The 56,181-nt window shown below is 71.2% G+C and carries 53 protein-coding genes (2 of these 53 running past the window's edge); 25 read left to right on the top strand and 28 right to left on the bottom strand.

The annotated features are described in order from the left end of the window. On the top strand, window positions 1-8 hold the 3' portion of the coding sequence (locus ACIQMX_RS03075; protein WP_363072701.1) for a helix-turn-helix transcriptional regulator. The gene continues 841 nt to the left of window position 1, outside the view; the window shows 8 of its 849 coding nt (coding positions 842-849); its start codon lies beyond the left edge, outside the window; it ends in the stop codon at window positions 6-8. Next, window positions 5-196: a DUF397 domain-containing protein gene (locus ACIQMX_RS03080; protein WP_363072703.1), complete on the top strand. Its 192-nt coding sequence runs from the start codon at window positions 5-7 to the stop codon at window positions 194-196. The genes ACIQMX_RS03075 and ACIQMX_RS03080 overlap by 4 nt, the downstream gene beginning before the upstream one ends. A 12-nt stretch (window positions 197-208) precedes the next feature. Here the strand turns inward: ACIQMX_RS03080 and ACIQMX_RS03085 are convergent, their stop codons facing one another. After that, window positions 209-1,162: a LysR family transcriptional regulator gene (locus tag ACIQMX_RS03085; RefSeq protein ID WP_402474569.1), complete on the bottom strand. Its 954-nt coding sequence runs from the start codon at window positions 1,160-1,162 to the stop codon at window positions 209-211. Between the two features lie 62 nt (window positions 1,163-1,224). Here ACIQMX_RS03085 and ACIQMX_RS03090 point away from each other — a divergent pair, with 62 nt between their 5' ends. The 4 genes from ACIQMX_RS03090 (at window position 1,225) to ACIQMX_RS03105 (ending at window position 4,743) form a co-directional block, all read left to right on the top strand. Next, entirely contained in the window at window positions 1,225-2,532 is a 1,308-nt protein-coding gene (locus tag ACIQMX_RS03090) for an MFS transporter (protein ID WP_402474571.1), read from the top strand. A gap of 94 nt (window positions 2,533-2,626) precedes the next feature. Then, the gene (locus tag ACIQMX_RS03095; protein ID WP_402474572.1) at window positions 2,627-3,343 is read left to right on the top strand and encodes a L,D-transpeptidase family protein; all 717 of its coding nucleotides are present in this window, start codon (window positions 2,627-2,629) and stop codon (window positions 3,341-3,343) included. Between the two features lie 99 nt (window positions 3,344-3,442). After that, a complete protein-coding gene (locus ACIQMX_RS03100) occupies window positions 3,443-4,441 on the top strand; it encodes a sigma-70 family RNA polymerase sigma factor (RefSeq protein WP_402474574.1) in 999 nt (332 codons plus the stop codon). Then, on the top strand, window positions 4,438-4,743 hold the full coding sequence (locus tag ACIQMX_RS03105; RefSeq protein ID WP_402474576.1) for a hypothetical protein: 306 nt from the start codon (window positions 4,438-4,440) through the stop codon (window positions 4,741-4,743). Before ACIQMX_RS03100 ends, ACIQMX_RS03105 begins: the two co-directional genes overlap by 4 nt. A 77-nt stretch (window positions 4,744-4,820) precedes the next feature. Here ACIQMX_RS03105 and ACIQMX_RS03110 read toward each other — a convergent pair whose 3' ends face one another. Beyond that, window positions 4,821-5,768, bottom strand: coding sequence for a helix-turn-helix domain-containing protein (locus ACIQMX_RS03110; RefSeq protein ID WP_402474578.1), 948 nt, complete (start codon window positions 5,766-5,768; stop codon window positions 4,821-4,823). A 117-nt stretch (window positions 5,769-5,885) separates the two neighbouring features. On the opposite strand from ACIQMX_RS03110, the gene ACIQMX_RS03115 reads away from it, so the two are divergent. Then, a complete protein-coding gene (locus ACIQMX_RS03115; protein ID WP_402474580.1) occupies window positions 5,886-10,172 on the top strand; it encodes a carboxypeptidase regulatory-like domain-containing protein in 4,287 nt (1,428 codons plus the stop codon). Between the two features lie 87 nt (window positions 10,173-10,259). Here the strand turns inward: ACIQMX_RS03115 and ACIQMX_RS03120 are convergent, their stop codons facing one another. The 9 genes from ACIQMX_RS03120 to ACIQMX_RS03160 form a co-directional block, all read right to left on the bottom strand. Next, window positions 10,260-10,559 carry an STAS domain-containing protein gene (locus ACIQMX_RS03120; RefSeq protein WP_402474582.1) on the bottom strand — a complete coding sequence of 100 codons (300 nt, stop codon included), beginning with the start codon at window positions 10,557-10,559 and terminating at the stop codon, window positions 10,260-10,262. A gap of 52 nt (window positions 10,560-10,611) precedes the next feature. Then, window positions 10,612-10,839 (bottom strand): hypothetical protein, encoded by a 228-nt coding sequence (locus tag ACIQMX_RS03125; RefSeq protein WP_402474584.1) that lies wholly within the window; start codon window positions 10,837-10,839, stop codon window positions 10,612-10,614. A gap of 177 nt (window positions 10,840-11,016) precedes the next feature. Further along, window positions 11,017-12,294, bottom strand: coding sequence for a thymidine phosphorylase (locus ACIQMX_RS03130; RefSeq protein ID WP_363072719.1), 1,278 nt, complete (start codon window positions 12,292-12,294; stop codon window positions 11,017-11,019). 142 nt (window positions 12,295-12,436) lie between these two features. Beyond that, window positions 12,437-12,826, bottom strand: coding sequence for a cytidine deaminase (locus ACIQMX_RS03135; protein ID WP_363072852.1), 390 nt, complete (start codon window positions 12,824-12,826; stop codon window positions 12,437-12,439). Window positions 12,827-12,837: 11 nt separating this feature from the next. Beyond that, complete coding sequence (locus ACIQMX_RS03140) at window positions 12,838-14,100, bottom strand: ABC transporter permease (protein WP_363072721.1); 1,263 nt, start codon at window positions 14,098-14,100, stop codon at window positions 12,838-12,840. After that, complete coding sequence (locus ACIQMX_RS03145; protein WP_363072723.1) at window positions 14,097-15,215, bottom strand: ABC transporter permease; 1,119 nt, start codon at window positions 15,213-15,215, stop codon at window positions 14,097-14,099. The genes ACIQMX_RS03140 and ACIQMX_RS03145 overlap by 4 nt, the downstream gene beginning before the upstream one ends. Further along, window positions 15,215-16,798, bottom strand: coding sequence for an ABC transporter ATP-binding protein (locus ACIQMX_RS03150; protein ID WP_363072854.1), 1,584 nt, complete (start codon window positions 16,796-16,798; stop codon window positions 15,215-15,217). Before ACIQMX_RS03150 ends, ACIQMX_RS03145 begins: the two co-directional genes overlap by 1 nt. A gap of 308 nt (window positions 16,799-17,106) precedes the next feature. After that, a complete protein-coding gene (locus ACIQMX_RS03155) occupies window positions 17,107-18,159 on the bottom strand; it encodes a BMP family ABC transporter substrate-binding protein (RefSeq protein ID WP_363072725.1) in 1,053 nt (350 codons plus the stop codon). Window positions 18,160-18,297: 138 nt separating this feature from the next. Then, window positions 18,298-19,536: an amidohydrolase gene (locus ACIQMX_RS03160; protein WP_363072727.1), complete on the bottom strand. Its 1,239-nt coding sequence runs from the start codon at window positions 19,534-19,536 to the stop codon at window positions 18,298-18,300. A 264-nt stretch (window positions 19,537-19,800) separates the two neighbouring features. On the opposite strand from ACIQMX_RS03160, the gene ACIQMX_RS03165 reads away from it, so the two are divergent. Continuing rightward, on the top strand, window positions 19,801-19,956 hold the full coding sequence (locus tag ACIQMX_RS03165; protein WP_402474586.1) for a hypothetical protein: 156 nt from the start codon (window positions 19,801-19,803) through the stop codon (window positions 19,954-19,956). Window positions 19,957-19,981: 25 nt separating this feature from the next. Here ACIQMX_RS03165 and ACIQMX_RS03170 read toward each other — a convergent pair whose 3' ends face one another. From ACIQMX_RS03170 to ACIQMX_RS03185, 4 genes are read right to left on the bottom strand one after another with little or no spacing between them, the layout of a single operon-like run. Further along, window positions 19,982-21,040, bottom strand: a complete 1,059-nt coding sequence (locus ACIQMX_RS03170; RefSeq protein ID WP_402474587.1) for a hypothetical protein — start codon at window positions 21,038-21,040, stop codon at window positions 19,982-19,984. Between the two features lie 11 nt (window positions 21,041-21,051). After that, entirely contained in the window at window positions 21,052-21,987 is a 936-nt protein-coding gene (locus tag ACIQMX_RS03175) for an N-acetylneuraminate synthase family protein (protein ID WP_148020346.1), read from the bottom strand. Window positions 21,988-21,998: 11 nt separating this feature from the next. Next, complete coding sequence (locus ACIQMX_RS03180; protein WP_402474588.1) at window positions 21,999-23,246, bottom strand: cytidylyltransferase domain-containing protein; 1,248 nt, start codon at window positions 23,244-23,246, stop codon at window positions 21,999-22,001. Window positions 23,247-23,289: 43 nt separating this feature from the next. Beyond that, window positions 23,290-24,639 (bottom strand): DUF6716 putative glycosyltransferase, encoded by a 1,350-nt coding sequence (locus tag ACIQMX_RS03185; RefSeq protein ID WP_402474589.1) that lies wholly within the window; start codon window positions 24,637-24,639, stop codon window positions 23,290-23,292. A 209-nt stretch (window positions 24,640-24,848) separates the two neighbouring features. On the opposite strand from ACIQMX_RS03185, the gene ACIQMX_RS03190 reads away from it, so the two are divergent. The 4 genes from ACIQMX_RS03190 (at window position 24,849) to ACIQMX_RS03205 (ending at window position 30,841) form a co-directional block, all read left to right on the top strand. Beyond that, entirely contained in the window at window positions 24,849-25,826 is a 978-nt protein-coding gene (locus ACIQMX_RS03190) for a glycosyltransferase family 2 protein (RefSeq protein ID WP_363072737.1), read from the top strand. Beyond that, window positions 25,826-27,211: a polysialyltransferase family glycosyltransferase gene (locus tag ACIQMX_RS03195; protein ID WP_402474590.1), complete on the top strand. Its 1,386-nt coding sequence runs from the start codon at window positions 25,826-25,828 to the stop codon at window positions 27,209-27,211. The genes ACIQMX_RS03190 and ACIQMX_RS03195 overlap by 1 nt, the downstream gene beginning before the upstream one ends. 119 nt (window positions 27,212-27,330) lie before the next feature. Continuing rightward, window positions 27,331-29,844 (top strand): YfhO family protein, encoded by a 2,514-nt coding sequence (locus tag ACIQMX_RS03200; RefSeq protein WP_402474591.1) that lies wholly within the window; start codon window positions 27,331-27,333, stop codon window positions 29,842-29,844. A gap of 70 nt (window positions 29,845-29,914) precedes the next feature. After that, on the top strand, window positions 29,915-30,841 hold the full coding sequence (locus ACIQMX_RS03205) for a class I SAM-dependent methyltransferase (RefSeq protein WP_402474592.1): 927 nt from the start codon (window positions 29,915-29,917) through the stop codon (window positions 30,839-30,841). Between the two features lie 68 nt (window positions 30,842-30,909). On the opposite strand, the gene ACIQMX_RS03210 is transcribed toward ACIQMX_RS03205, so the two are convergent. Beyond that, on the bottom strand, window positions 30,910-31,557 hold the full coding sequence (locus tag ACIQMX_RS03210) for a TetR/AcrR family transcriptional regulator C-terminal domain-containing protein (RefSeq protein ID WP_363072745.1): 648 nt from the start codon (window positions 31,555-31,557) through the stop codon (window positions 30,910-30,912). 62 nt (window positions 31,558-31,619) lie between these two features. On the opposite strand from ACIQMX_RS03210, the gene ACIQMX_RS03215 reads away from it, so the two are divergent. Continuing rightward, the gene (locus ACIQMX_RS03215; RefSeq protein WP_402474594.1) at window positions 31,620-33,041 is read left to right on the top strand and encodes an FAD-dependent monooxygenase; all 1,422 of its coding nucleotides are present in this window, start codon (window positions 31,620-31,622) and stop codon (window positions 33,039-33,041) included. Between the two features lie 3 nt (window positions 33,042-33,044). On the opposite strand, the gene leuE is transcribed toward ACIQMX_RS03215, so the two are convergent. The 4 genes from leuE to ACIQMX_RS03235 all read right to left on the bottom strand — a co-directional run bounded on the left by leuE (window position 33,045) and on the right by ACIQMX_RS03235 (window position 37,239). Further along, the gene (gene leuE / locus ACIQMX_RS03220; protein ID WP_402474595.1) at window positions 33,045-33,713 is read right to left on the bottom strand and encodes a leucine efflux protein LeuE; all 669 of its coding nucleotides are present in this window, start codon (window positions 33,711-33,713) and stop codon (window positions 33,045-33,047) included. A 70-nt stretch (window positions 33,714-33,783) separates the two neighbouring features. After that, entirely contained in the window at window positions 33,784-34,413 is a 630-nt protein-coding gene (locus ACIQMX_RS03225; protein WP_363072751.1) for a class F sortase, read from the bottom strand. A gap of 87 nt (window positions 34,414-34,500) precedes the next feature. Continuing rightward, complete coding sequence (locus ACIQMX_RS03230) at window positions 34,501-35,421, bottom strand: hypothetical protein (RefSeq protein WP_402474597.1); 921 nt, start codon at window positions 35,419-35,421, stop codon at window positions 34,501-34,503. 237 nt (window positions 35,422-35,658) lie between these two features. Continuing rightward, the gene (locus tag ACIQMX_RS03235) at window positions 35,659-37,239 is read right to left on the bottom strand and encodes a methylmalonyl-CoA mutase family protein (RefSeq protein WP_363072754.1); all 1,581 of its coding nucleotides are present in this window, start codon (window positions 37,237-37,239) and stop codon (window positions 35,659-35,661) included. Between the two features lie 225 nt (window positions 37,240-37,464). On the opposite strand from ACIQMX_RS03235, the gene ACIQMX_RS03240 reads away from it, so the two are divergent. Further along, window positions 37,465-38,388, top strand: coding sequence for a L,D-transpeptidase family protein (locus ACIQMX_RS03240; RefSeq protein WP_402474599.1), 924 nt, complete (start codon window positions 37,465-37,467; stop codon window positions 38,386-38,388). Between the two features lie 198 nt (window positions 38,389-38,586). Here the strand turns inward: ACIQMX_RS03240 and ACIQMX_RS03245 are convergent, their stop codons facing one another. Beyond that, on the bottom strand, window positions 38,587-39,735 hold the full coding sequence (locus ACIQMX_RS03245; RefSeq protein WP_402474601.1) for a hypothetical protein: 1,149 nt from the start codon (window positions 39,733-39,735) through the stop codon (window positions 38,587-38,589). After that, complete coding sequence (locus ACIQMX_RS03250) at window positions 39,735-40,625, bottom strand: RNA polymerase sigma factor (RefSeq protein WP_402474602.1); 891 nt, start codon at window positions 40,623-40,625, stop codon at window positions 39,735-39,737. The genes ACIQMX_RS03245 and ACIQMX_RS03250 overlap by 1 nt, the downstream gene beginning before the upstream one ends. Before the next feature lie 355 nt (window positions 40,626-40,980). Between ACIQMX_RS03250 and ACIQMX_RS03255 the strand changes: the two genes are divergently transcribed. Next, entirely contained in the window at window positions 40,981-41,547 is a 567-nt protein-coding gene (locus ACIQMX_RS03255) for a YcxB family protein (protein WP_402474604.1), read from the top strand. Window positions 41,548-41,619: 72 nt separating this feature from the next. On the opposite strand, the gene ACIQMX_RS03260 is transcribed toward ACIQMX_RS03255, so the two are convergent. Together ACIQMX_RS03260 and ACIQMX_RS03265 are read right to left on the bottom strand one after the other, a co-directional pair. Next, window positions 41,620-42,189, bottom strand: a complete 570-nt coding sequence (locus ACIQMX_RS03260; RefSeq protein ID WP_402474606.1) for a hypothetical protein — start codon at window positions 42,187-42,189, stop codon at window positions 41,620-41,622. 177 nt (window positions 42,190-42,366) lie between these two features. Further along, complete coding sequence (locus tag ACIQMX_RS03265) at window positions 42,367-43,968, bottom strand: glycoside hydrolase family 20 protein (protein WP_402474607.1); 1,602 nt, start codon at window positions 43,966-43,968, stop codon at window positions 42,367-42,369. Window positions 43,969-44,319: 351 nt separating this feature from the next. On the opposite strand from ACIQMX_RS03265, the gene ACIQMX_RS03270 reads away from it, so the two are divergent. The 5 genes from ACIQMX_RS03270 (at window position 44,320) to ACIQMX_RS03290 (ending at window position 48,485) form a co-directional block, all read left to right on the top strand. Further along, window positions 44,320-44,823, top strand: a complete 504-nt coding sequence (locus tag ACIQMX_RS03270) for a 2-oxo-4-hydroxy-4-carboxy-5-ureidoimidazoline decarboxylase (protein ID WP_402474610.1) — start codon at window positions 44,320-44,322, stop codon at window positions 44,821-44,823. A 242-nt stretch (window positions 44,824-45,065) separates the two neighbouring features. Next, on the top strand, window positions 45,066-45,446 hold the full coding sequence (sdhC, locus tag ACIQMX_RS03275; protein WP_026249405.1) for a succinate dehydrogenase, cytochrome b556 subunit: 381 nt from the start codon (window positions 45,066-45,068) through the stop codon (window positions 45,444-45,446). 5 nt (window positions 45,447-45,451) lie between these two features. Next, window positions 45,452-45,925 (top strand): succinate dehydrogenase hydrophobic membrane anchor subunit, encoded by a 474-nt coding sequence (locus ACIQMX_RS03280; protein WP_363072768.1) that lies wholly within the window; start codon window positions 45,452-45,454, stop codon window positions 45,923-45,925. Window positions 45,926-45,954: 29 nt separating this feature from the next. After that, the gene (gene sdhA, locus ACIQMX_RS03285; protein WP_363072770.1) at window positions 45,955-47,709 is read left to right on the top strand and encodes a succinate dehydrogenase flavoprotein subunit; all 1,755 of its coding nucleotides are present in this window, start codon (window positions 45,955-45,957) and stop codon (window positions 47,707-47,709) included. Beyond that, window positions 47,709-48,485 (top strand): succinate dehydrogenase iron-sulfur subunit, encoded by a 777-nt coding sequence (locus ACIQMX_RS03290; RefSeq protein WP_363072772.1) that lies wholly within the window; start codon window positions 47,709-47,711, stop codon window positions 48,483-48,485. Before sdhA ends, ACIQMX_RS03290 begins: the two co-directional genes overlap by 1 nt. 207 nt (window positions 48,486-48,692) lie before the next feature. Here ACIQMX_RS03290 and ACIQMX_RS03295 read toward each other — a convergent pair whose 3' ends face one another. Then, window positions 48,693-49,202: a MarR family transcriptional regulator gene (locus ACIQMX_RS03295; protein ID WP_363072774.1), complete on the bottom strand. Its 510-nt coding sequence runs from the start codon at window positions 49,200-49,202 to the stop codon at window positions 48,693-48,695. 87 nt (window positions 49,203-49,289) lie between these two features. Between ACIQMX_RS03295 and ACIQMX_RS03300 the strand changes: the two genes are divergently transcribed. The 4 genes from ACIQMX_RS03300 to ACIQMX_RS03315 all read left to right on the top strand — a co-directional run bounded on the left by ACIQMX_RS03300 (window position 49,290) and on the right by ACIQMX_RS03315 (window position 52,211). Then, the gene (locus ACIQMX_RS03300; RefSeq protein ID WP_363072776.1) at window positions 49,290-50,525 is read left to right on the top strand and encodes an MFS transporter; all 1,236 of its coding nucleotides are present in this window, start codon (window positions 49,290-49,292) and stop codon (window positions 50,523-50,525) included. A gap of 67 nt (window positions 50,526-50,592) precedes the next feature. After that, window positions 50,593-51,024: a hypothetical protein gene (locus ACIQMX_RS03305; RefSeq protein WP_363072778.1), complete on the top strand. Its 432-nt coding sequence runs from the start codon at window positions 50,593-50,595 to the stop codon at window positions 51,022-51,024. Between the two features lie 9 nt (window positions 51,025-51,033). Further along, on the top strand, window positions 51,034-51,471 hold the full coding sequence (locus ACIQMX_RS03310) for a DCC1-like thiol-disulfide oxidoreductase family protein (protein WP_363072780.1): 438 nt from the start codon (window positions 51,034-51,036) through the stop codon (window positions 51,469-51,471). A gap of 23 nt (window positions 51,472-51,494) precedes the next feature. Continuing rightward, window positions 51,495-52,211, top strand: coding sequence for a TetR/AcrR family transcriptional regulator (locus tag ACIQMX_RS03315; protein ID WP_402474616.1), 717 nt, complete (start codon window positions 51,495-51,497; stop codon window positions 52,209-52,211). Window positions 52,212-52,284: 73 nt separating this feature from the next. Here ACIQMX_RS03315 and ACIQMX_RS03320 read toward each other — a convergent pair whose 3' ends face one another. The 3 genes from ACIQMX_RS03320 to ACIQMX_RS03330 form a co-directional block, all read right to left on the bottom strand. Next, window positions 52,285-53,838, bottom strand: a complete 1,554-nt coding sequence (locus tag ACIQMX_RS03320; RefSeq protein ID WP_363072784.1) for an ABC transporter substrate-binding protein — start codon at window positions 53,836-53,838, stop codon at window positions 52,285-52,287. Between the two features lie 220 nt (window positions 53,839-54,058). Then, window positions 54,059-55,333, bottom strand: coding sequence for a metallophosphoesterase (locus ACIQMX_RS03325; RefSeq protein ID WP_402474619.1), 1,275 nt, complete (start codon window positions 55,331-55,333; stop codon window positions 54,059-54,061). 65 nt (window positions 55,334-55,398) lie between these two features. Then, entirely contained in the window at window positions 55,399-55,644 is a 246-nt protein-coding gene (locus ACIQMX_RS03330) for an SCO4848 family membrane protein (RefSeq protein ID WP_326738216.1), read from the bottom strand. Between the two features lie 121 nt (window positions 55,645-55,765). On the opposite strand from ACIQMX_RS03330, the gene ACIQMX_RS03335 reads away from it, so the two are divergent. Further along, window positions 55,766-56,181, top strand: partial view of a D-alanyl-D-alanine carboxypeptidase gene (locus ACIQMX_RS03335; RefSeq protein ID WP_363072788.1) — the 5' portion only. It continues 847 nt past the right edge of the window; only the first 416 of its 1,263 coding nucleotides appear in the window; the start codon lies at window positions 55,766-55,768; its stop codon lies beyond the right edge, outside the window.

Genomic DNA, 56,181 nt, shown 5'->3' on the forward strand with positions numbered 1-56,181 from the left:
CGCTATGAGTACCGAACTGGCCTGGTTCAAGAGCAGCTACAGCGGCAGCGGCGGCGACAACTGCGTCGAGGTGGCCCTGCGCCCCCACGCCGTCCACGTCCGCGACTCCAAGGACACCGCCCGCCGCCCGTTCACCGTCTCCACCGCGGCGTGGGCGGACTTCACCGCGTACGCGTCCACATCCCGCACCCGCTGACCGACTGCCCCCTCAGTCCGGCAGCAGGTTCCCCCGTCGTGACAGCAGGAACTTCTTGAACGCGGCGACCGGCGGGGTGTCCGGGTGTCCGTCCAGCCAGGCCACGCCGATCTCCCGAGCGGCCCGCGGTGCCGTCACCGTCAGTTCCACGACCCCCGGGCGGGCCACCGCCGGAGGCGGGAGCAGCGCCACGCCCAGGCCGGCCGCGACCAGGCCGCGCAGGGTCTCCGCCTCCTCGCCCTCGAAGGCGACGCGGGGCACGAAGCCCGCCTCCGTGCAGAGGTCGTCCGTGATGCGGCGCAGGCCGTAGCCGGGTTCCAGGGTGACGAAGGTTTCGTCGGCGGCCTCCGCCAGGCGGATGCGGCGGCGGGTGGCCAGGCGGTGGTCCTCGGGGACGACCAGGCGCAGGCGCTGTTCGTCCAGGCGGCGGGTCACGAGGTCCGGGGCGTCCGGGACCGGTGAGGTGAGGCAGAGGTCGAGGCCGCCCGCGCGGAGGCGTTCGATCATGGCTTCGCCGTAATTCTGGACGAGCTGGAAGCGGACCCGGGGGTGGTCGACGCGGAAGGCGCGGATCAGGGCGGGGACGGTTTCCGAGCCCATCGTGTGGAGGAAGCCGAAGGCGACCTTGCCGGCGGTGGGGTCGGCGTCGGCCCGTACCGAGTCGGCGGCCTTCTCGACCTCCGCGAGTGCCCGCTCCGCCGAGCCGAGGAAGGTGCGGCCCGCGGGGGTCAGGGAGACCGTGCGGCCCTTGCGGGCGAACAGCGCCACACCCAGGTCCTGTTCCAGGCGGACCATGGCGCGCGAGAGCGTGGACTGCGGGACGCCGAGCTCGTGTGCGGCGCGGGTCACGTGTTCGTGACGGGCGACGGCCTCGAAGTACGCCAGGCGCGGCGCGAGGACCGCGCGGATGTCTTCTTCGTAACTGCTTGGTGACAGCCGAGGCTGTGAGCTGTGCTGATGCGCCATGGGATTGATTATCGCGTGTTTGTGCATTGGACGCATGAAAGGCGGCGGCATACGTTCGTGGCATGCCTCCTGCCAGTACCGGGGCGTCCACCCTCATCGTGGCCGCCTCGCCCCAGTCGTCCCCCGCACCCGTCGCACCCAGCACGTCCGACCGGCTCGAACCCGGTCGACCCGGCTATCGCCGGATGAGCTTCGCGCTCTTCGCCGCCGGTGTCGCGACCTTCGCGCTCCTCTACTCCACCCAGGCCCTGCTGCCCGCCGTCTCCGCGTCCTTCGGCGCCACGGCCGGGCAGGCGAGCTGGACGGTGTCCGCCGCGACGGGCGCGCTGGCGCTGTGCGTGCTGCCGATGAGCGCGCTGTCCGAGCGGTTCGGGCGGCGGCAGATGATGACGGCCTCGCTGGTGGTCGCGGTGACCGTGGGACTGTTCGTACCGTTCGCGCCCTCGCTCGGCTGGCTGATCGCGCTGCGCGCGGTCCAGGGCGCGGCGCTCGCCGGTCTGCCCGCCTCCGCGATGGCGTACCTGGCGGAGGAGGTCCGGCCGAAGGCGCTCGTCGCCGCGATCGGACTGTTCGTGGCCGGCAACAGCATCGGCGGGATGAGCGGGCGGATCCTCACCGGCTGGGTAGCCCAGGCGTGGGGCTGGCGGGCCGCGCTCGGCGCGGTCGGGCTGCTGGCCGTGGCGTGCGCCGTCGTCTTCCACTTCATGATCCCGAGGGCCCGGAACTTCACGCCCGGTTCGCTGAACCCGAAGGCCCTCGCCAGGACGGTCGGCGCGCATCTCGCCGATCCGCTGCTGCGCCGGCTGTACGCGATCGGCGCACTGTTCATGACGGTGTTCGGCGCGGTCTACACGGTGATCGGCTACCGGCTCGTCGAGGCGCCGTTCAACCTCCCCCAGGGTGTGGTCGGGTCGATCTTCCTCGTCTATCTGGTCGGCACGGTGTCCTCCGCGGCCGCGGGCAGGCTCGTCGCCCGGCTGGGGCGCCGGGGCGCGCTGTACCTCGCCGTCTCCACCACGGCCGCCGGTCTGCTCCTCTCGCTGGCCGACCAGCTGGCCGCCGTGCTGCTGGGCCTGGTCCTGATCACGGCCGGCTTCTTCGCCGGGCACGCGGTCGCCTCGTCCTCGGTGAGCCGCACCGCCACCACGGGCCGCGCCCAGGCGTCGGCGCTCTACCAGTCGGCGTACTACCTGGGCTCCAGCGCGGGCGGCACGCTCGGCGCGGTCGCCTTCCACGCCGGGGGCTGGGCGGGCACGGTCGCGCTGGGACTGGCCGCCGTCCTCGGGGTCGTATCGATCACGCTGTACGGGACCCGGGCGGCCCGCGCCCAGCGGGTGCGGGCGTCAGCCATGGTGTCCGTACAGAACTGAGACATTCGGCGCACAACCTTCCACTCCCCGACGCGCGTCTAGCAGGCGGAATCACCGCACTGTGCGCGAAGGGGAGTTGGCGGTTATGGGTGTCATGGGGAAGATACGGAACGCAGGGGCCGCGCGGACGCGGCGCGGGCTCGCGCTGGCCGTCGCCGGTCTGACCGCGGTTCCGGCGTTCGTGCTCGGCACCGGGGGCACGGCCCAGGCGGCGTCGTGCACGACGTCCCGGGGGCCGTACCAGAAGCAGGTCGAGAAGTACCTGCACCTGAAGGTGGACGGCAAGCAGTCGGCGGCCGACTGCAAGGCGATCCGCTCGTTCCAGAGCAAGTACGGGGTCACGCCCACCATCGGATACGCCGGGCCCGTCACCTGGCGCACCATGCAGACGCTCGCCGCCCAGAAGGCGGCCGGGAAGACCCCGAACAAGGCGAAGAAGTGCCCCACGAACAAGGGGCGCATCGCGTGCGTGGACCTGACCCGGCAGATCACCTGGATCCAGGACGGCAGCAAGCTGCGGTTCGGGCCGGTGCCGGTGCGCACCGGACGGGACGGGTACGAGACCCGGACCGGTGCGAAGAAGATCTACTGGAAGCACAAGAACCACGTCTCGTCGCTCTACCACGTGGCGATGCCGTACTCGCAGTTCTTCGACGGCGGGCAGGCGTTCCACGCGGTGGGCGTGAAGATGTGGAACCCGCCGGGGTCGCACGGTTGCGTCAACATGCGCACCGCCGACGCGAAGTCATACTGGAACCTGTTGAAGAACGGCGACGACGTGTACGTGTACGGGCGCAAGCCCGGAACGTGACCGCTTCTGCTCTTCCCGCCCCCGTTGTCAGTGCGCTGCGGTAGCTTCCGAAGTGCTGAAGTGAGCGGTGTCACGGCGCAACAGGGGTGAGCGGGAGCGATGACTGATCTGACGGCGGCGACGACCGATATCGACAGTCGTCTGGAGGGACACCGGGTCGAGCTGACCGGGTACTGCTACCGGATGCTCGGCTCGGCCTTCGAGGCGGAGGACGCGGTCCAGGACACGCTGGTGCGCGCGTGGCGCAACATCGAGAAGTTCGAGGGACGTTCGTCGCTGCGGTCCTGGCTCTACCGCATCGCGACGAACGTCTGCCTGGACATGCTCAACGCGGGCAACAAGCGGGCCAGGCCCGTCGATCTGTCCGGCCCGACGCCGCTCGCGCAGGCCGCGCTCAATCCGCTGCCGGAGAACACCTGGCTGGAGCCGATGCCGGACGGGCGGATCCTGCCGTCGGTCGCGGACCCGGCGGAGGCCGCCGTGGCGCGCGAGTCGGTACGGCTCGCGTTCGTCGCCGCGCTCCAGCACCTGCCGCCGAAGCAGCGTGCCGTACTGATCCTGCGCGAGGTGCTGGCGTGGAAGGCGGCCGAGGTCGCCGAGCTGCTCGACACCTCGGTCGCCTCGGTCAACAGCGCCCTCCAGCGGGCGCGGGCCACGCTGACCGATCACCAGGGCGACGCCGCCACCGCCGACGCGGCGGACCCGCTCGACGAGGAGCAGCGCAAGCTCCTGGAGCGGTATGTGGCGGCGTTCGAGGGCTACGACATGAAGGCCCTGACCGCGCTCCTCCACGAGGACGCCGTGATGACCATGCCGCCGTTCGACCTCTGGCTGCAGGGGCACGACGACATCGCGGGGTTCATGACGTCGATCGGCGCGTCCTGCGCGGGCTCCCGGCTGGTCGCCACGTCGGCGAACGGCACCCCGGCGTTCGCGCACTACAAGCCGAACCCTGACGGGCCCGGGTTCGTGCCGTGGGCCGTGCAGGTCATCGACATCCAGGACGGGGCGATCACGGGAATGCACTGCTTCCTGGACACCCCGCGCTGGTTCCCGCTGTTCGGGCTGCCGGATCATCTGGAGGCCGACGCCGCGTGAGGCCCCGGCTGGTGCACGGGCTGGTGGCCGGGTGGGTGGTGCTGGCCGTCGCGGGATGGGGGATCACGCAGTGGGTCGGTGAGCCGGCGGCGACGTCGGGCCCGGCCCGCGTCGTGCCGCCCGCCTCCGGCGCGGAGCCGGGTCCGCAGCCGGAGTCCGACTGCGCGGCGGCGGGGGCGTTGCGGTCCCCGGCGCCGGATCCGTCGGCCACGGCCTTCCCGGGGAAGGCCTCGGTCGTGGGGCCCGACGGGCAGGCCCGGCTCAGCCGGGTGGTCTGCGACCACGCGGTCGCCGGCGGCTGAGGCGACGGCGCCCGGCGCGGCGCCCTGCCCCGCCGCGGAGGGCCTCCGCGACCGCCCCCGTCCGGCCCGCGCCCCGGTCAGATCCACTTCCGGCGGGCGGCCTCCATGCCCAGCTGGAAGCGGGTACGGGCGCCCACCTGCTCGCCCAGCCGGTGGATGTGGCGGCGCACGGTGCGGACGTTCCAGCCGAAGGTGCGCGCGATGCTGTCGTCGGTGTGCCCGGCGGCCAACATGCCCATCAGGTCCTCGTCCCCGCTGTCGAGAGCCGGGCCGGCGGTGGACGCGTCCACGTTGGCCAGCAGGATGGACCGGTTCCAGACCGCCTCGAAGAGCGCGCACATCGCGTCCAGTAACGCCGATGCGTGGATCAGGTAGGACGCGTCGGCGCTGCCCGCCGGGATGAGGGCCTTGCGGCCGTCGCACAGCAGCATCTTCATCGGCACCTCGCCGACGCGGGCCCGCTCTCCGCGGCGGACGCTCTTCCAGATCTCCTCGATGCGGCCCGGCAGCGCGATCGCGGACCGGTCGTAGACGACCCGGAACTCGACCTTGCGGACGTCCAGGCCCTGTGCCTCGTACTCGCTGTCCTCGCCGACGTACGGCGGCCGGTCGAAGAGGCAGATCTGCTCCCGTGCCTCCTGGTGGAGCATGGTGATCTTCTTGCGCACGTTCGCGCGGCCCTCGATGACCTCGACCAGGTCGGCCGGGTGCTGCCAGGTGGCGGCCGCCCGGCGATGGATCTCGGACAAGCCCTGCACGTGCTCGCGCAGTTGCAGCAGTTCGTACTCGCGGCCCGCGATCAGCGGGGCCGCGGCCGCGTCGGGCGCCACCGCGGCGAACCGTGCGGGGCGGCCCGGCAGCCGGGTCGCCAGCCCCTGGGCGGTCAGGGCGGCCAGAGTCCGCACGATCTGGCCCCGCGGCAACGCCAACTCCGCGGCGAGCGTGGAAGCGTCCGCGTGACGGCACCTCACCAGGGCTTCGTAGACCCGCGCATCGAGATCACCGATGCCCACCGCTTCCCACATTCCGGCCCATCCTCTTCAGGTCAGGTGTCCTCAACCGGCAACGTACATCCTCTTGATGGGCACGTCAGGTCGTGGAACCGTCTCGCCGTCGAGACTCTCTGAGGAGCGTGGTGGGGCGTGGCACGACGGGCTTGGCGTTGGCTGACGGGACTGCTGGTGATCGGATTGGTGGTGTCCGGGCTGTCGCTCACCGCCGCTCTTCCGAGCACCGCGATGCCCCGCACATCGGATCCGGGCGGATCGTCGTCGACGGATCCGGTGCCCGTGGCCGATCCACGCTACGAGCCGGCGGACTGCGCCTCGCTCACCGCCGAGGAGCGGAGTGCGCCGGTGCCGGTCGCGCGCTGTTTCGCGGTCGGCCTGGCCGACACGGCCGGCCGGACGCTGCAGGAGGCCTCCGCGCCACCGATCACGGCGACGAGCCCGGCAGCGCTGCAACAGGCCTACAAGCTGCCCGACGGCGGCGAGGGCATGACGGTCGCGATCGTGGACGCCTACGGCTACTCCACGGCCGAAGCCGACCTGGCGGTCTACCGCAGCTACTACGGCCTGCCCGCCTGCACCACCGCGAACGGCTGCTTCACCAAGATCGATCAGCGCGGCGGCACGGACTACCCGCCGGACAACGCCGGCTGGAGCGTGGAGACCGCGCTCGACCTCGACGCCGTGTCGAGCGTGTGCCCCAGGTGCAACCTCCTGCTCGTACAGGGTGATTCGGCGGGCCTCGACGACCTCGGTACGGCGGTCGCGACCGCCGCCGGGAGGCCCGGCGTGGTCGCGATCTCGAACTCCTACGGCGTCGACGGCGAGACGTCGAGCGCGACGGCCTTCGACCGCTACTACGACCACCCGGGCATCGCCGTCACCGTCTCCGCGGGCGACACCGGCAACGTCCAGTCCTGGCCGGCGACCAACCCGAACGTGACCGCCGTCGGCGGCACGAACCTGACCAGGGACAGCAGCACCGCCCGCGGCTGGACCGAATCGGCCTGGGGCACCGTGCGCGGGGGCCCGGGCGGCGGTTCGGGCTGTTCGCTCTACGAACCGGCGCCGCAGTGGCAGCAGTCCACCGCCACCTCGTGCGGAGCGCGCAAGGCGACCGCGGACATATCCGCCGACGCCGACCCGGCCACCGGCATCGGCGTCTACAACACGGTCGGCCAGTCCGGCTGGTCGCAGTACGGCGGGACCTCACTGGCCGCGCCGCTGATCGCGGGCATGTACGCCCTGGCCGGCACGCCGACGCCGGACACCTACCCGGCGTCGTACCCCTACGCGGCCACGTCGCAGTTCACCGACGTCACCGCCGGAGCCAACGGCCCGTGCGGCACCGAGCTCTGCCAGGCGGGGCCCGGCTGGGACGGGCCGACCGGCCTCGGCACGCCGTACGGCGTCGCGGGACTGACACAGGGCGAGACCGGTGAGATCGTCGGGACCGTCACCGACGCCGAGAGCGGGGACCCGCTGTCCGGTGTCACCCTCCGGGCCACCGCCACGGACAGCACGGACGGCCCCGTCTTCACCGCGACCACCGGGAAGGACGGCCACTACGACCTGCACGCACCGGCGGGCGCCTACTCGGTGACCGCCTCGACGTTCGGCTACGGGTCGAAGACCGCGGCCGGAGTCCACGTCACCGTCGACGAGCAGGTGACCAACGACGTCGCGATGAGCAGGATCGCCACCCGGACGGTGTCCGGCACCGTCACCGACGCGTCCGGCCACGGATGGCCCGTGCGCGCCAGGATCACGCTCGCCGGCCACCCGGACCAGGTGGTCTACTCCGACCCCTACACCGGCCGCTACTCGCTGTCGCTGCCCACCGGGTCGGACTACACGCTGCACGCCACCGCGGCCGACCTGGCCGGATACCTGCCGGCCGACGTACCGGTCGATCTGACCGACGGCAGCGGCGCGGCCACCGCCGACATCGGGCTCGGCATCGACAGGAAGACGTGCTACGCCACCGGCTACGGCTGGGCCTACGACGGCACCGGCACCGACTTCGAGGGCTGGAAGGACAAGACCCCGCAGCACGGCTGGACCGTCACCGACGCCAAGAGCAACGGCCAGACCTGGGCCTTCAACGATCCCGGGAAGGCCAACAACCACACCGGCGGCAGCGGCAACTTCGCCATCGTCGACTCGGACTACTACAAGACCGGCGCCGGGCAGGACACCAGCCTGGTGTCGCCGTTGATCGACCTCGGCGGCGTGGACAGTCCGAGCATCGGCTTCGACACCGACTACAACGGCGTCGGCGGCCAGACCGGAATGATCGACTACAGCATCGACGGCGGTCTGACCTGGACCAACGTATGGAAGAAGACGAGCATCACCAGCGTCCGCGGTCACGTCGACCTTCCGCTGCCGGAAGCCGCCGGACAGTCGCAGGTGCAGGTCCGGTTCCACTTCACCGGGTACGCAGGCGCGTGGTGGGAGCTCGACAACGTCATCATCGGCCGGGGCCGGTCCTGTGCGGCCACCCCCGGCGGCCTGGTCGCCGGCGTCGTACGCGACCGGAACACCGGTGACCCGCTCACCGGAGCCACCGTCACGAGCGACGCCGACGGCGCCGAGTTCGGTGTCACCACGGCCACGCCGGACGACCCGAACCTCCCCGACGGGTACTTCTCGCTCTTCACGACCCGGACCGGGAACGCCGGGTTCACCGCGACGGACGGCCGCTACACGCCGCAGAAGGCCGGCCTCGGCATCGCCGCCGACGGCGTGACACGGCACGACTTCGACCTCGGCGCCGGACATCTGACGGTGGACGCCGCCTCGGTCGAGTTGAGCGGGCAGATCGGGCAGACGAAATCCACGACGTCGCCGTCCAGGACCGTGACCTTCGGTAACGACGGCACCGAGCCGGTGCACGTGAAGCTGGAGGAGTCCGAGGCCGGGACCACGCCGATGGCCGAGAACGGCAGGACCGTCTCCGGTGCCCCGGCCATGGTGCTGCCGGCCGACACGAGCTACGCCGCTCCCGCGGCAGCCGCGGCGAAGGAGTCCGCGCAGACGAAGGACGCGGACTCCCTGGAGCCGGCCGCGGCGCCGTGGACACCGATGGCGGACCTCCCCGCTCCGGTGATGGACAACGCGGTCGTCTCGCACGGCGGCAAGCTCTACGTCATCGGCGGCAGCAGCGGCTCGGCGTCCTACGCCTCCGTCCGCGTCCACGACTCCGCCGGCGGGTCCTGGACCTCGGTCGCCGACCTGCCGGAGCCGCTCAACGGCACCTCGGCCGGCTTCGTCGGCAGCACGCTCTACGTCGCGGGCGGCTGGAACGCCTCCGGCGACACCAGCAGGCGCACCTACGCCTACCACCCGGCCGACAACACCTGGGCCCGGGTGGCGGACATGCCGGCCGCGCTCAGTGTGGCCGGGACCGCCGTACTCAAGGGCAAGTTGTACGTCGTCGGCGGCTGCACCACCGGCGGCTGCACGCCGACCTCGAAGGCGGTCTACAGCTACGACCCGGCCGCGGACAGCTGGGCCACGGAGCCCGCGTACCCGAGCCCGGTCGCCTTCACCGCCTGCGGCGGAGTCGGGGGCGAGGTGGTCTGCGCCGGTGGCGTGAACGCCGACGCCGACAAGCCGACGACCGCGACCTTCGCGTGGGTGCCGGGCACCGACACCTGGACCCAGCGGGCAGCGCTGCCGGTCGACGCGTGGGGGGCCGCGTCGGCGGTCGCGAACGGCGGGCTCCAGGTCATGGGCGGTGCCGTCAACGGCGGCAAGTCCGTGACCAACCAGGGCTTCTCCTACGACGTCGCGGCCGACCGGTGGACCGCGCTGCCGAACTCGAACAACTCCGTCTACCGGGGCGGAGCGGCGTGCGGGATCTACAAGGCCGGCGGCACGACCGGCGGGTTCAAGCCCGTCGCGTACGGCGAGACGCTGCCCGGTTACGACCAGTGCGGCGGGGACGTCGCGTGGCTGACCGAGGACACCTCCGAGTTCGACCTCGCGCCCGGCAGGACGGTCACGGTCCGCGTCACCGGCGACACCACCGGCATCACCCAGCCCGGTGACTTCGCCGCCGTCCTCGACGTCGGCACCGACACCCCGTACACGAATGACGGGGTGGCCGTGACGATGCACGTGGCCCCGCCCGCCTCCTGGGGCAAGGTCGCCGGGACCGTCACCGACTCCGGCGGCGCGCCGGTGGGCGGGACCGTCGTCCAGATCTGCGGACGGTGGTCGCAGAAGAAGGGGTGCGGCCCGGTCAGCTACACCCTGAGGACCGACGCGGCCGGCCGCTACGGGCTGTGGCTCGACAGGAGCCTCAACTCGCTCGCGGTGCAGGTGGCCAAGGACGGGTTCAAGCCGCAGTTCCGGGTGGTCACCATCAACAAGGGCCGGACCACCACCGTCGACTTCACCCTCGACAGACTCTGACCCCCAGCCGCGTCACCGGACGGCCGTGCGCCCGGGCTCCCCGCCCGGCCGCACGGCCGTCCGCCCGGTCCGGGCACCACACCCGCCTCACTCCCCCACCGCCAGCCCCACCACATCGGCCAGCCCCAGCAGGTCCAGCAGCGACTGGAGTTCCGGGGACACCCCGCGCAGCCGCAACCGCCTGTCCGCTCTGCGGGCGACCAGCGACAGACGGGCGATCGCCTCCACTGCGGCCAGGTCCGAGCGCTCGATCCCGCCCACGTCGCAGTCCACCACGGCGGCCCGGGAGGCGGCGAGTATCGCTTCGAGTTCGGCGCAGAGGCGCGGAACACCGGCCCGGGTGACGCGGCCTGTGACGACGAGCGCCGTCGGCGACAAGGGATCCATGCCAAGGAGACCGTGTCCGCGGCCAGAACTCATCGCGGTGACGCCGCGCTTCTCAACTCACGGGGAAGGCCCCGGTGTCCAGGTCCGGGCCGAAGGGCGCCGGGAGTGCCAGCCTGCCGCCGTACTCGACCGTGTCGAGCACCCGGTACGTCCCGTCTCCGGGTTCCCCGTACAGCGTGGCGGCGGGGCGGCCGGAGTGCCAGAGGTTCTGGTCCTTGGACGGCGCCGGCGACACGGTGACGATCCGCTCAATGATCTCCACCTTGCAGCCCTCGGGCACGTCCGTCTCCTCCCGGATCCGGACGAGGTCGTCCCGGTCCTGGTCACGGCCCGGGCGGGGTGGCGGCGGTGGCTGCGCCCACAGCGGTCTCCTCTCGGTGCGTCACCGAGTCCAGCACGCTGAACGGGACCGGCGGCAGTCCGCCGGTCCCGTTCATCCGTACGAGGAAACCGCAGGTCAGGCGATACGTTCCCGCACCACCGGGGTGGCGGCGAACGGGGTGCCCGTCGGGGCGATGTCGTATGCGTCGGGCAGGGCCTTGAGTGCGTACTCGAACTTCTCCGGGGTGTCCGTGTGCAGCGTCAGCAGTGGCTGGCCGACCGTGACCTCGTCGCCCGGCTTGGCGTGCAGTTCGATGCCGGCGCCGGCCTGGACCGGGTCCTCCTTGCGGGCGCGGCCCGCGCCGAGGCGCCAGGCGGCCACGCCGATGTCGTAGGCGTCCAGGCGGGTCAGGACGCCGGAGGCGGTGGCCGTGACGACGTGCTGTTCGCGGGCGACCGGGAGCGCGGCGTCCGGGTCGCCGCCCTGGGCGGAGATCATCCGGCGCCAGACGTCCATCGCGGAGCCGTCCGCGAGGGCCTTCTCCGGGTCGGCGTCCTTGAGTCCGGCCGCGTCCAGCATTTCGCGGGCGAGGGCCAGGGTGAGGTCGACGACGTCCTTCGGGCCGCCGCCGGCCAGGACGTCCACGGATTCGCGGACCTCCAGGGCGTTGCCCGCGGTGAGGCCGAGAGGGGTGGCCATGTCGGTGAGCAGGGCGACCGTGCGCACGCCGCTGTCGGTGCCCAGCGCGACCATGGTGGAGGCCAGTTCGCGGGCGTCCTCGATGGTCTTCATGAAGGCGCCGGAGCCGACCTTGACGTCCAGGACGAGTGCGCCGGTGCCTTCGGCGATCTTCTTGGACATGATCGAGCTGGCGATGAGCGGGATGGCCTCGACGGTGCCGGTGACGTCGCGGAGCGCGTACAGCTTCTTGTCGGCGGGGGCCAGGCCGTCGCCTGCCGCGCAGATCACGGCGCCGGTGGTGTCGAGGACGTCCAGCATCTCGGCGTTCGAGAGGTGGGCGCGCCAGCCGGGGATGGACTCAAGCTTGTCGAGCGTGCCGCCGGTGTGGCCGAGGCCGCGGCCGCTGAGCTGCGGTACGGCGGCGCCGCAGGCGGCGACCAGCGGGGCGAGGGGCAGGGTGATCTTGTCGCCGACGCCGCCGGTGGAGTGCTTGTCGGTGGTGGGGCGGGAGAGCGCGTCGAAGTTCATCCGCTCGCCGGAGGCGATCATGGCGGCGGTCCAGCGGGCGATCTCCGTGCGGTTCATGCCGTTCAGGAGGATCGCCATGGCCAGTGCGGACATCTGCTCGTCGGCGACCTCGCCGCGGGTGTACGCGTCGATGACCCAGTCGATCTGCTCGGGGGTCAGCTCGCCTCGGTCCCGCTTGGTGCGGATGACGGAGATGGCGTCCATGGTCTGGAGTCCTTCCGGCCGGTACGTACGTACGCGATGAGCACGCATGAGTCCCGTTGACTCTACGCGCATAGAGAGGGAGAGAGACGCCGGACGGGCCCGCGGTGTGCGGGCCCGTCCGGCGGGTGGAGGCGAAAGGTGCTCAGCCGAGGTGCGCCGGTCCGAACGCCTGCGGCAGCATCTCGTCGAGCGTGCGCAGGCCGTCCGGGGTCTCCAGGACGAGTTCCGGTCCGCCGAACTCGTACAGCAGCTGCCGGCACCTGCCGCACGGCACCAGGATCTCGCCCGAGCCGTCCACGCAGGTGAAGTGGGTCAGCCGGCCGCCGCCGGTGGCGTGCAGCTGGGAGACCAGTCCGCACTCGGCGCACAGCCCGATGCCGTACGAGGCGTTCTCGACGTTGCAGCCGGTGATCGTGCGGCCGTCGTCGACCCGGGCGGCGACGCCGACCGGGTAGCCCGAGTACGGGGCGTACGCCCGGGACATCGCGTCCCGGGCGGCCGTCCGCAGGGCTTCCCAGCCGGCCTCGGTCATGACGCCCGTGGTCACTTGCCCTCGCCCTTGCGGTACGGCACGCCGTCCGCCTTGGGCATCCGCAGCCGCTGCGACGACAGCGCGAGCACGAGGAGCGTGGTGACGTAGGGGGCCGCGTCGACGAACTGGCTCGGAACCTGGTCCGTCAGCGCGTACCAGGTGAACAGCAGCGCGGAGCAGGCGGCCGAGATCACCACGGACACGTACTTCTTCCGGTACAGCTGCCAGAAGGCGACGAGCACCAGCAGGATCGCCAGGAGCAGCAGCATCGCGTGCACGTTCTCGGCACCGCCGCGCAGCTTGAGGCTGTCGGTGAAGCCGAAGAGTCCGGCACCCAGGGCCATGCCGCCCGGCATCCAGTTACCGAAGATCATCGCGGCGAGACCGATGTATCCGCGCCCGCCGGTCTGGCCCTCCTGGTAGATGCTGGTGGCGACGATGGAGAGGAAGGCACCGCCGAGACCGGCCAGTCCGCCGGAGATGACGACGGCGATGTACTTGTACTTGTAGACGTTCACGCCGAGGGTCTCGGCGGCCACCGGGCTCTCGCCGCAGGAGCGCAGCCGCAGGCCGAACGCCGTGCGCCACAGCACCCACCAGGTGACGGGGATCAGCAGCAGGGCGACGACGGTCAGCAGGGACAGCCCGGTCACGAGGCCGCCGATGATGCCGGCGAGGTCGGAGACGAAGAACCAGTGGTGTTGCTGGAGGTCCTGCAACCAGTCGGAGAGTCCCGGGATGGTGATCTTGTCGATCTCGTCCACGCGCGGGGACTGCTTGGAGGAGCCGCCCGGCTCGTCGGCGAAGGTGAAGTTCGAGAGGTAACGGGTGACGCCGACGGCGAGGATGTTGATCGCCACACCGGAGACGATGTGGTTCACGCCGAACGTGACCGTCATGACCGCGTGCAGCAGACCGCCGAGCGCGCCACCGATGATGCCGAACAGGACGCCCACCCACGGGCCCCACTGGAATCCGGCCCAGGCACCGAACCAGGTGCCGAGGATCATCATGCCTTCGAGCCCGATGTTGACGACGCCGGCCCGCTCGGCCCACAGGCCGCCGAGGCCGGCCAGGCCGATGGGAACGGCCAGTTCGAGGGCGCCGGCGACCTGGCCCACGGACGTGATGTCGTTCGCGCCGCTGATGAGGCGGACCAGCGAGACGAGGGCGAGCGCGCCGGCGATGATCAGCAGGACGACGGGCAGGGAGAGCCTGCGGCCGCCGCCCTTCTTGGGGGCGACGCGTGCGGCGGAGACTTTGCTGGTGCTCACAGGGCCGCCTCCTTCTCGGTCGTGAGGGCGTGGCCGGCGGCGAGCTCTTCGCCGACCTTCTGCTGCTGACGGCGGGTCCCGTACCGGCGGACCAGTTCGTAGCTGATGACGACGGAGATCACGATCAGGCCCTGCATGATCGTGGCGATCTCCTTCTCGAACCCGAACTGGTCGAGCGGGGAGGACGCCTTGTCCAGGAACGCGACCAGCAGGGCGCTGAGCGCGATGCCCACGGGGTGGTTGCGGCCGAGCAGGGCGATCGTGATGCCGGTGAAGCCGATGCCGACCGGGAAGTCGAGGCTGTACGTGTGGGTGTCGCCGAGCAGCGTCGGCATGCCCGCCAGACCGGCGACCGCGCCGGAGATCAGCATGGACGTGAGGATCATCCGCTTGGCGTCCACACCGGAGGCCTGGGCGGCGCTCTCACTGGCGCCGGTGGCCCGCAGGTCGAAGCCGAAGCGGGTGCGGTTGAGGACGAACCAGTACACGAGGCCGCAGCCGGCGGCGACGAAGGTGAAGCCGTAGATCTCGCCGGACTCGGGGCCCAGCGACAGTCCCGGGAACCAGCCGGACTCGGCGATGTCGCCCGTCGTGAGGTTGTTGGACCCGGCCGCCTGCTCACCGAAGTTCTTCGGCAGGATCAGCCAGGCGATCAGCGACGTCGCGATGGAGTTGAGCATGATCGTCGAAACGACCTCGCTCACTCCCCGGGTCGTCTTGAGGATGCCCGCGATGCCCGCCCAGAACGCGCCCACCAGCATCGCCACGATGACGATCAGGGCGATCTGGAACGGTCCGGGCAGGTCGACGCTCGCGCCGACGAGTGCGGCCATCATCGCCGCGAGGCGGTACTGGCCGTCGACGCCGATGTTGAAGAGGTTCATCCGGAAGCCGACCGCGACCGCGAGAGCGGCGAGGTAGTACGTGCCGGCCTGGTTGATGATCAGTACCTGGACGTCGGAGTACGACGCCTGCTCGAACAGCAGCCGGTACAGCTCGAAGGGGTCGCGGTTCGACACGAGCAGCACCAGGGTGCTGAGCACGAAGGCGACGACCAGGGCGAGTGCCGGTCCGGCGAAGCCGAGGATCAGCCGGTCCTTGTCGAGTTTCTTCATCAGGCCTCGTCCTCCGGTGCTGCGTCGAGGTGACCTGCGGCGGCACCGGTCATGGCCGAGCCCAGTTCCTCGGGGGTGATGGTGGCGGGGTCGGCGTCCGCGACGAGCTGTCCGCGGTACATGACGCGCAGGGTGTCGGAGAGCCCGATGAGCTCGTCCAGGTCCGCCGAGATGAGCAGGACGGCGAGTCCTTCACGGCGGGCCTCGCGGATCTGGTCCCAGATCTGCGCCTGGGCGCCGACGTCCACGCCGCGGGTGGGGTGGGCGGCGATCAGGAGCTTCGGGGAGTGGCTCATCTCGCGGCCGACGATCAGCTTCTGCTGGTTGCCGCCGGAGAGCGAGGCGGCCGTGACCTCGATGCCGGGGGTGCGGACGTCGTACTCGCGCACGATCCGCACGGTGTCGTGGCGGGCCGCCTTGGGGTCGAGCAGGAAGCCGCGGCTGTTGGGCTTCTCGGTGACGTGGCCGAGGATGCGGTTCTCCCAGAGCGGGGCGTCCAGCAGGACTCCGTGCCGGTGCCGGTCCTCGGGGATGTAGCCGATACCGCTCTCGCGCCGCTTGCGGGTGGGCACGCGGGAGATGTCCTGGTCGCCCAGGGTGATCACTCCGCTGTCCGCGGACTTCATCCCGATGAGTGCGTCGATCAGCTCGGTCTGCCCGTTGCCCTCGACGCCCGCGATGCCGAGGATCTCGCCCCTGTGGATGGTGAAGCCGACGTCGGACAGGACGTCACGGACGACTCCGTCCGGGTCCGTCATGCTGAGGGAGAGGCCCTCGACGCGGAGCATCGGCTCGTCCGTCACCGTGGACTCGCGGGTCTCGGGCGACGGCAGTTCGCTGCCGACCATCAGCTCGGCGAGCTGCTTGGTCGTGGTGTGGGCCGGGTCGGCGGTGCCCACCGTCGTACCGCGCCGGATCACCGTGATCTCGTCGGCGACCGAGAGGACCTCGCCGAGCTTGTGCGAGATGAAGATGACGGTGAGGCCCTCGGCCTTGAGCTCGCGGAGGTTGGCGAAGAGCGCGTCCACCTCCTGCGGGACGAGCACCGCGGTCGGCTCGTCCAGGATGAGGATGCGGGCGCCGCGGTAGAGGACCTTGAGGATCTCCACGCGCTGCCGGTCGGCGACCCCGAGGTTCTCGACGAGCGCGTCGGGCCGGACTCCCAGGCCGTACGCGTCGGAGATCTCCTGGATCTTCTGGCGGGCGGCGGCTCCGATGCCGTGCAGCTTCTCGCCGCCGAGGACGACGTTCTCCAGGACGGTGAAGTTGTCGGCGAGCATGAAGTGCTGGTGCACCATGCCGATGCCGCGCGCGATGGCGTCGCCCGGGTTGCTGAACGAGACCTGCTCGCCGTCCACGGCGATGGTGCCCTCGTCCGGCTTCTGCATGCCGTAGAGGATCTTCATCAGGGTGGACTTGCCGGCACCGTTCTCGCCGACGAGGGCGTGGACCGTGCCCTTGTGGACGGTGATGCCGATGTCGTGGTTGGCGACGACGCCGGGGAAACGCTTGGTGATGCCGTGCAGTTCTACGGCGGGGGGACTGCTGGACGCGTTGATGACGCACTCTCCTTGGCCGGACAGGAGCGGGAGGCGGAGGGACAGAGGATGACTGACTGTTCCGCGTGGGTCAGTGGGCGGGTCGCCCACGCGGGATGGTCGGACAGCCCCTGGGGGGCGGGGTGAAGTTATCGCGCCTGAGGGCTGTCTACACGCGTAGCGTTGCCGAATCGTCAAACGCATGTGCGCGGCAGGGCCTGAACCCGGGGTCCGAGGCCTGTCCGAGAGTGCACTGCAACGGGCGGAACCACTTCGAGGAGTACCCCGTGGGCCCGGAGCAGCGATGCTGCACGCTCCGGGCCCACGGGGATCCAGCCGTACGACCGGGGTCGTTACGGGGTGGTCTTGACGGTGATCTTGCCGTCGATGATCTCCTGCTTGGCCTTGTCCACGGCGGCGATGACCTCGGTCATCGCGGTGAACTTCGGGTTCGACATGGCCAGGCCGACGCCGTCCTTGTCGAGGCCGTAGCGGATCTCACCGGTCTGCGGCTTGCCGTCCACGACGGACTTGATCAGGTTGAAGACCGAGTCCTCGACGTCCTTCGTGACCGAGGTCAGGATGGACTCCTTGTAGGCCGCGAGGCCCTTCTGGTTGTACTGGTCGGAGTCGACGCCGATGTTCCACTTGCCCGCCTTGGAGACGGCCTCGATCGCACCGGAACCGGCCAGACCGGCCGCCGAGTAGATCACGTCGGCGCCCTTGTCGAGCTGGCCCTGGGCGGCGGCCTTGCCGAGGTCGGGCTTGGAGAAGCCGTCGAAGTTCGGCGGCTGGGTCAGGTACTGGGGGATCACCTTGACCGCGGAGTTGGTGTCCTTGACGCCCTGCGTGAAGCCGGCCTCGAACTTCTTGATCAGCGGGGTCTCGACACCGCCGATGAAGCCGACCGTCTTGGTCTTGGTGACCTTGGCGGCGGCGACACCCGCGAGGTAGGAGCCCTGCTCCTCGTTGAAGACGATGTTGGCGATGTTGGGGCCGGTCACCGAGGCGTCGTCGATGATGCCGAAGGTGATCTTCGGGAACTTTGGGGCGACCTTCTTGATGGCGGGCGCGTAGGCGAAGCCGACACCGATGACCGGGTTGTTCCCGGCGCGGGCCAGCGAGGTCAGGCGCTGGACCTTGTCCGCGTCCGACTCGCCGTCGGACGGCTCGGCCTCGGTGCCCTTGACCCCGAGCTCCTTCTCGGCCTTGGCCAGACCCGCGTACGCGGCGTCGTTGAACGACTGGTCGCCGCGGCCGCCGATGTCGTACGCGAGGGCGGTCTTCTTGTCCTTCGAGTCCGAGCTGCTGCTCGACGAGGAGGACGAGTCGCCACACGCTGTCACGCTGAGCGCGAGTGCCGCGGACATGACGCCCACAGCGGCAATCCTAGTGATCCGGCGCAAGGGAAGGCTCCTTCAAACCTGACCGAAGCGCCTCTTCCGGCGCTGGTTTCGCCGCGATCGTAACGCGCGTAGATGTCAGATAATGACCTGTACGGCAGCCGTTATCGGATCGTCGTGAACCAGGGACGACCTGTCCGGTTACGGATGGTTGCCGTGGAGCAGAGCGGAGGCGGTGAAGAGCTCCACCCCGACGGTGATCGCCTCCTCGTCCGCGTCGAAGTTGCCCCGGTGCAGGTCGAGCCCGCGCGTGTCGCCGGGCGTACGCACTCCGAGGCGCGCCATCGCTCCGGGGACGTGTTCCAGGTACCAGGAGAAGTCCTCTCCGCCCAGGCTCTGTTCGGTGTCCTCGATCGCATACGAACCGCGGCGGGCGGTCATCGCGCCGCCGAGCAGCTCGATCGCGGCGGCGTCGTTGACCACGGGCGGAACGCCCCTGATGTAGTTGATCACCGTCTTGGCGCCGTACATTCCGGCCACCTCGTCGATGGCCGCGTGCACCAGGTCCGGGGCGTCGCGCCAGGCCGCCAGATCCAGGCAGCGAACCGTGCCGGACATCTCGGCGTGTTGCGGGATCACGTTGCACGCGTGCCCGGTCTCCAGCCGCCCCCAGGTCACGGCGAGCCCGGCCCGGGCGTCGACCCGGCGGGCCAGCAGCGCGGGCACCTCGGTGGCGACCTTGGCGGCGGCGGTGACCAGATCCGTGGTCAGGTGCGGGCGGGCGGTGTGGCCGCCGGGCCCGTCCAGGGACAGCTCCAGGCGGTCGCAGGCGGAGGTGATGGCCCCGACCCGCAGCCCGATCCGGCCCGCGTCGACCTTCGGGTCGCAGTGCACCCCGATGATCCGGCCGACGCCCTCCAGCACGCCCGACTCGATCGCGTCGGGCGCTCCGCCGGGCAGCACCTCCTCGGCCGGCTGGAAGATCAGCCGCACCGGGTTGGGCAGCCGCCCCTGCCGGTCGAGCTCGGCGAGCACGAGGCCGGCGCCGAGGACGGTGGTGGTGTGCACGTCATGCCCGCAGGCGTGCGCCCGGTCGGGCACGGTGGAGCGGTACGGGACGCCCGCCTTGGTGTCCGGGATCGGCAGCGCGTCGATGTCGGCCCGCAGCGCCAGCATGGGCCGCGTCGCCGCGTCCCGCGTACCGACGTCGCACATGAGGCCCGTACCGGAGGCGAGCACCCGCGGCTGGAGACCGGCCCGCTCCAGCCGGGCCTTGATGGCCGCGGTGGTGCGGAACTCCTGGTTGCCGAGCTCGGGGTGCATGTGCAGATCACGGCGGAAGGCGATGAGCTCGGCGCGCAGCCCTTCGGGCAGCGTGCCGGGCAGGGCCTCCTCCGTGAGTGGCCGGGCTTCGGGGTCGCGGGGCGTCGAGTGGTTCACTGGTGAAGGGTAAGGCCCTTCCCCCTCCAACTGACCATGAAACAAGAAAAGTTCAGCCACATAGACGAATAAATGACTGCGTTGCGGCGTGTGGGGTAAGAGCGGGGTGGGTAGACTCCCCGCCGCCTCGTCGCGTACGGGCGCCGGTCAACTGACGCGGCGCCCAGGAACTGCGGCACCGGCGAGCCGGCGGGGCAGCGAGCCGCGGCGCACACGTGATCCAGTGGTCGGTCCACCCCCGCACCCGCTCCCTGTGAGGCAGCCGTGGAAGCAGCTCGTCAGTACAGCGTCTCCGAGGCCGAGACCCACCTCTCGCGCGTCCTGAAGCAGGCGGCCACCGGTGAAGAGGCCGTGATCCGCACCATCCTGACCCGGGACAAGTGGATTCCCTCCTACGACGTGCAGGTCATGTCCGTCTGACCGTGGCGGGCCCGCCCGGCCGGCTTCACGCCTCCGTCGTCACCGCCGTGACCCGCCACGGCGCCAGCCGCTGGACGTCCCGGGCCGTCTCCGTGACCCCGGCCAGGAAGCCCTGCGCCCTCGGGGACGCCGTCTCGCGGAGCCATTCCGGGGCGATGTCGCAGACCGCGACCTTCACGTCGGTGCCGACCAGGGCCAGCGGCAGGGTGTGGACCACCGTGGAGGGAAAGCTCAGGACCGTGCGGCCGATCGGGCCGCGGCGGGCGATGAGTTCCAGCGGGAGGTCGGGGCGGACGATCTCCAGGCCGGTGGCCGCCTCCAGGGCGTGGAGCTTCTCGGTGGACTCGCGGCGGTGGGCGAAGTAGCGGGTGGCGCCGTGCGTACGGGCCAGGGCCGCGACCGCCTCCAGGTACGGGGCGCGGTCCACCACGCCCGTCTCGACCAGGGAGGTGCCGACCAGGTCCGCGCCCTTGGTGAGCAGCGGCGGGCCGAAGCGGGAGCGGGTCCAGGAGAAGGTGTTGGGGATGAGGGTGATGCCGGGCGGCGGGATCACCGGCATCGCGGTGAAGAGCTCGACCTCGCGCGCGGCGGACGGGGTGAAGCGGCGGCGGGCGGTCGCCGAGACCGGGGCCAGGGCCAGGTCGCGGGGGCCGGAGCCGCCGCGGCGGTGCCAGCGCACCAGGCGCTCGCCGCGGGTCAGCAGGGCGACGAACTCCATGGTGGCGGTGCCGTCGTCGACCACGGTGAGCCGGCGGGGGCGGACCAGGGAGAGCAGGAGCTGGACGTAGCGGGAGAACGGGTCCCCGATGACGATGTGGTCGGCGCTGTGGACGAGCCGGGTCAGGGCGCGCAGCGACTTCAGGGGCGTCCCCGAGTCGCCGCGCGCCTCCTGCCAGCGCACGGTGATGCCCTCGTCGCGGGCCAGCTCCGCCATCCGGCGCAGCTGGCCGCGCGACATCGGGTCGACCGGAGGGAGGACGACGACGGTGACGTCCCGGACGACACGGCCGCCGCCTCCCTCTGTGTAGGCCCACTCCAGGACGTTCAGGAGCTGGACCGGGCTCTCGACGAAGGCGAGGTTCACCGGTCTGCCCGTCAGACCGCGACCGGCTCGGCGGCCTGGGCCGTCTCGCCGCTCTCCGCCACGACGCCCGGGACCCGGCGGAGCTTCTTCATCGGGCCGAGCTCCGACTCGTACACCTTCTTGACGCCGTCGCCGAGGGACGCCTCGATGGTGCGGATGTCGCGGACCAGGCGGGTCAGGCCCTGCGGCTCGACGGAGGCGGCCTGGTCGGAGCCCCACATGGCGCGGTCGAGGGTGATGTGGCGCTCGACGAACGCGGCGCCGAGCGCGACGGCGGCGAGGGTCGTCTGGAGGCCCGTCTCGTGGCCGCTGTAGCCGATCGGGACGTTGGGGTACTCCTGCTGGAGGGTGTTGATGACGCGGAGGTTCAGCTCCTCGGCCTTGGCCGGGTACGTCGACGTGGCGTGGCAGAGCAGGATGTTGTCCGAGCCGAGGACCTCGACCGCGTGGCGGATCTGGCGGGGGGTCGACATGCCGGTGGAGAGGATCACCGTGCGGCCGGTGGCGCGCAGGGAGCGCAGCAGCTCGTCGTCGGTGAGGGAGGCGGAGGCGACCTTGTGGGCGGGGACGTCGAACTTCTCCAGGAAGGCGACGGCCTCGGTGTCCCACGGGGAGGCGAACCAGTCGATGCCGCGCTCGGCGCAGTGCTCGGAGATGGCCCGGTACTCGGTCTCGCCGAACTCGACGCGGTGGCGGTAGTCGATGTACGTCATGCGGCCCCAGGGGGTGTCGCGCTCGATGTCCCACTGGTCGCGCGGGGTGCAGATCTCCGGGGTGCGCTTCTGGAACTTGACGGCGTCGCAGCCGGCTTCGGCGGCCACGTCGATCAGCTTGAGGGCGTTGTCGAGGTCGCCGTTGTGGTTGATGCCGATCTCACCGGTGACGTAGACGGGGTGGCCGGGGCCCGCGGTGCGGTTGCCGAGGGTGCGCAGTCGGGAGGTGCTCATGGTGCGTTTCCTTACTTGGGGAGGGGGGTGTCGAGGGAGGGAGCGGTCAGGGTGGGGCCGAGGAGCCAGGCCGCGATCTCGCGGACGGCGCCGAAGCCGCCGGGGGTCGTCGTCACGGCGCGCGCCGCGGCGCGTACCGAGTCGTGCGCGCTCGCGACGGCGACGGGCCAGCCGGCGAGTGCGAAGCAGGGGAGGTCGTTGACGTCGTTGCCGACGTACAGGACGCGTTCGGGGGCGATGGACTGCTCGTCGCACCACTGCTTGAGCGCGAGGTCCTTGCGGTCGATGCCGTGCAGGACGGGGACGCGGAGCTTGTGGGCGCGGGCGGCGACGACCGGGTTCTGTTCCGTGGAGAGGATCAGGAGGGGCAGGCCGGCCTTGCGCAGGGCGGCGATGCCGAGTCCGTCGCCCCGGTGGACGGCGACGGTCTCGCGGCCGTCGGAGTCGATGAGGACCCGGTCGTCGGTCTGGGTGCCGTCGAAGTCGAGGACGACCGCGTCGATGTCGTCGCGGGTAGGCAGCGGGGCCGGGTCCAGGAGCGGGGCCAGGGCGCGGGCGCGGGCCAGGTCGTGCGGGTCGTCGATCTCCAGGACGCGGGCGGGGTCGGTGCGCACCAGCGCGGTGTGGCCGAAGAAGCGGTGGCGGTGGGTGCGGAATCCGGCCGCGTCCATCGCGTAGGCGGCGCCGGTCTCGAGGAGGTCCTCGGGGCGGTCCTGGCGGCGGGGGCGGACCTTCTTGTCGTGGTTGACGCCGTAGTTGTGGTCCTCGACCGCGCTGCCGTCGCGCCACAGGAAGCCGTGGAACGGGGCGACGGTGACGGCCGTGTCGGCGCCTTCCCGGGCGACCGCGGCGGCGACGCCGTCGATGTCCTCGCGGGCGATGAAGGGGCTGGTGCACTGGACGAGCAGCACCACGTCCACGGTCCGGCCGTGCCCGGCCTCGTACGTGTCCAGGGCGTGCAGGACGGCGGCCTCGCTGGTCGCGGTGTCGCCCGCGATGGCTTCGGGTCGCTGGACGCAGTACAGCCGGCCGCTCTCGCCGAGGGCTTCGGCCGCGGCCCGGGCGGTGTCGGCGACGGCGGGGGCGTCGGTCGTCACGACGACGGCCGTCACCTCGCTCGACGCGAGGCAGGCGCGGACCGCGCGGACGACGAGCGGTACGCCGCCGACCTGGGCGAGGTTCTTGGCGGGTACACCCTTGGATCCGCCGCGGGCGGGGATCACGGCGAGCACGGTGGGCTGCTCGGTGGGCTGCGTCATCGCTGCTCCAGGAAGAGATCAGGAAGGGGTTCGGTGGTGGTGTTCACAGCTCGCCCATCCGTCGGATGACCGGGGCGACCCGCTGGACGCCGTGGCGGTACGCGCCCCGGGCCGCGTCGCGGACCGCCTCGCGCACCGCTCCCCTGACCCGTCCGGTCTCCCGGGGCGCGGCTGCGCCCGGGAGCGGGTGACCGTCGGGGGCCAGGTGGTGGCGGGCGAGGATGCCGGGGAGGTAGCCGGGGGCGGTGGCGGGTGTGTAGTAGGGCGCGAGGTCCGGCAGCCGGTCCTGGGCGAGCAGGGCGGTGACCCTGGCCCGGGCGGTGTCGTACGCCGTGGCGTAGGTTCCGTCGGCGGCGACGCCCTGGCCGGCCAGCCACTCCTCGTCGGGCTCGGGGTGGGCGCCGCCGTCGAGGTGGTCCCAGGAGGTGAGCAGGCCGGAGCCGGTGAAGTGATGGTTGCCGAGGGTCTCGCGGACGCCGAGGTCGGTCAGGACGGCGGTGGGAATGCGTCGGTGCAGGGCTTCCAGGGCGGCGGTCGAGGAGACGGTGACCAGCAGGTCTGTGCGGTCCAGGACCTCGCCCATGTGCCCGTACACGAGGCGGAAGTTGGGCGGGAGTCCGCCGGGCAGCTTCTCGGCGAGGCGCTGGTACGGGAGTTCCTCGATGTGCGTGGTGTGCTCACCGGGCTTGGAGCGCAGCTTGAGGAGCACTTCGCGGCCCGGGTGCAGCCTGGCGTGCTCGACGAGCCGGCGCAGCAGGTACGTACGGTCGGCGCGGGAGGCCGGAACGGAGGGCTGGGCGGCGAACACGACGGTGTCACGGCCCTGTTCGGGGGTGTGCGGGGCGCCGCCGAGGAACGGGAGGGCGGCTTCCGTGACGGCCGAGGCATCGGCGCCCACTCCCTCGTACACCGCGCGGAAACGGTCCGCGTCGTGGCGGGAGTTGGCGAGGACGACGTCGGCGCCGTGCCGCAGCAGCAGCCCGTCGGCGAGCTTCTCGTAGACGACGCCCACGTAGCCGGTGACGACGACGGGCCGGGCAGGCAGCCGGAGCGCGGCCAGTCCGTGCAGCATCGCCTGGACGGCGCCGCCGACGAGGGCGAGGACGACGAGGTCGTATCCCTCGTCGCGCACGGCGCGCAGGAACTCGACGGCCGTCACCTCGCGCACCCGGCCGGTGTCGATGCCGACGTCGCCGACCTCGGCGAGCTGACGGGGTGTCGGGGTCGCCCGGCCGCGGAGCAGCAGTCCGCTGATCTCCGTACGGGGTGCGGACGCGCCGCCGTCGCCCGTGGTCAGCCGGCGCGCGGTGAGCGCGCCCCACTTCCATCGGGTGTCGGAGTCGGCGAGGACGGCGACCCGGAGGGTGTTCGTCTTTTCGGTACGTGGGGGCACGTCCCAAAACTTAGGAAGGCATTTCGATTCGCAGCCCAACGTGACGGCAACAGCGGGTTAACAGCCCGCCGACGCTTGGCGAATCACCCTCACGCACGCCCCGCTCATGGCGAGGAATGAATCCGGTTCACCACTTCGACATTCGTCGTTCACCTGCCGTCCCCATCAGGGCCAGGGTAAATGCCGGACCTCCGCCTAGCGTGTGACGCGTGGTCAAGCTCTCCGTCATCGTGCCGTTCTACAACGTTCGGGCCTATGCCCCCGATACCTTGCGAAGTCTCCGGGCCAATGCCCGCGATGATTTCGAATTCATCTTCGTCGACGACTGTTCGACCGATGGGACTCTGGAGATCCTCCGGCGCGCCGAGCGCGAGATCCCGGGTGCCGTCCTGGTCGAGCACGAGAAGAACGGGGGCCTGGCCACCGCACGCAATACGGGTATCGACGCGGCGCGCGGCGAGTACCTCACGTTCCTCGACGGCGACGACTGGGTCGTGCCCGGCCACTACGAGCGGCTGCTGGCCGCCATCTCGGGGCTGGGGTGCGACTTCGTCCGTACGGACCATGTGCAGTTCACGGACCGGGTGCGCACCGTGCACCGGGTCCCGCACGGTCTGCGCGACACCGTCCTGCGTCCGCGCGACGTGATCCTGCCGTCCGACCGGTCGACGCCGGTGGACTACGCGTACGCCTGGGCCGGTGCGTATCACCGGCGGCTCGCGGACTCGGGGCTGCTCCGGTTCCGGGACGGGCTGCGCACCGCCGAGGACCGGCCCTGGATCTGGCGGCTGCACCGTGAGGCGGAATCGTTCGCGGTGGTCGGACTGCCGGGGGTCTTCTACCGGCGCGGGGTGGCGTCCTCGCTGACCCAGATCGGCGATGTACGCCAACTCGACTTCATCCGGGCCTTCGATCAGGTTCTGGAGGAAACGTCCCGGGATCCCGAGGCGGACCGGCTGCTGCCCAAGGCAGTGCGCACCTATTGCGCGGTCATGGCGCATCATTTGGAATCCATCGAAAGGTTCGAACCGGCAGTGGCACGGAAATTGCGCTCCATGAGCGCGGCTTCCCTGCGGCGCATGCCTCAGGAAGTTCTCGCCGATACGCTGAATTCGCTGGGCGACCGCCGGGCGGGCCAGCTGCGACGGGTCCGCCGCCGCTCCGTCTCCCGGGAGGTCGCGGCCTGATGCCCGGCACGTACACCGCGCCGGTCGGCCGGTCCACCACACAGATCTTCTCGGCGTGCACGCAGTACGCCGCCGCCACCCTGGTCGCCGCCCTGCGCGCCGGCCAGTTCGGCCCGCGCTCCGAGCACCGGCGCATCCTCGTCGTGAGCGATACCTCTCCTTCCCCCGAGCTCGGCACTCCGCTCCACCGCCGGCCCGGATTCGAGGTGCTGGCCGCCGAGTTCGACGCGGTGCGGTCCTGGAACGACTTCATCCGGCCGTTCCATCCGGCGGGCTGGTCGCCCCGGGACCAGGACGCCTCGCTGTGGGAACGGGCCGTGCGCGCCGCGTGGGAGATCGGCGACGGTCCGGTCGAGATCGCCTGCGAGTCCATCCAGGCCAATCCCGCCCAGGCCCTCACCGTGATCTTCGGCGACAGTCCGGTGCACATCTACGCCGACGGGCTGATGAGCTACGGCCCGACCCGCAGCAGACTCGACCAGCTGGTCGGCACCCGCATCCGCCGGCTGCTCCATCTCGATCTGGTGCCGGGCCTGCGGCCCCTGCTGCTCACCGAGTTCGGCGTCGCGTCGGAGATCGTGCCGACCGAGGTCTTCCTGAAGGTGCTGGGCGAACTCGCGGGTTCCGCGGACCTTCCCGCCGTCCCCGACGGCCCCGCTCCGGCCCTGCTGCTCGGCCAGTACCTCGCCACGCTGGGCATCCTCACGCCCCGGCAGGAGGAGGAGCAGCACGCGCGGATGCTCCGCGGGGCCGTCGCCCTCGGCCATACCCGGATCGTCTTCAAGCCGCACCCCAGCGCCCCGGCCCACTGGGCCCGCTCGCTGGAGCAGGAGGCGGAACGGCTCGGCGCGGACCTCACCGTGCTCGACAGCCCGGTCCTCGCGGAGACGCTGTTCGACACGATGCGTCCGGCCCTGGTCGTCGGCTGCTTCTCCACCGCGCTGCTGACCGCCGCCTCGTTCTACGGGCTCCCGGTCGCCAGGGTCGGCACCGGACCGCTGCTGGAGCAGCTCACCCCGTACCAGAACAGCAACCGCGTCCCGCTGACGATCGTCGACGCGCTGCTGCCCGATCTGGAGGACCCGTCCGCCGTCACCGGCTGGTCGCTGCCCTCCGCCGAGCAGGTCCGGGGCGAGCCGACCGGGCTGCTCGCGGCGGTCGGATACGCGATGCAGCCGCAGATCCAGGCCGCCCTGCGCCCCGACGCCGAGCGCTATCTCGACCTGCACCGCGACACCCTCTGGCGGTACTTCAAACGGCGCCGGCTGACCGCGCTCGGGCTGCCGGGAGCCGTTCCCGCCCAGCTGGCGTTCATCCCGCGCAACGCGGCGGTCCGCCGCCTCGCCCGCAAGGCCCGCACGCTGAAGCGGGCGGCGGCGGGCTGACCCGCCCGGGGCGCGGCCCGTCCGGTCGGGGACGGGCGCATGAAGGCTGGCCGTATATCAGGTGAACCGGCTTTCCCGGCCCGGGATTTCACGATGTTCGATGACATATTCGACTCATCATGAGGACTCCGTCGATTATCCGATCGCCGCGCGGCCGGGGCGCCGCCCTGGCCGCCCTGCTCACCGTCGCGACCGTCTGCGCCGGGGACGCGGTGGCCCGCAGCTACCCGTTCGGCCCGCACACGCGCAGCGTGAACGACCTGGGCAATCAGTTCGTCCCGTTCCACGCCCGGCTCTGGGACCTGCTCCACGGGCAGGCGGACGGCGGGCTGCTGCTGAACTGGCAGTCCGGCTTCGGCAGCAGCTTCCTGCCGGACTTCGGTACGTATCTGAGCAGCCCGTTCGCCCTGCTCGTCGCGGTCTTCCCGCGGGACCGGATCGACCTGGCGGTGTACGCGGTCACGCTGGTGAAGACGGGGGTTGCGGCGGCGGCCATGACCTGGCTGCTCACCGCGTTGCGCCGGGGCCGGGGCCGGGAGTGGGCGGCGGCCGTGCTCGGCGCCTCGTACGCCCTGTGCGGCTGGTCGGTCGCCGAGGCCGTCTACAACCCGATGTGGCTGGACGGACTGATCGCGTTCCCGCTGCTGTGCCTGGCCGGCGAGTGGGCGCGTACCGGACGGCGTCCGGTACTGGGGACGCTCCTGGTGACGCTCGCCTGGGTGTCGAACTTCTACACCGCGTACATGGCCACGCTCGGGGCCGCCCTGGTGCTGGTGGTGCGGCTGCTGCTGGAGGACGGGACGTCGCGGGAGCGGGTCCGGGGCCTGGTGCGGGCGGTGCGCACCGTGCTCGTCGGCATCGGGCTGGCCGCGCCGGTCCTGGTGCCGGTGTTCCTCGGCACCCGGCACGCCTACCCGGGCTGGAACCGGGCGTTCGCCCCGGCCGCCTGGCCCGATGTCGCCGCGAGGCTGCTGCCGGCCACGTACAGCTTCTTCAGCCCGGCGCTGTTCCTCGGGACCGGCGCCCTGCTGCCGGCCTGCGCGCTGGCCTTCCACCGTGCCGTGCCGCGTACCGAACGCCTCGTGTGGGCGGGGCTGGTGGCCGCCGTGGCGCTGTCGTTGCAGTGGGGGCCCACGCATCTGCTGTGGCATGCCTTCGCGACACCGAACGGGAGCCCGTTCCGGCAGACGTTCGTCCTGTCCGGGCTCGTCGTCATCGCCGCCTGGCTCGCGGTCGCCACCGCCTGGCCGGACCGGCGGACCCTGCTGGGCGGCGCGGGGGTGCTGGTGCTGATCGCGGCCGGCGCCGCGTCCAGCACCCTGATCACCGGCTGGACGTATCCGCTGTTCGCGGCGGGCCTGCTGGCCGTGACCGGTGCGCTCGTCCTGGCCCGCGGCGGCAGGTTCGCCGTGCTCGCGGCGCTGCTGCTCATCGGGGCACAGGCCGGGCAGGCCACCGCGACGACCGCGTACGCGGACCGGCAGCGACTGAACCGGCTCGACGACTACGCCCCCTGGGGTGAGCGCCAGACCCTCCAGGCCGCCGCCGTGGCCGGAGCCGACGGCTGGCCGCGCTACCGCACCGACCCGGGCCTGGAGCAGTCCACCGCCAACGACCCGCTCCTGGCCGGCGGGCAGGGCGGCGCCTACTACAGCAGTCACACCCCCGATGTACTGACCCGCACCTACCTCGCGCTGGGCGCCGGCTGGACGTCGAACGGCCGCGCCCTGCACAGCCTGGACAACCCGGTGACCGACGCGGTCTTCGCGGTCGGCGCCCGGGTCCGCATGCCGCGCGATCCGCACCAGGGCTGGAACCGCCCGGACGGCCGTCCGGTCACCGTCACCCGGCAGGACGCGCCCCCGCTGGTGACTCTGCGGCCGGCCGCCGACACCGTTGCGCGGATGGGCCGTTCACCGTTCCGCAACCAGGAGAAGCTGCTGGGAGCCTCCGTCTACACGGTGCCCGCGACCACGCTGCGCGCCGCGGACGGTACGGCCGCCGCGGACGAGGGCGGGTACGACTACCGGGTGCGGCCGGGTGCGTACAGCCTGGCCGCGAGCTGCCCCGCGAACAGCGAGGTGTATCTGTGGGCCCCCGACCTGTTCGGCCGGGCCCAGCTCGGAGACTCAGGTGAACCGGCGGACTTCCGGGGCGAGTTGCCGGGCCGGCGGGCCGGGATGCGGCTGCTGGGAACGGGCGGCGGGCAGCTCTCGGTGCCGCTGCGGGTGGCCCGGGCCGGCACCGTTCCGCACGAGGCCGTCGGCTGCCTGGACCGGGGCCGCCTGGACGCCGCCGTGGCCGGACTGAAGCGGACCGGCGCGACGCGCGTCGACGTCACCGACAGCGGCGTGCGGGCCGAACTCCCGTCGAACGCGCGCGGGCTGGCCGTGCTGGCCGCGCCCCGGATCGCGGGCTGGAGCTGCGACGGACGTCCGGCCGGCTCGTATCTCGGCCTGGTCGCCGTACCGGTGAACGGCGACCGGACGAGGGTGGACTGCACGTTCCGGCCGCCGGGCCTGAAGGCCGGGAGCCTCGCGGGGGCGGGAGCCCTGGCCGCGCTGCTGGCGACCGCACTGACCCCCTGGGCACGGACACGGGTCCGGCGGCGGAAGGCTCCGCCGCTCGCGTAGCCGCGACGACACCGAGACTTCATCTGCGCGTGGTGGGAGGGAGCCGCTCCGCGCGCGTACGTTCCCACCCATGCCCTCCCTCCTGAAGAACCGTCTGACGAAGCGCGCCCTGCGCCCCGCCCTCACCCTGGTCGACCGCCGCATCCGGCTCCGGACGGAGCGCGCCGCCGAACCGATGCGCGGCGAGATCGCCGCACTGCGGCGGGAGACCGAGGAGATGCGGCGGGGCCAGTACGCGCTGGGACTGCTGCTGGACGGTACGGGCCGGGGCGCCCACCGGATCCCGCCTGCCCGCGAGATCGACCAACTGGTCGCGCAGATCGGCCTGTTGAACGGAGACGAGGCGAGGGCCCGGCGCAGCGTCGTCACCGCCTACCGGACCGTGGTGGCACTGGAGGCGCTCGGCGTCGGGCGGCTGGCGGGCTCCACGTCCAATGTGTGCGGAAAGCTGGCGACGGTTCCGCTGCTGGCTCCGCCGAACGGCGCGATGCTCGAAATCGGCACGCTGTACGGGCTGTTCGCCGCGGCGCTGACCCGGATGGTGCACCGGGCGGGCATCCAGCCGGACCTGACCATCGTCGACCCGCTGGCCGGCTCACAGCTCCAGCCGGGCACGTCCCAGCCGGCCGACCCGACGGGGACGCCCGTGCGCGAGGACGTCGTGCGGGCCAACCTGGCGCTGACCGGGGCCGGTTCGACGCACCACCCCCGCATCCGGCAGGGATTCTCCTCCGACCCGGAGGTACGGGCCGAGGTCGGCGACCGGGAGTACGGGGTGATCGTCGTGGACGGCGACCACTCCATGGAGGGGGTGGCGGCCGATCTGGAGTGGGTCGAGGAGATCGTCGCACCGGGCGGCATCGTGGTGCTGGACGACTACGGCGACGCGTCGTGGCCGGGCGTCCAGGAGGCCCTGGACAAGCATCTGGCGGGCGGCTCCTCGCGGCTGCGGCTGCTGGGACGGGTCTCGACGTCGGCCTACCTGCGGGCGGAGTGACACCGCGCCCTCGCCTCCGACCCCATACCCCCTGACCCCTCACCCCCTGACCCCACACACCCGCCTCATCACGTCCGTCCGCCGTACCTCGCCTCGATGCCCGCGACGATCAGCCGCAGACCGTCCTCGAACCGTTCGTCGTAGTGGGCGAAGATCTCCGCGCCGGCCGCGGCGGCCAGCGGGTAGCGGGCCATGCGCTCCGCGCGTTCACCGATGTCGAAGCCTTCGCGCTGCTGGTCCGGCATCGGCCGGACGCCCTGTTCCTCGCTGACGAAGCCCATCGTGTAGGAGTACGCGGTGGTGCCCGCCCGGACGGCCTGCCACAGCTCGAAGCCCGCGTCGACCATGGTCCGCAGATGGCCTTCGAGCCCGTCCGCGTGGTCGGTGCCGGTGAACCTCGCACCCCCGTAGACCTTGGCCCCGTCGCGATAGCGCAGCAGCCCGGCACGCAGCCCGCTGTTGTACGCGACGAGCTGGTCCTGCCAGCTGTCCGGGGCCGGACCCGGAAGGCCCTCGTCGAGCATCCGCCGGTACATCACCGTGGCCATCTCGTCGAGCAGCGCCTGCTTGTCCTTGAAGTGCCAGTAGAGGGCGGGCGCCTTGACGTCCAGCTCCTTGGCGATGGCGCGCAGGCTGAGGCCGTCGAGGCCCACCTCGTTCAGCAGCCGCAGCGCCGTGTCGGCCACCCGGGACCGGTCGATCTTCGTCGTACCCACCTCGACAAGTTAACAGCCCCCGCCCTTGACAACTTAACACCGTTAAGCACACACTCCCCCACATGACACTTAACGCCGTTAAGGAAACTGAGGTCCTCATCGTCGGTGCCGGTCCGTGCGGTCTCGCGCTGGCCTGCGATCTGGCCCGCCGGGGCGTCACCGCCCTGCTGGTCGAACAGACGCCGGGACTCTTTCCCGGCTCACGCGGCAAGGGCATCCAGCCCCGCACCCGGGAGGTCCTCGACGACCTCGGGGCCGGCGACGCGGTCCGCGAGCACGGCGGTCCGGCGCCGGTCGGGATGGTCTGGCAGGACGGTGAGCGGCACGGCGAGCACCAGATGTTCCGGGTGGCGGCGCCGACGGACGCGGAGCCGTACGGTGAGCCGTGGATGATGCCGCAGTGGCGGACCCAGGAGATCCTGCTGGCCCGGCTGCGCGAACTGGGCGGCGACGTGGTGTTCTCGACCGCGCTGACCGGCCTCGCGCAGGACGACGACGGGGTCACCGCCCAGCTGTCCACCGGTCCGGTCCGCGCCTCCTACCTGGTCGCGGCGGACGGCGGTCGCTCCACCGTGCGGCGGGCGCTGTCCATCGCGATGACCGGGGAGACGGTGGACCCGGCACCGATGCTGGTGGCCGACGTCCGGGTCGCCGAGGACGCGCTCGACCGGCTCAACTGGCACATGATGAGCACCGACGCGGGGTTCATCACGCTGTGCCCGCTGCCCGGCACGGCGGACTTCCAGCTCGTCGCGCAGTTCAAGGAGGGCGAGCCGGACATCTCCCCGGAAGGGGTCCGGGCCGTCGTCGCGGAACGGACCCATCTGGAGGCGCGGGACGTCACCGAGGTGCTCTGGGCCTCCGACTTCCGCCCGCGCGCCGCCCTCGCCGACCGGTTTTGCGACGGGCGGGTCCTCCTCGCCGGGGACGCCGCCCACGTCCACTCCCCCGCGGGCGGCCAGGGGCTCAACACCAGCGTGCAGGACGCGTACAACCTGGGCTGGAAGCTCGGCCAGGTACTGCGCCACGGGGCGCCCGCCGCCCTGGTCGACAGCTACGAGGAGGAGCGCCGCCCGATCGCCGCGGAGATGCTCGGCCTCTCCACCCGGATCCACCGCGGTGAGCAGGAACGGGGCGCGGCCGCCCAGCAGCTGGGCCTCGGCTACCGCGGGGGCCCGCTGTCGGCCGGTCGCGCCGGCGTCCTGGAAGCGGGCGACCGGGCACCCGACGGGCCGGCGGGCGGGCGGCGGCTGTTCGACGTCTTCCGGGGCCCGCACTTCACGCTGCTGGCGGTCGGCACCGACGCGGCACTGCCGGAGTTCACCGGCTCACAGGTCAGGCCGCACCGCATGGACGCCTACGCGCCGTACGGCAAGGGGCTGTTCCTGATCCGCCCGGACGGCTACGTCGGCTGGGCGGGCGAGGACACGGCCGGGCTCGCGGAGTACGCCGCACGTCTGGGCCTCGCCCTCCAGGCCGGCTGACGGTCAGACGCTGCTGAGCGAGAGCTTCGCCGCGAAGCCGAGGAAGAGCACGCCGGCGGCCGAGGTGGCTCCCGCCGACAGCCGCTTGCGGCGGCGGAACGCGGCGGACAGCCGCGTGCCGCCGAATATCAGCATCGACAGGTACAGGAAGCTGGCGATCTGGAGCAGGGTGCCCAGCACCAGGAAGGAGAGCGCCGGGTAGGCATACCCGGGGTCGACGAACTGCACGAAGAAGGAGATCAGGAACAGGATCGCCTTCGGGTTGAACAGGCTGACCACCAGCGCCCGCCGGTAAGGCCGCTCCATGGCGGCCGGCGCCCCGGCCCCCTCCACGGCCTCACCGGTGATCTCGGCCACCCGGCGGTGCCGCTCGCGCCACATCGACACCGCGGCGCGCAGCATCCCGATCGCCATCCAGGTCAGATAGCCCGCACCGGCGAACTTCACCACGGCGAAAAGCACCGGCGTCGTCTGCAACAGGGACGAGGCCCCGAGCGCGGACAGCGTCATCAGCACGGTGTCCCCGGTCCACACGCCGGCCGCGGCCACATAGCCGGTCCGTACCCCGCGCCGGGCGGCGACGGACAGCACGTACAGCGAATTCGGCCCCGGCAGCAGCACAATCAGAACGAGGCCGGCGAGGTAGGTCGGAAGGTCGATGACACCCAGCATGAAACGGAGTGTCGCACGGGCGTACGACACTCCGGAGACGGGGGTTCCGCTTGCCGCTGAGCCCGCGGGCTCAGCTCATCAGCTCCGCGAAGACGATGATGTTGTCCGGCCGGTGGCCGCCTCTCAGCTCGCCGCCGCAGGTGATCAGCCGCAGCTCGGGGCCGGTGGTGTCGCCGTAGACCTCGTCGGTCGGGAAGGCGCCCTTGTCGACCTGCTGGAGCCGTCGTACGGCGAACACCGCATCGGTCCCGTCCGCCCTGGTGACGGTGATCCGGTCACCGGCGACGATCTTCGAGACGTTCTTCAGGACGGCGGGGCCCTCGGCGGTGTCGAAGTGCCCGATGAGGACGGCGGGTCCGGTCTCTCCGGGGGTGACGCCCTTCGTGTACCAGCCGATCCGGTCCGCCTGCGCCACGGACGGGACCTCGACGGTGCCGTCGGACGCCAGACCCAGCTTCAGAACCGGGCCGGTGTCGACGCCCGCCGACGGGATACGGACCCGGACCGGCTCGGAGGCGGGCAGCGGGGCTGCGGACAGGGACGGCGCGGGTGAGGCCGGCGCGCCGGCGGGCGGGGCCGCGATGTGCGCGGGCGGGGTCGCGGGGGCGCCGTCGCCCGTGGCACAACCGGTCAGTGCGGCGGCGGAGACGAGGGCGACGAGCGAGCCCGTCAGCAGACGACGGGCGAAAGAGGGGTGCATACGGGGACTCCCGGCAGGCGGAACCGGGAGGGGCTGTCGCACGTGCGACAGCCCCTCCCCTGACGTGGGACGACCGGCCCGGCCGGGTCAGTGGGCGGACGCCGCCGCGCGGCGCCGCATGAGGACGAAGCCGAGGCCCGCCGCGCCCACCGCTGCCGCACCGCCGACCGCGATCAGTGCCGGGCTGCCGTTCTGCTCGACCTCGGCACCGGCGGCGACGCTGCCCTTCGGGACGACGGACGTCTGCGAGGTCTGCGCCTCGGTGCCGTTACCCGAAGTACCTTTGCCCGAGGCGCCGTTGCCCGAGGTCGTGGCGTAGGCGAAGCTGCACCCGCTGGGCAGCTTCGGGAAGTCCGTGACGGACGCCGGGTGGCCACCGCCCTCCATGTTGGTGCGCAGCTGCGGCGCGGTGCTGCTCGGGTTGATGATCTCGCCGAGGAAGCCGGCGCTCGCCGGAAGCGCGGGGTGCAGCCGGGAGAGCTGGCCGAGGACCTGGCCGTCGTCGGCCTGGAAGACGACCGACGGACCCGACGGGCTGATGCTCAGTTCGGCCAGGGTGCCGGCCCCGATGCCCTTCGTCACCGTGGCGACGCACTCGACCGGGGTGACCGGGCCCTGTCCGTCGCTGCCCGCGTCGACGACGGAGGTGACGGCACCCGTGAAGTCCAGCGTCACCTTGATCCCGTTACCGAAGACCTTGCTCTGCTCGGGGGCGTAACCGCCGCCCGCGGTGAGAACCCCCAGCACCTTCGCACCGTCGAGGACCTCGGCCGTGTAATAGACGTGCTGGTCACCGTGCTTGTACACCTTGGCAGTCAACCCGCCCTTGAGCTCGTCGGTGCGGATCAGCGTGCCTGCGTCGGTGGACTGCTGCCCCTGGCCGGCCGGCGTGGCCGGGACGGTGTCGGCGAAGGCCGCGGTGGCCGGGACGAGGACGGCGCCTCCCAGTGCGGCCGCGGCGACGGCGGCACGGAAGGAGACACGGCGGCACGAGGGACGGAAAGACATGATCGACTCCGTGAGGAATGGCCCTTGCGGGCTCGGAAGGCTGGGAGAGTCGCATGCCGCTTCCTCGAAGTGTGGGGCCGTGAGGTGGGGCGGGCTGCATCAATGAATCTAGATGTGCAGTACAGCGGAGCCATCCGTTCCTTGTCACAGGCGAGTGACAGGCAGCAGCGTTTCCCACCTCACAACTGACGCTACGGGGGGATACGTTGACGCCCTCGTGTCGCCTCCGCCCCCGTCTCAGAACGCGTCCGCCGGCACGTACACCCCCCACACCTCCCGCAGCGCGTCGCAGACCTCGCCCACCGTGGCGCGGGCCCGCAGCGCGTCCTTCATCGGGTAGAGCACGTTGTCCGTGCCCCCGGCCGCCTTGCGCAGGGCCGCCAGGGCCGAGTCCACCGCGCCCTGGTCGCGTGCGGCACGGAGCTTCGCCAGCCGGGCCGCCTGCTGGGCCTCGATCGCCGGGTCGACGCGGAGCGGCTCGTACGGCTCCTCCTCGTCGAGCCGGAAGCGGTTGACGCCGACGACGACCCGCTCGGCGCTGTCCGTCTCCAGGGCAACGCGGTAGGCGCTGCGCTCGATCTCGTTCTTCTGGAAGCCCTGCTCGATCGCGCTGACGGCGCCGCCCATGTCCTCGATCCTGAGCATCAGCTCCGCGGCCGCGGCCTCGACGTCGTCGGTCATCCTCTCGACCACGTAACTGCCCGCGAACGGGTCGACGGTGGCCGTCACGTCCGTCTCGTACGCGAGGACCTGCTGCGTACGCAGGGCGAGGCGGGCGGACTTGTCGGTGGGGAGCGCGATCGCCTCGTCGAAGGAGTTGGTGTGCAGGGACTGCGTGCCGCCCAGGACCGCGGCCAGGCCCTGCACGGCGACGCGGACCAGGTTGACCTCGGGCTGCTGGGCGGTGAGCTGGACGCCCGCGGTCTGGGTGTGGAAGCGGAGCATCAGGGACTTGGGGTTCTTCGCGCCGAACTCCTCCTTCATCACCTTCGCCCAGATCCGCCGGGCGGCCCGGAACTTGGCGACCTCCTCCAGGATCGTCGTCCGCGCGACGAAGAAGAAGGAGAGCCGCGGGGCGAAGTCGTCGACGTCCATCCCGGCGGCCACGGCGGTACGGACGTACTCGATGCCGTCCGCGAGCGTGAAGGCGATCTCCTGCGCGGGCGAGGCCCCGGCCTCCGCCATGTGGTAGCCGGAGATCGAGATGGTGTTCCACTTCGGGATCTCGGCCCGGCAGTACCTGAAGATGTCCGCGATCAGCCGCAGGGAGGGCCCCGGCGGGAAGATGTACGTGCCCCGGGCGATGTACTCCTTGAGCACGTCGTTCTGGATGGTGCCCGTGAGCTGCCGCGCCGCGACACCCTGCTCCTCGCCCACCAGCTGGTACATCAGCAGGAGCAGCGCGGCCGGGGCGTTGATCGTCATGGACGTGGAGACCCGGTCCAGCGGGATCCCGTCGAACAGCACCCGCATGTCGTCGATGGAGTCGATCGCCACCCCGACCTTGCCGACCTCGCCGGACGCGATCTCCGCGTCGGAGTCGTGGCCCATCTGGGTGGGCAGGTCGAAGGCGACCGAGAGACCCGTCGTGCCGTTGGCGATGAGCTGCTTGTAGCGGGCGTTGGACTCGGTGGCCGTACCGAAGCCGGCGTACTGGCGCATCGTCCACGGGCGCCCGGTGTACATCGACGGGTACACGCCGCGCGTGAAGGGGTAGGCGCCCGGCTCACCCAGCTTTTCGGCGGGGTCCCATCCGTCGAGCGTGTCCGGCCCGTAGACCGGCTCGATCGGCAGTCCCGACTCCGACTCGCGCGTCATCCGCTGTACCTCCCGCTGAAGCTGCTGGTACCCCATGGCTTTCGCGACGGACTGTAGCGGCAGGCCCTCAGGCCTTGGAGAGGGCCGGGCCGGGACCTTGCTCACAGCCCCCGATGCCTGACATCCTCCGGTCTTCGATGCCGCTTTCCCCATCATGCGCAGGATTCGGCAACCGGGCAGAGCGGGAATCCGTCCCATGAGATACCGCAGATTCAGGGGGCCGACATGACAGGCAGCAGCAGGACCGGGCGCGGGCGCGCGCACATAGGGGGCCGGGGGGCGGGAGCGGCGTCCGCCGTCGCCGTACTGGCACTGGTCGCCGTGACCGCAGGATGCAAGGCGGAGCCCGCCGGCAGCGCGCCGGCCACCCCGTCGGCGCCGCCGGCGAGCAGCTCACCCACCGAGGACGCCAAGCCCGGCACCGACCAAACGGAATCGGCGACGCCGTCCACGAGCGCGAAGCCGAGTTCGACACCGAAGGCCACGCCCAAGGCCACTCCGTCGGCCGATCCGCAGGCCAAGGTGCTGATGGCGACGGGCTCGCAGGGCAAGCAGGTCCGTGAGCTCCAGGCCCGGCTGCGTCAGATCGGCCACTTCGACCGCAGCCCCACGGGCTACTACGGCTCCGTCACCGTCAGCGCCGTGCAGTCGTTCCAGGGCAAGCGCGGACTGTCCCGCACGGGAAAGACGGACACCGTCACCTGGCAGAAGCTGCTCGGCATGACGCACGCGCCGACCGCCGCGGAGCTGAACCCGCCGACCACCCGGCCGGCCGCGAAGCCGGACAAGCGTTGTCTGACGGGCCGGGTCATCTGCATCAGCAAGAACAGCCGGTCGCTGTCCTGGATGATCGACGGCAAGGTCGTCTCGTCGATGGACGTGCGGTTCGGTTCGCAGTACACGCCGACCCGCGAAGGCACCTTCTCCGTCTACTGGAAGTCCCGGCACCACGTGTCGTCGATCTACCACACGGCCATGCCGTACGCGATGTTCTTCAGCGGCGGCCAGGCGGTGCACTACTCCTCGGACTTCGCGGCCCGCGGCTACAACGGCGCCTCGCACGGCTGCGTCAACGTCCGGGACGAGGGAAAGATCGCCTCGCTGTTCGCCCAGGTCCGCAACGGCGACAAGGTCGTCATCTACAAATGAGGCGCGGTGAGGGGCTCGGTGATGAGGGGCGCGGGCGGGACCGGGGGAACGTGTCCCGCCCGCGCCATTGCGCCGAGCCGTAGGTACGGGGGGAACCCCGGCTCCGGGCGCTGCCGATGACCAGTCGGCTCACTTGTTACTGCGTTCAACAGCCGGAAAACGTCACACCCGGTGGTGGCGGGGCGGCGCGGAGAGGGCTCAGCGCGCCGCGAACAGGGGCGATGAGGAGCGCGAGGAGCCGGAGGCGGAGGACTCGGCGGTGGTCGAGGGCTCCGGGGACGCGGTGGAGAAGCCGATCGACGGCAGAGTGCCCGAGCCGCCGGACGAGCCGCCGTTTCCGGCCGGTTCGTCGTCGCCGTCGTCGTCCTGGCCCGCGGCGTCGTCGCTCTTCCCGCCGGCCTGGTCGAGCATCCGGTCGCAGAACCGGTCGAGGTTGCGGGCCCCCTTGGCCAGCGCTTCGAGGCGGCGTCTGCGCTCGTCGTCGAGCTTGCCGTCGCGGTAGTCGCGGCAGGCCTTCAGGGTCTTCGCGTACCAGGACGCCCCGTCGCCGCTGTCGCCGGAGTTCCCGTCACCGTCCTGGGGGTCGGGGCTCGGCGTCGGGCCGGTGCCGCCGGACTTCTCGTCCTCGGTTCCGCGGGACCGGCCGTCGCCGGCGCCGTCCCCGGCATCGCTCTCCGGGTTCCGGTCGGTGGTGGGACCGCTGACGTCGGGGCGGCCGCTCTCGGAGCGGCCGGCTCCGGGCGTGTCCGGCGACGCGGATTCCCCGCCCGGCGATCCGGGCGGCGGCGCCGATGCCGCGTCGTCGGTGGTGAGGTCGGAGCCCAGCTCCTCGGGGGACGCGGCGGCCGACACCGAGTTGGCCGGTGCCGGCGTGTGCCGGCCGAAGGGGCCGGGCAGGATCCCGGTCCCGGCGGCCACGGCCACACCGCCGATCGCACAGCACGCGAGGGAGGCGACCAGACCGAAGCGGATGGGCCGGCTCCAGCGCATGGGGCGGGGGCCACGGAATCCCGCGGCCCCCGACGCCGTACCGGAACCGGCCGGACGTATGTGTACGGGGGCGAGCATGGCGGACTCGGCGGAGTCGTCCACGCCCGCGGTCCGGGCGGCCCCGGGCCGGTCAGCCGGTGCGGTGACGGCACGGGCGGCGCGGAAGGCGGCCAGGGCCGCGGCCTCGCCGGGCAGCTCACCGGCGGCGGGACGTGCGGCGGCGGCCACGGCGTTCAGGGCGGCCGCGAGCCTCTCGGCCTCGTTCCGGGGCGGGCCGTCGGAAGGGTCGACCGGGGCGCGGCGGAGCATCTTCTCCGCCGCTTCCTTGTCAAGCCATTCGTGCTGCTCGTCGGCCATCACATGTCCTTCTGCGTCCACAGACGCGAATGCGTCACACCGGCGGGCGCCACCAGGCCGGTGCGGGCGGGGCGTTGCGCGGGGACGGCGCCGAGTTCCACCGTCCGGCCGGCCCCGTTGTTCTGCGGCGACTGCGCCGGGGTCGTGCCACCGCCCGGCCCCTTGGCCGCGCCGGCTCCACCGGCCGCTCCGTCACCACGCGGACGGCTTCCTTCCGCGGGACCGGCCGTGGGCGGACCGCCCTCGCCGCCGCCCGGATTCGCGTCCGTCGTCGGTGCCGGGGCCGGCGCGACGGCCCCGGCCCCGAGCGCAGGCCCCGCACCGCCCGCGCGGTCCGCGTCGTCCGCCCGCAGCAGTTCGGCGAGGCGCTTGAGCCCGCGATGCGCGGCGGTGCGTACCGCGCCCGGCCGTTTCCCCAGCGTCTGCGCCGCGCTCTTGGCGTCGAGGCCGACCACCACACGCAGCACCACGGCCTCGGCCTGGTCCTGCGGCAGCTGGGCGATGAGCGACATGGTGCGGCCGGTGGCCAGCGCCTCGATCGCCTCGTCGGCCGTGTCGGACCCGGCCGGCTTCTCGGACAGCTCCGTCTCGTCGCCGCCGATGGCGGGCCGCCTGCCGCGCATCCGCAGATGGTCCAGGGCCCGGTTGCGCGCTATCCGCGCCGCCCAGCCCCGGAAGCGGTCGGCGTCACCGCTGAACCGGTCAAGGTCCCTGGCTATCTGCAGCCACGCCTCGGACGCCACATCCTCTGCGTCCGGGTCCCCCACGAGCGTCCGTATGTAGCCCAGCAGCCGCGGCTGCACAGCGCGGTACACAGAACGGAAGGCATCCTCGTCCCCGTCCTGCGCCGCGAGCACCGCGGCGGTAAGCCCCGCGTCGTCCCCCAGCACTCCCTCAACCTGCCTGCTGTCCCGAATCGCAGCTGGTCACCACTGCCGCGCCTCCCTGCGCGACTCAGCACGCTACGTCCTCGGCGGGCGCCGCGTCCATGACTTGTACAACCCGCAACATTCTTCGGACACCGTGCGGTGTGACAGAAAACGCAGTCGTGGCGCTGAGATGAGTACGGGGTCGTCCTGCGACCCCGCGAACGACGACTGGGGCCTCTCCTGTGGGGGGTGGCGGCCCCGGTCGTCGTTCCATTCACCCGCTCCGACGCGGGTGGACGGGGCCTCCCGCCCGAGCGTCCGTCGCCGCTGACCACCCACCGGTACAGGCCCCTGCCGTCGATTCCCGGGAGGGCGCATGACCGTCGGTACGCCGGTACGGCTGACGTATTCGGTGACATGGCGAGAGATATCCGACGGGCTGGGAATCCAGCTCCGGCACAGCCCGGTCGGTCGGTGGTGTTTCCGCGTCCTGTGGACCCTGGGTGCCTTCCTCGGCTTCGTGATCGTGGCCAATCTGCTGACCAGAGGCCTGGATTCCGTCGGCGCGGGCGTGTGGAGGTTCCTCCTGACCGTCTGTCTGCTGCTGGTCGCCTTCCGCCGGCTGATGGCGCTGGCCCTGCTGGGCTACGCCCGGCATCTGGGCGAGCACCGCGTGACCGTCGACGTGTCCGGCATCAGGACCGTCACCGAGCGCCACACGAACGAAACCGGCTGGACGTTCTACGGGCGCTGCGTCGAGGGCCCCCGTGTCTTCGTCCTGCTCACCCCGGACGTATGGGGAACCGGGGTGATGGTCCTGCCCAAACGCGGCCTGGACGCTCCGCAGGACGCGGACCGGCTGCGGGAGCTGATCGGCGCCCGTCTCACAGCCGTGCGGCTGGGGAAGGGACCGGGGTGGGTTCCCCGCCGGGTGTCGCGATGAGGAGCATCCAGCCCTGACGCGGCCGGCGGGTCGCCCGGCCGGGCACCGCGTGGAGCGCGACGGCGCGCCGGATCAGCGCGGCACCCGGGCCCGTCGCGACACCGCCGCCCTCAGCACCCGCCGGCCCTCGGTCGAGGCGTCCCTCACCTGGCGCAGCCCGGCTCCCATGGGCGCGTCGCCCCCTGTCTCCGCGAGCATCTCCAGGATCCGGGTCTGGCGTACGGCCTCCCCGGACAGCAGCGGGCCCGCCCCCTCCGGATCGCCGGCGCGGCAGCGCGCCACCAGCTCCGTGGCGTCGGCGCGGGCGGCGTCGTGCGCGCAGTGGAGGTCGAGGGCCAGCGCCGAGCAGGCGTCCGCCCAGGCCCGCAGTTCCTGGCCCGACCGGTCCGCGGGCGCCTCGCCGAGGAGCTTCGCGACGCGCCGGACGCTCTCCGGCGGATCGGGCAGGGCGGCCAGCGCCGCACGTGCCTCGGCCAGCCGGGCCGGCCAGTCCCGCGGGTCGGCGCAGCCCGCCCAGAGCGGCCGCAGCGGATCCGGGTCGGCCGCTCCGGCGGGTTGCGGCAGGCACCGGTCGAGGCAGGCGGTGCCGCTCGCGGCGAGCCCCCGGGCGTCAGCGGCGGCGATCAGTTCGAGCAGGCTCATCGGCGTCTCCTGTCGGCCCCCCCGTACCCGGACGTACGGGGACGCAGCGCGTCGTCTTATCGCCTACAGCGCCGAATGGCCGGAAAGCGTCACTCCTGCCGTCCGAATACCGTCGCCCGATGTCAGCCGGCCCCACTCCGGAAGAGCGTTTGCCCCCATTCCGTCCGGTCCGGGCCCTCAGCCCTGGTCGATCTCCTTCGCCAGTGCCTTGAAACCGTCCCAGCTCAGTGCCGGTGCGCCCGGGTCCCACAGCTTCTGGGAGGTGGCCCGCAGCGGCATCCGGATGCCCTCGGCCACCTGGGCCGCGGTCTGGGCGTTCGGGAAGTCGCCCCACACCGCGAACCGGCCGCCGAGGATCTGGTCCGAGTACTTCGCCGGGACGGGGCTCGTGCCGCGCAGCACGAGCGGCGTCCACTGTTCGTAGATGCGCTTGCCCGTGGGGTAGACGAAGGCGTTGGGCTGGCCGAGCACGTAATAGAGGAACTCGTCGTTGAGGTTCAGCATCTTGTACCCCTCGCGCAGGTACTGCTCGGGCGGGCGGGCTCCGTACTCCTTGCCCGTCCAGTACTCGATCTCGATGTCCTTGTCCGCCCGGACGGTGCTGTCGCGGAAGAGGCCGTCGTTCCACGCCTTGGGCTTCATGCCGTGCGGCCGGACCACTGCCGCGCGGTCGTTGAGCCAGCCGGTGGCGAGGTCCTCGATACCGGCCTGCGCCCCGTACTTCCGCACGGCCGCGCGCTGGAGCTGCGGGTACGAGGCGGCGGGGCTGTTCACCGTGAGTGCCTGGTACTCGTCGGCACCCAGGTGCCAGTAGGCACCGCCGAACAGGTCGGTGTACTCACCGAGGAGCTCGTCGACGAGCTTCGCCGCGCCCGGCTTCGAGATGTCGAGCGATCCCTTCGACGGCACGCCCGAGACGTTGAGCAGCTGGAGGTCGGGGTGGGCCCTCAGGACCGCGCCGAGGTGGCCCGGGGAGTCGATCTCGGGGACGACCTCGATGTGCAGCCGGCGGGCGAGGGCGACGATGCGCCGCACCTCGGCCTTGGTCAGGTGCTCGGGCGACACCACCTCGGGATGGGTGTCGGACTCGATGCGGAAGGCCTGGTCGTCGGAGAAGTGCAGGCCGAGCTGGTTGAGCTTGAGGTCGGCCATCTCGCGCAGCCGGTCCTCGATCCAGGCGGCACTGTAGAGCTTGCGCGCGATGTCCAGGTTGAGGCCGCGCTGCGGGCGGTCGGGACGGTCGCGTACCTCGCCCTCGGGCATGGCGCCGTCGGCGCGCACGGACTGCTTGAGGGTGCGGGTCCCGTAGAAGACGCCCGCCTGTGCCGGACCGCTGATCGTGACGCGTCCGTCGTGGGTCCGCAGGGTGTAGGACTCGGGCCCGCCGCCGTCCTTCGGGTTCAGGGCCAGCTCCACGTCACCCGCACGGGCCTGGACCTCACCCCGGTAGCGGATCCTCAGCTCACCGGCGAGCAGCCTTCCTTCGTCGGCGAGGGCCTTGTCGCCCTTGCCGATCACCACGCCGCTGCTCTCCCCGGGCCGCCAGCCGGGACCTCGGGCCGGGGTGTGCTCCCGGACGGCGGGGATGGTGCGGGGCGTCTTCGAGAGCGGGTAGCTCCGGGTCGGGGAGGGTGTGGGGGAAGCGGACGGTGACGACGAGGAGGCGGCCGTCCCGGAGTCGTTCCGCTGTTCGGTGCCGGAGCTGTCGCAGGCGGCGACGGTGACGGTCGCCGCGGCCACCGCCGTCACGGCCAGGAGGGCGCCGCGTGAGGGTGCCATCGGTCAGAAACCTCCGGTTTCGGGGGGAAAGAGCTCAGAAAGAAGAGGAAATGGGGCAGATGGATCGGATAGTCGGGTATTTCCCCCGACCATTCGCCCCTCAGACATCGCGAAACTCTCCCGTCCGGGTGAAATTCGCGCATCCGTCGGACGGCCGTTGCCCCGCGTCGTTAGCTTTGAGGCACATTCGTCTCTCCCTTCACCCTGCATCCACCTGGTCTCTCCGGTCCCTCCCCACTCCAGGTTCACAGATGCCGTTGATTCCAGGAGTCCACGCTGTCCAGGTCCAGCGAGTCCCACGCCGGCCTCCCCGCACAGCCGCCCCCGTCCGCCCACCGGACCGCCGTACCCGTGCAGAGCTGCGGATCCGTCCCCGGCCGGGCCCCGTCCGGCCCCGGCGGCCTGCCGGGGTTCAACGCCGCGTCCGCCGCCGCGGCCGAGGCCGCGCTGCTGGAGTGTTTCGGCAGCCGCCGCTGGGCCAAGCGGCTGGCGGACCACCGTCCCTACCCGGACCTCGACGCGCTGCTCGCCGCCGCCGACGAGGCCTGTTACGACCTCTCCCCCACCGACCGCGCCAAGGCGCTGGCCGCCGAGGTCGCCCCCGGGCTGCACCCGGACGCGCCGCGCTCCGCCCATCTCGCACTGGCCGCCGCGCACGCCGCGTACGAGTCCAGGTTCGGCCATGTGTTCGTGATCTGCCTGGACGGCTTCCGGCCCGCCGAGCACCCCGATCAGGTGCTGGCCGGCATCCGGGCCCGGCTGGGGCACGATCCCGAGCAGGAGCGGGTGGTGGCGGCGGACGAGATGCGGCGACTCGCCCGGGGCCGCATCATCGAGCTGGTATCGAGTCAGTAACGGGTTGACGGCGGGCCGCACTGGGCGGATTCCCTGCCACAGGCGGGTAAACAGGCCAGTTGGAGCCTGTCCATAGCCCGTCCGTGCCTGATTCATTGCCACTTTGATCACACCAGAGGCCCCCGCGCGATCGAACCGACAATCCGTCGCTACGATGGCCGGGGCCGGTGGACCGTACCCGGCCGGGTCAGACCGACAGTCAAGCCGGCCGACCCCAATCCCCGCTCCCGGAGGGTTCTTCCGTGCCGGCTGGAACGCTGTACCGCGGCCGGGAAGGCATGTGGTCCTGGGTGGCTCATCGAGTCACCGGTGTCCTCATTTTCTTCTTCCTGTTCGTACATGTCCTGGACACCGCTCTCGTCCGCGTCTCCCCCGAGGCATACGACGACGTCGTGTCCACGTACAAGACGCCGATCGTCGCGCTCCTCGAATACGGCCTGGTGGCCGCGATTCTCTTCCACGCGCTGAACGGTCTGCGCATCGTCGCCGTGGACTTCTGGGCCAAGGGCCCGCGCGTTCAGAAGCAGATGCTCTGGGCCGTGCTGGGTATCTGGATCGTGCTGATGGTCGGGGCCCTGTACCCCGTCCTCGGCCACGCCGTACGCGAAGTATTCGGGAGCTGAGGCCAATGTCCACCGAGACTTCCGCGATCGGCGACGTCGAAGGCTCCGCCCTCTACGACGTCGACAACCCCGCGCCCGTGATCGAGCCGCCGCGCAAGCGGACCGGCAAGACCCCCAAGGGCTCGCGCACCAACTTCGAGATGTACGCCTGGCTCTTCATGCGCCTGTCGGGCATCGTGCTGGTCGTCCTCGTCATCGGCCACCTGCTGATCCAGCTGGTGCTGGACGGCGGCGTCTCCAAGATCGGCTTCGCCTTCGTGGCGGGCCGCTGGGCCTCGCCGTTCTGGCAGGTCTGGGACCTGGCGATGCTGTGGCTCGCCATGCTGCACGGCGCCAACGGTCTCCGTACGGTCATCAACGACTACGCCGAACGGGACAACACCCGCTTCTGGCTGAAGATGCTCCTGTACACCGCCACGGTGTTCACCGTCCTGCTGGGCACGCTGGTGATCTTCACCTTCGACCCGAACATCCGCTAGGCGCCGGGCCCGAAGACCAGAGGTAAACCATGCAGATCCACAAGTACGACACCGTCATCGTCGGCGCCGGCGGCGCCGGCATGCGCGCGGCCATCGAGTCGACCAAGCGCAGCCGCACCGCCGTGCTGACCAAGCTCTACCCCACGCGTTCCCACACGGGCGCGGCGCAGGGCGGCATGGCCGCAGCGCTCGCCAACGTGGAGGAGGACAACTGGGAGTGGCACACCTTCGACACGATCAAGGGCGGCGACTACCTGGTCGACCAGGACGCCGCCGAGATCCTCGCGAAGGAGGCCATCGACGCCGTTCTCGACCTGGAGAAGATGGGCCTGCCGTTCGGCCGTACGCCCGAGGGCAAGATCGACCAGCGCCGGTTCGGCGGTCACTCCCGCAACCACGGCGAGGCCCCGGTCCGCCGCGCCTGCTACTCGGGCGACCGCACCGGCCACATGATCCTCCAGACGCTGTACCAGAACTGCGTCAAGGAGGGCGTGGAGTTCTTCAACGAGTTCTACGTCCTGGACCAGCTGGTCGTCGAGGAGGACGGCGTCAAGAAGTCCGCCGGCGTCGTCGCCTACGAGCTGGCCACCGGCGAGATCCACATCTTCCAGGCGAAGTCGGTCATCTACGCCTCGGGCGGCACCGGCAAGTTCTTCAAGGTGACGTCGAACGCGCACACCCTGACCGGTGACGGCCAGGCCGCCTGCTACCGCCGGGGTCTGCCGCTGGAGGACATGGAGTTCTTCCAGTTCCACCCGACGGGCATCTGGCGCATGGGCATCCTGCTGACGGAGGGCGCCCGCGGTGAGGGCGGCATCCTCCGCAACAAGGACGGCGAGCGCTTCATGGAGAAGTACGCGCCCGTCATGAAGGACCTCGCGTCCCGTGACGTCGTGTCCCGCTCCATCTACACCGAGATCCGAGAGGGCCGCGGCTGTGGTCCCGAGGGCGACCACGTCTACCTCGACCTCACGCACCTCCCGCCGGAGCAGCTGGACGCCAAGCTCCCGGACATCACGGAGTTCGCGCGTACGTACCTCGGCATCGAGCCCTACACGGACCCGATCCCGATCCAGCCGACCGCGCACTACGCCATGGGCGGCATCCCGACCAACGTCGAGGGCGAGGTGCTGGCCGACAACACCACCGTCGTCCCGGGCCTGTACGCCGCCGGCGAGGTCGCGTGTGTCTCCGTGCACGGCGCCAACCGTCTCGGCACGAACTCGCTGCTCGACATCAACGTCTTCGGACGCCGGTCGGGCATCGCCGCCGCCGAGTACTCCGCGAAGAACGACTTCGTCGCGCTTCCCGAGAACCCGGCACAGGCGGTCGTCGACCAGGTCGAGCGGCTGCGCAACTCCACCGGCACCGAGCGCGTCTCGGCGATCCGCCTGGAGCTGCAGGAGTGCATGGACGCCAACGTGATGGTGTTCCGCACCGAGCAGACGATCAAGACCGCGGTCGACAAGATCGCCGAGCTGCGCAAGCGCTACCTCAACGTGTCCATCCAGGACAAGGGCAAGCGGTTCAACACGGACCTGCTGGAGGCCATCGAGCTGGGCAACCTGCTCGACCTCGCCGAGGTCATGGCGACTTCGGCGCTGGCGCGCAAGGAGTCCCGCGGCGGTCACTACCGCGAGGACTACCCGAACCGCGACGACGTCAACTTCATGCGCCACACCATGGCGTACCGCGAGGTCGCCGACGACGGCACCGAGTCGATCCGGCTGGACTACAAGCCGGTCGTCCAGACCCGCTACCAGCCGATGGAGCGTAAGTACTGATGGCTACCCCCACCTTGGAAAAGGCCGACAAGGCTCCCGAGCCCGAGGCCGGTTTCGCCGACTCGCCGTACATCACGGCGACTTTCCGGATCCGCCGGTTCAACCCCGAGGTCTCCGACGAGGCCCAGTGGCAGGACTTCCAGATCGAGATCGACCCGAAGGAGCGTGTCCTCGACGCCCTTCACAAGATCAAGTGGGAGACCGACGGCACGCTGACGTTCCGCCGCTCCTGCGCGCACGGCATCTGCGGTTCGGACGCCATGCGGATCAACGGCAAGAACAGGCTCGCCTGCAAGACGCTGATCAAGGACCTGAGCCCGGAGAAGCCGATCACGATCGAGGCCATCAAGGGCCTCACGGTCCTCAAGGACCTCGTGGTCGACATGGACCCGTTCTTCCAGGCCTACCGCGACGTCATGCCCTTCCTCGTCACCAAGGGGAACGAGCCGACCCGCGAGCGTCTGCAGTCCCCCGAGGACCGCGAGCGCTTCGACGACACCACCAAGTGCATCCTGTGCGCCGCGTGCACGTCCTCGTGCCCGGTGTTCTGGAACGACGGCCAGTACTTCGGCCCGGCGGCGATCGTCAACGCGCACCGCTTCATCTTCGACTCGCGCGACGAGGGCGGCGAGCAGCGCCTGGAGATCCTCAACGACCGTGACGGCGTGTGGCGCTGCCGCACCACGTTCAACTGCACGGACGCCTGCCCGCGTGGCATCGAGGTCACGAAGGCGATCCAGGAGGTCAAGCGCGCGCTGATCACGCGTCGCTTCTGACCCCGGGATTCCCGAGCGCACACAGGCCCCGTCCCCCGCAGGAACACTGCGGGAGGCGGGGCCTTCTGCCGTACGGGCCTCCTGCCGAACTGGCGCGGCAGGTCGGCGAAGTGAGTCCGGGGACCGGAAGAAGGCCGAGGAGTGCCTCTGACGCCGCCGGGACGCGGGAGACGACGAACCCGGCCGTTGGAGCCGCGCCCCCACTGGTCAGTCCCAGCCCGCGCCGCCCTTGTGCTCCGCGACCACCATGATGCGCCGCAGCATGTCGTTGAGCAGGACGCGTTCGTCCTCGGCCAGGACGCCCAGCAGGCGTTCCTCCTCGTGACCGAGGAACTCCATGGCACCGGTCCAGGTCGCGCGGCCCTCCTCGGTCAGCTCCACGTCGACGCGGCGCCGGTCGGTGGTGGAGGGCCTGCGGCGGACGAACCCGCGGCGCTCCAGCGCGTCCAGCCGGCCGGTGACGGAGGCGGGCGCGAGGTCGAGGTCGGCGGCGAGCTCGGAAGGGGCCGCCTTGCCGCCGCGGCCGGCCAGCTTGTGCAGGGTGTCGAACTCCTGCCGGTCCAGGTCGAAGTCGACCAGGGACTGCTCCCGCACCCGGCGCAGATGGACGCCGAGCTTCTTCATCCGGGTCACCGCGCCCTCGACCTCGGGGTCGAGTTCCGGAAGTACCGGCTTCCACCGCTCCACGTGGCCGTCGGTCCAGTCGCGTTGCTGCATGGGCCACAGCCTACGCCGGGCATCTTCATACTTCGGAAACTTATATTTCGTTGACGAATAGTTCGGTGCCGAAATAGATTCCGGCTCATGTCTCACCCCTTACGCACCCGCTCCTTCCGCCTGCTCTTCGTCGGACGCAGCCTCTCGCTGCTCGGCGACGCCGCGATTCCCGCCGCGCTCACCCTCGCCGTCTACCTGGCGACCGGATCGACGGGCGACCTCGCCCTGGTCCTCGCCTGCGCGATGGTGCCCAAGCTGCTCCTGCTGCCACTCGGCGGCGTGGTCGGCGACCGCTTCAACGCCCGCACCGTGGCGCTGACCACCGATCTCGTACGGTGTGTCACCCAGCTCTTCGTCGGCGCCGAACTTCTCTCCGGCACCCCCGCGCTCTGGCAGATCGCCCTGGCCGAGGCGATCGGCGGAGCCGCCGGCGCCTTCGCCATGCCGACCGTCTCGCCGCTGATCCGCGGCACGGTGGACGAGTCCGGACTGCTGCGCGCCAACTCCCTGATGGCGGTGGTCGGCAGCGCGGCCCGGATCGGCGGCCCGGCCGTCGCCGGGGCCCTGGTGTTCACCGCCGGCCCCGGCTGGGCCTTCGTCCTGGACGGCGCGACGTTCGCCGTCAGCGCCGCGCTGCTCGCCGCGATCGAGGTACGGCACGTCCCGATCCCGCGGCGTTCGCTGACCAGCGACCTCAAGGAGGGCTGGGCCGAGGTCCGGAGCCGCGACTGGTACTGGACCAGCCTGATCGCCCATGCCGCGTGGAACGGGGCGGCCGCCGTCCTGATGACACTGGGCCCGGCACTCTTCCTGCGCGACCTGGGCGGCAAGGGCGTCTGGCTCGCCTTCCTCCAGACCGGCGCCGTGGGCCTGCTGATCGGCTCGCTGGTGGCCGGCCGGGCGCTGCCCCGCCGCCCGGTCCTGACCGCCAACCTGGGGGGCGCCCTGTACGCCCTCCCGCTCTGCCTGCTGGCCGCACACGCGCCCGTCGGCGTGGCCGTCGTCGCGTACGGGACCGCCATGGCCGGGCTGGGCTTCCTCAACCCGGTCTGGGAGACCGCCGTCCAGTCCGCCGTCCCCGCGCACGCGCTCGCCCGGGTGACCTCGTACGACTGGCTGCTCTCGCTCGGCGCGATGCCCCTGGGATACGTGCTGGCCCCGCTCGCCGACTCCGCGTGGGGTCCCGAAGTCCCGCTCGCCGTAGCCGGGTTGCTGGTCGGCTCGGCCTGCCTGGCCACGGCGGCCGTGCCGGGCGTACGACGCTTCAAGGCGCCCGCCGAGCAGGCCGAGGCGGTGACGCGGACCACCGGGACCCCCGCTTGAACATGTTCAAAGAGGGGTCTACAGTCCATGACAACAGCATTTGAACGCGTTCAAGGGAGGGTGGGGCATGGACCTCACTGTGGTCGCGTACGTCATCTATCTGCTCATCAGCGTGGCACTCACCATCTGGGTCGCCCGCACGCTGAGCCGCAACGGCAGGGTGTTCCTCGCCGATGTGCTGCACGGGAACGAGAAGCTGGCCGACGCGGTCAACCACCTGCTGGTGGTGGGCTTCTACCTGGTCAACCTGGGGTTCGTGACGCTCTATCTGAAGAACTCCGACGGCGTCGCCGACGCCCGGGAGCTCTTCGAGGCGCTGTCGGTCAAGGTCGGCGTCGTGCTGCTCGTCCTCGGGGTCATGCACCTCGGCAACGTCTACGTACTCAACAAGATCCGCCGCCGGGGCATGATGGAGCACGAGAAGACCCCGCCCGTCGCCCCGCAGGGCTGGACGGGTCCGGGACAGGGACCGTGGGCCGCGCCCGCCCCCAGGGCGTGAGGACCGGCCATGAGGCACCGCACAGGTGGCGGACGGTGGTCCGTCGAACGGCTCACCGTGCTCTACGACGCGCAGTGCTCGCTCTGCGTCCATCTGCGCCAGTGGCTGATGAACCAGCGTCAGCTGGTCCCGCTCGACCTCGTACCGGCGGACTCGGCCGAGGCGCACCGCCGCTTCCCCGGCCTCGACCACGCCGGGACCCTGGAGGAGATCACGGTGATCGGTGACCGGGGGCAGGTCTACCGGTCCACCTCCGCGTGGATCGTCTGCCTCTGGGCCCTGGCCGAGCACCGGCCGAAGGCCCACTGGCTGACCACGCCGGCCGGCCGCCCGTTCGCCCGGGCAACCGTTCTCGCCGCCGCCAAGTACCGCTCGCTGACGGCCGAGCCGTGCCGGGGCGACGGGGGCGGCGCCTGCCGGGCAGAGGGTCCGGGCCCGGGCACATAGCCGGTCCGGATACCCTCGGGACCGTGGTGAAGGAAGAGAAGGACGTGAAGGAAGCCAAGGCTCCCAAGAGCGAGCAGACCCGCACACTCATCCTCGAGACCGCGCTCCGGCTCTTCCAGGAACGCGGCTACGACAAGACGACGATGCGGGCCATCGCCCAGGAGGCCGGCGTCTCCGTAGGGAACGCGTACTACTACTTCTCGTCCAAGGAACACCTGGTCCAGGGCTTCTACGACCGGATCGCCGCCGAGCACGAGGCGGCGGTGCAGCCGGTGCTGGCCGGCGACAAGGACCTCGCGGTGCGTATCCGCGGGGTCCTGCTCAGCTGGCTGGACGTGGCGGAGCCGTACCACCGCTTCGCCGCCCAGTTCTTCAAGAACGCCGCCGACCCCGAAAGCCCGCTCAGCCCGTTCTCGCACGACTCGGTCTCCGCCCGGGAGGCGGCGATCTCCATCCACGAGCGCTGCCTGGCGGGCTCCGGCACCAAGGTCGACCCCGAACTGGCCGGCCTGCTGCCCCAGCTGATGTGGCTGAACCAGATGGGGCTGGTCCTGTACTGGGTCTACGACCGCACGGACGACGCCGAGCGCAGCCGCCGCCTCGTCGAGCGCATCGCCCCGATCGTCGCCCGGGCCATCGCCCTGTCCCGGTTCCGGGTCCTGCGGCCGCTGGTGCGCCAGGTCTACGAGGTGCTGGAGGAGTTCCTGCCGGGAGCGGCGGGCCGGGCGCCGGCCAGGTAGCGCGGAAACGGCCGAGCGGCCGTCCCGGGATCCTTCCCGGGGCGGCCGCTCGTCGTCGTACGGTGACGCCGGATCAGATCCGGCCCAGTTCCCACAACCGCCAGATGCCGGTGCCGTCGGAGAGGTACTGCGATCCGGAGATGTCGGGCTTGGCGACGACGTAGTCCTTCTTCTGCCACAGCGGCACGAGCGGCACGTCCTCGCCGACCAGCTTCTGGAGTTCCTTGAAGTCGGCCGAGGTGCGGCTGCGGTCGCTGAACTCCAGCGTGGAGCTGATCAGCTGGTCCATCTTCTTGCTGGTGTAGCCGTTGTGGAGGCTGTTCTCGCGGCCGACGAGCGGCTGGCTGAAGGTGTCGGGGTCCGGGTAGTCGGGAAGCCAGCCGACGGTGTACATGTCGTACTTGCCGGCCGCGTACTCCTTCTGGAAGGTCTGCCATTCGACGGCCTTCACCGTGACCTTGAACAGCCCGTCCGCCTCCAGCTGGCGGCGGATCTCGTCCGTCTCCTTCTTGTACTCGTCGTCGTCGCGGTAGGCGAAGGTGACGGGCAGCGGCAGCTGTACGCCGGCCTCCTGCATCAGCTCCTTGGCCCGCTCGGCGCTCGGCGACGGGTAGGCGTCGAAGAACGGGGTGCTGTGCCCGATGTAGCCCTGCGGAATCAGCGAGTAGAGCGGTTCGACGGTGCCCTTGTAGATGTCGGTCACCAGCGGCGCGCGGTCGATGAGCGCCGCGATGGCCTGCCGGACCTTCTTGTCGGCGAGCGGCGAGCCGTTGCGCACGTTGAAGACCAGGTTGCGGATCTCGGCGCTGTCCGCCTCCGTCACGTGCTGGTCGACGGCGCCCGGGTCCAGCTCGGCGAGCGTGGACGACGGGAGCTGGCGGTGCGTGACATCGATCTGGCCGGACTTCCAGGCCGCCAGCAGATCGTCCGACTGCTTGTAGTAGCGGACGGTGACCGGGCCACCGGTGCTCTTCAGCGCGCCCTTGTACTTCGTGTTCGGCACGAGCACGGCGCTGACGCCCGCCTCGTACGACTTCAGTACGTACGGCCCCGAGCCGGTCACATGGCCGTCGTTGCGGAGCTTGTGCTCGGAGTAGGAGTCCTTCTCGACGATCGAACCCGCTCCGGTGGCGAGCTTCTGCGGGAAGGTCGCGTCACGCGAGGAGAGGTTGAAGGTGATGGTCCGGCCCTCGGTCACCACGTTCTTCAGGCTGGGGAAGAGGACCGACGGACCGACGTCCGTCGCGATCCCCATCATCCGGTCGAAGGAGTACTTGACGTCCTCGGCCGTGATCGCCTGGCCGTCGGAGAAGGTCAGGTCGTCACGGAGCTTGCACTGGTACGTCTGCAGCTTCCCGCCGATGAACCCACAGCTCTCCGCGGCATCCGGCTCGGGGACGATCGCCCCGGACTTGAACGTCATGAGCGACTGGTAGATGTTGCTGTAGATCGCCCACGAACCGGCGTCGTACGCGCCCGCCGGGTCGAGCGAGGTCACCTCGTCGGTCGTGCCGACCGTGACCGGATCACTATTCCCCTCGTCCGAGGGAAGCAACTGCCAGGCGACCACGCCTGCGATGACCAAAACCGCGAAAATCGCGAGAATCCGTAGCCGGATCGACCGCATTGCCGTGCTCTCCCTTACCAGCCCCACCTCGGTGTCGCGCTCAGATACGCAGATCACCGCACGTTCGCGCTCAGCCAAGCACACGATATTCACATCTGGAAGAGGAAATCAGAGCCTCATAGGCTTTTGTTCGTTAGTTGAAACCTTGCTCCGATACGTCGGATACAGAGGGTTCACGACCGGTCACCCGATCGCCTATTCGGCGTCTGCGGAACGGCGATTACGCCTGACGGGACGCGAGCTCGACGACGGTGATGTCGGAGGGGGCGCCGACTCGCACGGGCGGACCCCAGGCGCCCGCGCCGCGCGTGACGTACAGCTGGGTGTCGCCGTAGCGTTCGAGCCCCGCGACCGTCGGATTGGACAGTTCCGCGATGTAGTTGCCCGGCCAGAGCTGGCCGCCGTGGGTGTGTCCGGAGAGCTGGAGGTCCACGCCGTGCTCGACCGCCTCGTCGATGACGACGGGCTGATGGGCCATGAGGACGGCGGCGCGGGTACGGTCCCGGTCACCGAGCGCCCGGACGAAGTCCGGGCCCTGGCCTTCGCTCTCGCCCGCGATGTCATTGACCCCGGCGAGATCGAAGCCGTCGATCTCGACCCGGGCGTTCTCCAGCGGATGCAGCCCCAATTCCCTGACGTGATCGACCCATTCGGCCGCTCCCGAGTAGTACTCGTGGTTCCCGGTCACGAAGAACGCGCCGTGCCGGGACCGGAGCCCTGCCAGCGGTTCGGCGGCAGGGCCGAGATTCTCGACCGATCCGTCGACCAGGTCCCCGACGACCGCGATCAGGTCGGGCTGGGTCCGGTTGACCGCGTCCACGATCCGCTGGGTGTGGGCGCGGCCCAGGACCGGGCCCAGATGGATGTCGCTGACGACGGCGATCCGGAAGCCGTGGGCGGACCGGGGCAGCCTGGCCAGCGGGACCGCGACGCGCTTGACGCGGGGGCCGCGCAGCACCCCGTAGGCGCCGTAGCCCGTCGTGCCGAGTCCCGCCACGGCGGCGGCGCCCCCGACGGCCCGCGCGACGAAGAGGCGGCGCGAGGGGGAGGCGGGGGCGGCGGAGAGGGGCGCGGAGGCCGGCGGGGCCGCGGTCGTGACGGCGGACCCGTGCGCGGCGGTGACGGGTTCGGCGGGAGCGGCCTGTGCCGCCGCTTCCGGCGCGCCCGCGGCCCGGCGGGCGAGCAGCCGGCTCAGCAGCGGGCGTACGAGCTCCCCGGCCAGCAGGGCGAGCGTCAGGTAGAGCAGGGCGGCCAGCCACAGATAGCCGGGCCAGGCCAGCACCTGCTGGAGCCAGAAGGGCGTACCCGTACGCCCGGAGACCAGGGCGCCGACGCTCAGCAGCGGCAGGACGTACGCCGCGACCGTGCCGGCTCTGCGCGGAAGGCTGCCCGCTGTCGTGGTGTCACCGACGAGACGGCTCCACACATAGCGGTGGACAAGGGCCAGCAGCGCGAGCACCGCGGCTGCCAGCAGAGCGAAACCCAGGACCGCCATGCGCACTCCCCCGCCTAGTTCGTTCCCGTTTGTCCTGTATGCGGCCCAGGCCGGAAGCAGCCGTGCTACGCGCCTTGCCTGCGCAGGGCCCTGACGCCACGGAACCCGATCACTCCCACGGCCGTCCCCAGGAGAAAGGACGTGATGGCGAGCAGCAGATGAACCCAGAAGTAGGCGGTCGGGTCACCCGCGTCGTCGAAGGCGAGACCACTGCCGTCCTTCCACAGGTTCTTGACGAAAGTGACCCAGATGAACCAGCTCCACACCCCGAAGGCGAGCAGGAACCAGGAGACGGGGCGGCTGAGCTTCATGGAATCAGTATCTCCGCCACGCTCCCGCCGCCTCGCCCGGGGTGGGCTGTCCCGGCGGTACGCACGGCGGGTCACACCTCCGGTATCCATATTCACATCAACTGCATGTACGTTTTCGACCGTGCCAGCTCTCAAGAAGGCCGCTCTGTCGGTCACCTCTGCCGCTTTGCTGTCCGTTTTCCTCGTCGGACCCGCGTCGGCGGTCGGTCAGGACACCACGGACGACGAGCCGAAGCCGCCCACCGGCATGTCGCAGGTCGGTGGCGCGCAGCTCGGCCGAAGCGGGACCCAGGTCAATCTCGGCGCCGGCGCCCCGGTCCTGCCGAAGAAGCTGACCGGCAGGTCCTGGATGGTCTCGGACGCGGAGACGGGCGACGTGCTCGCCTCGCACAATCCGCACTGGCGGCTGCCTCCGGCCTCCACGCTGAAGATGCTCTTCGCCGACACCGTGATGCAGGCGCCGGCGCTCCAGCCGAAGACCCGTGAGTACACGGTGCAGGACGCGGACCTGGCCGACCTCGGCGAGGGCAGCAGCCT

The sequence above is a fragment of the Streptomyces sp. NPDC091416 genome (assembly GCF_044756845.1).
In the GTDB taxonomy this organism is placed as follows: domain Bacteria; phylum Actinomycetota; class Actinomycetes; order Streptomycetales; family Streptomycetaceae; genus Streptomyces.

Excerpts from the sequence above, each read along its gene's own strand:
- ACIQMX_RS03205 (WP_402474592.1), top strand. The coding sequence starts at position 29,915 with ATGCCCTCCCTCCTGAAGAACCGTCTGACGAAGCGCGCCCTGCGCCCC.
- ACIQMX_RS03325 (WP_402474619.1), bottom strand. The coding sequence starts at position 55,333 with ATGGCGGTCCTGGGTTTCGCTCTGCTGGCAGCCGCGGTGCTCGCGCTG.
- ACIQMX_RS03180 (WP_402474588.1), bottom strand. The coding sequence starts at position 23,246 with ATGACGCAGCCCACCGAGCAGCCCACCGTGCTCGCCGTGATCCCCGCC.
- ACIQMX_RS03240 (WP_402474599.1), top strand. The coding sequence starts at position 37,465 with ATGACAGGCAGCAGCAGGACCGGGCGCGGGCGCGCGCACATAGGGGGC.
- ACIQMX_RS03230 (WP_402474597.1), bottom strand. The coding sequence starts at position 35,421 with ATGTCTTTCCGTCCCTCGTGCCGCCGTGTCTCCTTCCGTGCCGCCGTC.
- ACIQMX_RS03085 (WP_402474569.1), bottom strand. The coding sequence starts at position 1,162 with ATGGCGCATCAGCACAGCTCACAGCCTCGGCTGTCACCAAGCAGTTAC.
- ACIQMX_RS03110 (WP_402474578.1), bottom strand. The coding sequence starts at position 5,768 with ATGTGGGAAGCGGTGGGCATCGGTGATCTCGATGCGCGGGTCTACGAA.
- ACIQMX_RS03280 (WP_363072768.1), top strand. The coding sequence starts at position 45,452 with ATGTCCACCGAGACTTCCGCGATCGGCGACGTCGAAGGCTCCGCCCTC.
- ACIQMX_RS03300 (WP_363072776.1), top strand. The coding sequence starts at position 49,290 with ATGTCTCACCCCTTACGCACCCGCTCCTTCCGCCTGCTCTTCGTCGGA.
- ACIQMX_RS03290 (WP_363072772.1), top strand. The coding sequence starts at position 47,709 with ATGGCTACCCCCACCTTGGAAAAGGCCGACAAGGCTCCCGAGCCCGAG.
- ACIQMX_RS03235 (WP_363072754.1), bottom strand. The coding sequence starts at position 37,239 with ATGACGCGCGAGTCGGAGTCGGGACTGCCGATCGAGCCGGTCTACGGG.
- sdhA (WP_363072770.1), top strand. The coding sequence starts at position 45,955 with ATGCAGATCCACAAGTACGACACCGTCATCGTCGGCGCCGGCGGCGCC.
- ACIQMX_RS03095 (WP_402474572.1), top strand. The coding sequence starts at position 2,627 with ATGGGGAAGATACGGAACGCAGGGGCCGCGCGGACGCGGCGCGGGCTC.
- leuE (WP_402474595.1), bottom strand. The coding sequence starts at position 33,713 with ATGCTGGGTGTCATCGACCTTCCGACCTACCTCGCCGGCCTCGTTCTG.
- ACIQMX_RS03245 (WP_402474601.1), bottom strand. The coding sequence starts at position 39,735 with ATGGCCGACGAGCAGCACGAATGGCTTGACAAGGAAGCGGCGGAGAAG.
- ACIQMX_RS03100 (WP_402474574.1), top strand. The coding sequence starts at position 3,443 with ATGACTGATCTGACGGCGGCGACGACCGATATCGACAGTCGTCTGGAG.
- ACIQMX_RS03260 (WP_402474606.1), bottom strand. The coding sequence starts at position 42,189 with ATGAGCCTGCTCGAACTGATCGCCGCCGCTGACGCCCGGGGGCTCGCC.
- ACIQMX_RS03200 (WP_402474591.1), top strand. The coding sequence starts at position 27,331 with ATGAGGACTCCGTCGATTATCCGATCGCCGCGCGGCCGGGGCGCCGCC.
- ACIQMX_RS03195 (WP_402474590.1), top strand. The coding sequence starts at position 25,826 with ATGCCCGGCACGTACACCGCGCCGGTCGGCCGGTCCACCACACAGATC.
- ACIQMX_RS03090 (WP_402474571.1), top strand. The coding sequence starts at position 1,225 with ATGCCTCCTGCCAGTACCGGGGCGTCCACCCTCATCGTGGCCGCCTCG.
- ACIQMX_RS03215 (WP_402474594.1), top strand. The coding sequence starts at position 31,620 with ATGACACTTAACGCCGTTAAGGAAACTGAGGTCCTCATCGTCGGTGCC.
- ACIQMX_RS03080 (WP_363072703.1), top strand. The coding sequence starts at position 5 with ATGAGTACCGAACTGGCCTGGTTCAAGAGCAGCTACAGCGGCAGCGGC.
- ACIQMX_RS03120 (WP_402474582.1), bottom strand. The coding sequence starts at position 10,559 with ATGGATCCCTTGTCGCCGACGGCGCTCGTCGTCACAGGCCGCGTCACC.
- ACIQMX_RS03305 (WP_363072778.1), top strand. The coding sequence starts at position 50,593 with ATGGACCTCACTGTGGTCGCGTACGTCATCTATCTGCTCATCAGCGTG.
- ACIQMX_RS03265 (WP_402474607.1), bottom strand. The coding sequence starts at position 43,968 with ATGGCACCCTCACGCGGCGCCCTCCTGGCCGTGACGGCGGTGGCCGCG.
- ACIQMX_RS03225 (WP_363072751.1), bottom strand. The coding sequence starts at position 34,413 with ATGCACCCCTCTTTCGCCCGTCGTCTGCTGACGGGCTCGCTCGTCGCC.
- ACIQMX_RS03145 (WP_363072723.1), bottom strand. The coding sequence starts at position 15,215 with ATGAAGAAACTCGACAAGGACCGGCTGATCCTCGGCTTCGCCGGACCG.
- ACIQMX_RS03310 (WP_363072780.1), top strand. The coding sequence starts at position 51,034 with ATGAGGCACCGCACAGGTGGCGGACGGTGGTCCGTCGAACGGCTCACC.
- ACIQMX_RS03320 (WP_363072784.1), bottom strand. The coding sequence starts at position 53,838 with ATGCGGTCGATCCGGCTACGGATTCTCGCGATTTTCGCGGTTTTGGTC.
- ACIQMX_RS03330 (WP_326738216.1), bottom strand. The coding sequence starts at position 55,644 with ATGAAGCTCAGCCGCCCCGTCTCCTGGTTCCTGCTCGCCTTCGGGGTG.
- ACIQMX_RS03135 (WP_363072852.1), bottom strand. The coding sequence starts at position 12,826 with ATGACCGAGGCCGGCTGGGAAGCCCTGCGGACGGCCGCCCGGGACGCG.
- ACIQMX_RS03255 (WP_402474604.1), top strand. The coding sequence starts at position 40,981 with ATGACCGTCGGTACGCCGGTACGGCTGACGTATTCGGTGACATGGCGA.
- ACIQMX_RS03175 (WP_148020346.1), bottom strand. The coding sequence starts at position 21,987 with ATGAGCACCTCCCGACTGCGCACCCTCGGCAACCGCACCGCGGGCCCC.
- ACIQMX_RS03130 (WP_363072719.1), bottom strand. The coding sequence starts at position 12,294 with ATGGACGCCATCTCCGTCATCCGCACCAAGCGGGACCGAGGCGAGCTG.
- ACIQMX_RS03295 (WP_363072774.1), bottom strand. The coding sequence starts at position 49,202 with ATGCAGCAACGCGACTGGACCGACGGCCACGTGGAGCGGTGGAAGCCG.